45 protein-coding genes (2 of these 45 cut by a window edge) are annotated in these 57671 nt (G+C 58.8%); 17 read left to right on the top strand and 28 right to left on the bottom strand.

Going from position 1 to position 57671, the window contains the following annotated elements; genetic code table 11:
• From tssM to tssA, 12 genes are all read right to left on the bottom strand, one after another.
• Positions 1–1800: the 5' portion of a type VI secretion system membrane subunit TssM gene (gene tssM, locus FHX05_RS25215; RefSeq protein ID WP_183875268.1), read on the bottom strand. Its footprint begins 1683 nt before the window's first position; the window shows 1800 of its 3483 coding nt (coding positions 1–1800); the start codon lies at positions 1798–1800; the stop codon falls past the left edge of the window.
• Positions 1797–3320 carry a type VI secretion system protein TssL, long form gene (gene tssL, locus FHX05_RS25210; protein ID WP_183875266.1) on the bottom strand — a complete coding sequence of 508 codons (1524 nt, stop codon included), beginning with the start codon at positions 3318–3320 and terminating at the stop codon, positions 1797–1799. Before tssL ends, tssM begins: the two co-directional genes overlap by 4 nt.
• The gene (gene tssK, locus FHX05_RS25205; protein WP_183875264.1) at positions 3317–4657 is read right to left on the bottom strand and encodes a type VI secretion system baseplate subunit TssK; all 1341 of its coding nucleotides are present in this window, start codon (positions 4655–4657) and stop codon (positions 3317–3319) included. Before tssK ends, tssL begins: the two co-directional genes overlap by 4 nt.
• Positions 4654–5847, bottom strand: coding sequence for an FHA domain-containing protein (locus tag FHX05_RS25200; RefSeq protein ID WP_183875262.1), 1194 nt, complete (start codon positions 5845–5847; stop codon positions 4654–4656). The genes tssK and FHX05_RS25200 overlap by 4 nt, the downstream gene beginning before the upstream one ends.
• Positions 5837–6862, bottom strand: coding sequence for a type VI secretion system baseplate subunit TssG (tssG, locus tag FHX05_RS25195; protein WP_183875260.1), 1026 nt, complete (start codon positions 6860–6862; stop codon positions 5837–5839). The genes FHX05_RS25200 and tssG overlap by 11 nt, the downstream gene beginning before the upstream one ends.
• A gap of 20 nt (positions 6863–6882) precedes the next feature.
• The gene (gene tssF, locus FHX05_RS25190) at positions 6883–8664 is read right to left on the bottom strand and encodes a type VI secretion system baseplate subunit TssF (protein WP_183875258.1); all 1782 of its coding nucleotides are present in this window, start codon (positions 8662–8664) and stop codon (positions 6883–6885) included.
• The gene (gene tssE / locus FHX05_RS25185; RefSeq protein ID WP_112338713.1) at positions 8657–9166 is read right to left on the bottom strand and encodes a type VI secretion system baseplate subunit TssE; all 510 of its coding nucleotides are present in this window, start codon (positions 9164–9166) and stop codon (positions 8657–8659) included. The genes tssF and tssE overlap by 8 nt, the downstream gene beginning before the upstream one ends.
• Positions 9159–9983 (bottom strand): type VI secretion system accessory protein TagJ, encoded by an 825-nt coding sequence (locus tag FHX05_RS25180; protein ID WP_183875256.1) that lies wholly within the window; start codon positions 9981–9983, stop codon positions 9159–9161. The genes tssE and FHX05_RS25180 overlap by 8 nt, the downstream gene beginning before the upstream one ends.
• The gene (gene tssC, locus FHX05_RS25175) at positions 9980–11383 is read right to left on the bottom strand and encodes a type VI secretion system contractile sheath large subunit (RefSeq protein ID WP_183875254.1); all 1404 of its coding nucleotides are present in this window, start codon (positions 11381–11383) and stop codon (positions 9980–9982) included. The genes FHX05_RS25180 and tssC (FHX05_RS25175) overlap by 4 nt, the downstream gene beginning before the upstream one ends.
• 47 nt (positions 11384–11430) lie before the next feature.
• Entirely contained in the window at positions 11431–12909 is a 1479-nt protein-coding gene (gene tssC, locus FHX05_RS25170) for a type VI secretion system contractile sheath large subunit (protein ID WP_183875252.1), read from the bottom strand.
• 108 nt (positions 12910–13017) lie between these two features.
• On the bottom strand, positions 13018–13530 hold the full coding sequence (gene tssB, locus FHX05_RS25165; protein ID WP_183875250.1) for a type VI secretion system contractile sheath small subunit: 513 nt from the start codon (positions 13528–13530) through the stop codon (positions 13018–13020).
• A 105-nt stretch (positions 13531–13635) separates the two neighbouring features.
• Positions 13636–14658 (bottom strand): type VI secretion system protein TssA, encoded by a 1023-nt coding sequence (tssA, locus tag FHX05_RS25160; protein WP_348648342.1) that lies wholly within the window; start codon positions 14656–14658, stop codon positions 13636–13638.
• A 245-nt stretch (positions 14659–14903) separates the two neighbouring features.
• Between tssA and tssH the strand changes: the two genes are divergently transcribed.
• From tssH to FHX05_RS25110, 10 genes are all read left to right on the top strand, one after another.
• Positions 14904–17651: a type VI secretion system ATPase TssH gene (tssH, locus tag FHX05_RS25155; protein ID WP_183875246.1), complete on the top strand. Its 2748-nt coding sequence runs from the start codon at positions 14904–14906 to the stop codon at positions 17649–17651.
• A gap of 65 nt (positions 17652–17716) precedes the next feature.
• A complete protein-coding gene (locus tag FHX05_RS25150; RefSeq protein WP_069613675.1) occupies positions 17717–18193 on the top strand; it encodes a type VI secretion system tube protein Hcp in 477 nt (158 codons plus the stop codon).
• 117 nt (positions 18194–18310) lie between these two features.
• On the top strand, positions 18311–18859 hold the full coding sequence (locus FHX05_RS25145) for a hypothetical protein (protein WP_183875244.1): 549 nt from the start codon (positions 18311–18313) through the stop codon (positions 18857–18859).
• Between the two features lie 6 nt (positions 18860–18865).
• Entirely contained in the window at positions 18866–21280 is a 2415-nt protein-coding gene (gene tssI / locus FHX05_RS25140) for a type VI secretion system tip protein TssI/VgrG (RefSeq protein ID WP_183875242.1), read from the top strand.
• Between the two features lie 9 nt (positions 21281–21289).
• Positions 21290–22444, top strand: coding sequence for a DUF2169 domain-containing protein (locus tag FHX05_RS25135; protein WP_112338722.1), 1155 nt, complete (start codon positions 21290–21292; stop codon positions 22442–22444).
• A complete protein-coding gene (locus tag FHX05_RS25130; protein ID WP_183875240.1) occupies positions 22441–23028 on the top strand; it encodes a PAAR-like domain-containing protein in 588 nt (195 codons plus the stop codon). The genes FHX05_RS25135 and FHX05_RS25130 overlap by 4 nt, the downstream gene beginning before the upstream one ends.
• Positions 23028–23531, top strand: coding sequence for a hypothetical protein (locus tag FHX05_RS25125; protein ID WP_113241235.1), 504 nt, complete (start codon positions 23028–23030; stop codon positions 23529–23531). The genes FHX05_RS25130 and FHX05_RS25125 overlap by 1 nt, the downstream gene beginning before the upstream one ends.
• A 146-nt stretch (positions 23532–23677) precedes the next feature.
• A complete protein-coding gene (locus tag FHX05_RS25120; RefSeq protein ID WP_183875238.1) occupies positions 23678–28300 on the top strand; it encodes an RHS repeat-associated core domain-containing protein in 4623 nt (1540 codons plus the stop codon).
• 26 nt (positions 28301–28326) lie between these two features.
• Complete coding sequence (locus FHX05_RS25115; RefSeq protein WP_183875236.1) at positions 28327–28995, top strand: hypothetical protein; 669 nt, start codon at positions 28327–28329, stop codon at positions 28993–28995.
• Between the two features lie 255 nt (positions 28996–29250).
• Positions 29251–29955 carry an IS6 family transposase gene (locus tag FHX05_RS25110; RefSeq protein ID WP_183875234.1) on the top strand — a complete coding sequence of 235 codons (705 nt, stop codon included), beginning with the start codon at positions 29251–29253 and terminating at the stop codon, positions 29953–29955.
• Between the two features lie 569 nt (positions 29956–30524).
• On the opposite strand, the gene FHX05_RS25105 is transcribed toward FHX05_RS25110, so the two are convergent.
• On the bottom strand, positions 30525–32939 hold the full coding sequence (locus FHX05_RS25105) for a phosphoketolase family protein (protein WP_183875233.1): 2415 nt from the start codon (positions 32937–32939) through the stop codon (positions 30525–30527).
• Positions 32940–33009: 70 nt separating this feature from the next.
• Entirely contained in the window at positions 33010–34194 is a 1185-nt protein-coding gene (locus FHX05_RS25100) for an acetate/propionate family kinase (protein ID WP_183875231.1), read from the bottom strand.
• 274 nt (positions 34195–34468) lie between these two features.
• Here FHX05_RS25100 and FHX05_RS25095 point away from each other — a divergent pair, with 274 nt between their 5' ends.
• Entirely contained in the window at positions 34469–35302 is an 834-nt protein-coding gene (locus tag FHX05_RS25095) for a universal stress protein (RefSeq protein ID WP_183875229.1), read from the top strand.
• Between the two features lie 72 nt (positions 35303–35374).
• Positions 35375–35815, top strand: coding sequence for a hypothetical protein (locus FHX05_RS25090; protein ID WP_112606568.1), 441 nt, complete (start codon positions 35375–35377; stop codon positions 35813–35815).
• A 27-nt stretch (positions 35816–35842) separates the two neighbouring features.
• Here the strand turns inward: FHX05_RS25090 and FHX05_RS25085 are convergent, their stop codons facing one another.
• The gene (locus FHX05_RS25085) at positions 35843–36568 is read right to left on the bottom strand and encodes a response regulator (RefSeq protein ID WP_112606566.1); all 726 of its coding nucleotides are present in this window, start codon (positions 36566–36568) and stop codon (positions 35843–35845) included.
• A 142-nt stretch (positions 36569–36710) separates the two neighbouring features.
• Here FHX05_RS25085 and FHX05_RS25080 point away from each other — a divergent pair, with 142 nt between their 5' ends.
• Positions 36711–37469 (top strand): helix-turn-helix domain-containing protein, encoded by a 759-nt coding sequence (locus tag FHX05_RS25080; RefSeq protein WP_183712524.1) that lies wholly within the window; start codon positions 36711–36713, stop codon positions 37467–37469.
• A gap of 21 nt (positions 37470–37490) precedes the next feature.
• Positions 37491–39410: a PAS domain-containing sensor histidine kinase gene (locus FHX05_RS25075; RefSeq protein ID WP_183875227.1), complete on the top strand. Its 1920-nt coding sequence runs from the start codon at positions 37491–37493 to the stop codon at positions 39408–39410.
• 9 nt (positions 39411–39419) lie between these two features.
• Here the strand turns inward: FHX05_RS25075 and hemN are convergent, their stop codons facing one another.
• The 13 genes from hemN to FHX05_RS25010 all read right to left on the bottom strand — a co-directional run bounded on the left by hemN (position 39420) and on the right by FHX05_RS25010 (position 54982).
• A complete protein-coding gene (hemN, locus tag FHX05_RS25070) occupies positions 39420–40766 on the bottom strand; it encodes an oxygen-independent coproporphyrinogen III oxidase (RefSeq protein WP_348648341.1) in 1347 nt (448 codons plus the stop codon).
• Positions 40767–40845: 79 nt separating this feature from the next.
• A complete protein-coding gene (gene cydX, locus FHX05_RS25065; RefSeq protein ID WP_112338802.1) occupies positions 40846–40959 on the bottom strand; it encodes a cytochrome bd-I oxidase subunit CydX in 114 nt (37 codons plus the stop codon).
• Positions 40960–40981: 22 nt separating this feature from the next.
• Positions 40982–42136: a cytochrome d ubiquinol oxidase subunit II gene (cydB, locus tag FHX05_RS25060; protein ID WP_183875222.1), complete on the bottom strand. Its 1155-nt coding sequence runs from the start codon at positions 42134–42136 to the stop codon at positions 40982–40984.
• A 5-nt stretch (positions 42137–42141) separates the two neighbouring features.
• Positions 42142–43737, bottom strand: coding sequence for a cytochrome ubiquinol oxidase subunit I (locus tag FHX05_RS25055; RefSeq protein WP_112606556.1), 1596 nt, complete (start codon positions 43735–43737; stop codon positions 42142–42144).
• Positions 43738–43818: 81 nt separating this feature from the next.
• Positions 43819–45507: a thiol reductant ABC exporter subunit CydC gene (gene cydC, locus FHX05_RS25050; protein ID WP_183875220.1), complete on the bottom strand. Its 1689-nt coding sequence runs from the start codon at positions 45505–45507 to the stop codon at positions 43819–43821.
• Positions 45504–47264: a thiol reductant ABC exporter subunit CydD gene (cydD, locus tag FHX05_RS25045; protein ID WP_183875218.1), complete on the bottom strand. Its 1761-nt coding sequence runs from the start codon at positions 47262–47264 to the stop codon at positions 45504–45506. Before cydD ends, cydC begins: the two co-directional genes overlap by 4 nt.
• Positions 47265–47749: 485 nt before the next feature.
• Positions 47750–48463, bottom strand: a complete 714-nt coding sequence (locus FHX05_RS25040; RefSeq protein ID WP_183875216.1) for a CBS domain-containing protein — start codon at positions 48461–48463, stop codon at positions 47750–47752.
• A gap of 222 nt (positions 48464–48685) precedes the next feature.
• Positions 48686–49909: a divalent metal cation transporter gene (locus FHX05_RS25035; protein WP_348648340.1), complete on the bottom strand. Its 1224-nt coding sequence runs from the start codon at positions 49907–49909 to the stop codon at positions 48686–48688.
• An 89-nt stretch (positions 49910–49998) separates the two neighbouring features.
• A complete protein-coding gene (locus FHX05_RS25030; protein ID WP_112606548.1) occupies positions 49999–50703 on the bottom strand; it encodes a CBS domain-containing protein in 705 nt (234 codons plus the stop codon).
• A 93-nt stretch (positions 50704–50796) separates the two neighbouring features.
• Entirely contained in the window at positions 50797–51108 is a 312-nt protein-coding gene (locus tag FHX05_RS25025; RefSeq protein ID WP_183875213.1) for a hypothetical protein, read from the bottom strand.
• Positions 51109–51249: 141 nt separating this feature from the next.
• Complete coding sequence (locus tag FHX05_RS25020; protein WP_183875211.1) at positions 51250–53184, bottom strand: heavy metal translocating P-type ATPase; 1935 nt, start codon at positions 53182–53184, stop codon at positions 51250–51252.
• Between the two features lie 184 nt (positions 53185–53368).
• Entirely contained in the window at positions 53369–54124 is a 756-nt protein-coding gene (locus FHX05_RS25015; protein WP_183875210.1) for a glycosyltransferase family 25 protein, read from the bottom strand.
• 3 nt (positions 54125–54127) lie between these two features.
• Positions 54128–54982, bottom strand: coding sequence for a glycosyltransferase family 25 protein (locus tag FHX05_RS25010; protein ID WP_183875338.1), 855 nt, complete (start codon positions 54980–54982; stop codon positions 54128–54130).
• 362 nt (positions 54983–55344) lie between these two features.
• Between FHX05_RS25010 and FHX05_RS25005 the strand changes: the two genes are divergently transcribed.
• From FHX05_RS25005 to FHX05_RS24995, 3 genes are all read left to right on the top strand, one after another.
• On the top strand, positions 55345–56022 hold the full coding sequence (locus FHX05_RS25005; protein ID WP_183875208.1) for a response regulator transcription factor: 678 nt from the start codon (positions 55345–55347) through the stop codon (positions 56020–56022).
• Entirely contained in the window at positions 56019–57356 is a 1338-nt protein-coding gene (locus FHX05_RS25000; protein WP_183875206.1) for an ATP-binding protein, read from the top strand. The genes FHX05_RS25005 and FHX05_RS25000 overlap by 4 nt, the downstream gene beginning before the upstream one ends.
• A gap of 206 nt (positions 57357–57562) precedes the next feature.
• Positions 57563–57671: the 5' end (the start) of a BON domain-containing protein gene (locus FHX05_RS24995; RefSeq protein WP_183875204.1), read on the top strand. 539 nt of this gene lie beyond the right edge of the window; only the first 109 of its 648 coding nucleotides appear in the window; its start codon is at positions 57563–57565; its stop codon lies off the right edge, out of view.

Raw genomic sequence — 57671 nt, 5'->3', positions numbered from 1 at the left:
AGCCGATCGCCCTTCCTCGCGATAAAGCGCCGCGAACATGTCTTCCGATTGCTGAGAGACGAAATCCTTATCGATCGGTCCCATTCCACCGAGCATGCCGTACAGTTTCAAGGCGTCGAAAGTCTTCTGAACATCCGATGTCTGCTTGAGCTTATTTTGAAGTGCCACGAGCATACGCGGCAGAAGAAGCGCGTTCAAGGCGCGCTGATAGGCTCCGTGCTGGCGGCTGGCGATCTTATCCCCTTGGTCGAGGCCGAAACTCGTCGGCCAGACGCGTGCCTCATCGAAGCCGCTGGTGACGGCGCGAAGATTGTCGAGCGCCGGCAGGATCCGCAGGAAATCCGCATCCGTCACGTCGCGAATCTGAATGCCGCTTGCGAGCTTCTCGTAGTTGTCGATCCGGCGTTCGGCTGCCGCGATTGCGCGCGAGTTCTGAAAATAGGTTGCCGTCCAGCCGGTGAAGACGATTGCGAGCGCGATGGCGGCTGCGCCATAGGCGACCTGTCTGATCATGGCTTGCCGCCCCGACAGGCGCCTGTCACGAGCAACCAGCGACGCCTCGCCGAAGATCACTTCCTTAAACAGGCGCGACAGGAAATAGCTGCGGCGCGTGCGTGGGGTATCCGTTTCCCGGCTCTGCGTGCCCGAAGCAAAATAGACGCCGCGAACGAGGGGGGATTCGATGAGGCTCGAAGATGCACAGAGCTCGGTCAACAGCTCCTGAAGACGCTCTCCCAGGGAGGCCAACTCCGCCGGGAAACGGAAGATGCGGCCGCGAACTTCGATATTCGGCTCCTGCTGCATGCGTTCGATCAGCATGGCATCGACGCGCTGCTGCAACAGCGCGAACTCTTCCATGAAGCGCTCGGGCAGGTTCTCGCCCTTATAGCTTTCGTCGAGATCGAAGGTCGTCCCCCAGACCTGTTCGCGATCGGTTTTGGCAAGGCCGTCGAAGAATTCGACAAAGCCGGTCAAAAGATCGGCCTTCGTCAGGACGACATAGACGGGCACGCGCGCATGCAGGAACTCGTCGAGTTCCGACAGGCGCTTGCGAATGGAACGTACCTCTTCGAGCTGTACCTCTTGATCGCGGCTGAGAACATCGCCGATCGAGAGCGTGACGAGCGCGCCGTTGATCGGCTGCGAGCGGCGATATTTGCGCAGCAGCCCAAGAAAGCCTTCCCACCCGGCCTTGGACGCACCATTCAAATCGTCCTGCGTGGTGTAGCGGCCAGCGGTGTCGATCAGGATCGCCTCGTCTGCGAACCACCAATTGCAGTTGCGGGTGCCGCCGGCGCCCTGCACCGAATTGCTACCCATCGCATCGCCGAGCGGGAACTTCAGGCCCGAATTGGTCAGCGCCGTCGTCTTTCCCGATCCCGGCGCGCCGAATATGACATACCAAGGCAGCTCGTAGATGTAGCCGAAGCGCTTCTTGCTAATACGGCGCAGAAGCAGCAAGGCTTCCTTCAGGCGGCTGTGGATTTCGCCGACTTCCGCCTGCTGCCTGGCGGCATCGTCGGCAATACCATCCATCAGCGCCTTGTCACGCTTGCGGGCGCGCAACGTCGTGATCAGCAGATAGATAAGCCATGCCGCGATGACGATGCCAATCGCGATCATGCGGGCGGTGGTGCTCGACAGCGGCTTGAAGCTGCCATACCCGGCCATGGAGCCGTAGAACCAGATCACGACGCAGATCGCCGCAACCCAGATCAGCGAGATGAAACGCTGGCCGAGAAGACCGGCATAGGCCGAGACGTAGGAGCGAAGCGTATAAAACGCGCCAAGCGGATTCATCGGGCTTCTCCCGTCGTCGCAGATGTCGCCGGCGCATTACCGCCTGGCCTCTGTGGCGTTGCCTGCGGATTAAGGGCGACATCGCCAAGCCGTTGTGTTGGGTCGGTCAGCACCAGGATCTCCGTCCGGCGGTTGGCCTCGCGTCCTTCCGCCGTATCGTTGCTTGCGAGCGGATCGCTGTCGGCGCGTCCTTCCGTGAGGATGGCTTCCTTGCCGGTATAGGCGGCAAGAATATCGCCAACGGCACGGGCGCGGGCCTCCGAAAGATGCCAGTTCGATGGGAACTGAGCCGTGCGGATCGGCACATTGTCGGTATAGCCGACGACGACGGCGCGGAATTTTTCTGAAGCCAATGCCCCACCGATGCGCTGCAGGAGATCGCGGAACTTATCGCTGACTTCGGCGCTGCCGGTGTCGAATAGGCCGGAATTGTTGATGCGCACCAGCAGCCTGCCATTGGAATTCGACAGCGTGACCAGCTTGCGGTCGACCTCCGGCTGCAGGAAGGCGAGCAGATTGTCGAGCGGCGTCGGTTGCGGCTTGACCGGTGGCGGCGTTTGCGGCTGCCTCTGCGCAGGAGGGGGCGTCTGTGCGACTTCTTTCGGCTTCGGCGCGTCGATCAGAACGCTTGGCGTATCGCGTGGCGGCAGGTTGGCGAGGCGCTCGAAGGTTGCGTCGGAGGCGTTGTTGAGCGAAAGCGTGAAGAACATGTAGCCGAGCGCAAACAGAAGCGCGAGGACGGAAAGGATCGTCCAAAGCGCAACGGCCGTGCGCAACGGCTTGTGGCGCGCCGAAACACCGCGCCAATGCGGCGAGAGCTCGCGTTCGAAAACGCCATATTGACCGAGCAAGGTCTTATAGAGGCTGTCACGGATGCGCCCGAGTTCCAGCGATCCGCGCGGCGAAACGCGCGTGCGGCCTTCAAAGGCGAGCGACAGGCAGAGATAGATGAGAAGCAGCAGGTCCTTGTTGGTGCCCGGGCTCTGCTGGAAATGGTCCAGGAGATCGAAAACCCGATCGCCGCCGGTCACGTCCATGTGGAAGGTCGAGACCAGGCCGGATCGCGCCCAGCCGGCGCGCACGCCCCAAGGCTTGCTCAAAACCACATCGTCTATGGTCGCACAGATGACATAGTGAGCGGCGCGTGCCCGTTCCGGGCTGATGCGCGCGCTCGCAAGATCACGCTCGTAACGTCCGACCGCGTCGATCGTCACGCGCCTAAGTTCGGCAATGTCGGGCTGTTCTTCGGTGTTGCGCAGGCTGTGAGCGAGATTGAGCAGTGGCGCGGCCGAGCGCACGATGGTCGGAACATCATCACCGCCGAAGCGAAAGCCGCGGATCAACGCCTCGACGGACCAGCCGCCAGCTGCATTGCCCGATTTGTCGTTCGGCTGCTTATCCAGCTCCTCATCGAGAATATCGGCCATCTTGCGGGCGGCTTCGTTCTTGCGCGCGCCGTCCTCGGTCAGCTCGATGATCGTCGGCAGCTCGTGCCAGGGTGTTGAGCGCGGTGTGTTCATTCTCTAAGAGCCCACAGTTCCATCTCCAGGCCAGGGAAGTCGCCCGCGAGATGCAGCGCGATCGCGCCGGAGGTATCAAGCTGTTTCCAAAGCGGATTCTTCGTATCGAGTTCGAAGTAGATCGTGCCGGACCGGTAAGGCAGCTGCCGCGGCAATACGGGAAGCGGCCTGACGGGAATGCCGGGCAGTGCGACATTGACGAGCTCGGCGATTCGCTCCACAGGCCCGATCTTGATCTGCGCGGGCAGCTTGCGCCTGACATCCTCGGCCGACATCTCGGCGCGAACCGCAAGCACGAAGCCGGCATCCTTGAGCAACGAGCGGTCGTTGATAGTCCCGACGCGCACGTCGTGACGGCGCTCGATGAGTTCGATTGCGACGGCTGCTTGCTCGAGCACTGCCGAAAGAGACGCGCGCAGATCATTGAAAACAGCAGCAAATGTCGCCTTCAAATCATCGTGGCGATAGGGCGGAAAGTCGCTGGCGCGCTTGCGATCGGTCGTGAAAGTGGCAAGCTCGCCGGCAAGCTGGATGCATTCCTCATAAAAGCTTATCGGATGCATCCGCGAAGCATTTGCCGCGATATGGCGCAGCATGGGATCAGCGCGATTAAGAATGTGCAGCAGAAAATAATCGCCCACTTCCGCGGTGCCGCGCACTGTGGGATCGCCGACGCGTTCGGCGATCGCCTCCGCCCGATGACGGACGATGCCGAGCAATTCGGTGATGAGTTCGTTCAGCCGTGCTTCGGCCGCACAATTCAGCGAGGGAGCGATGTAGTCCGGATCGAGAATGACCGACCGGTCGGAGCGGACCTCGATGATACGGGCAAGGCCGATCAGATCGTAGCCGGCCAGTTCGTCGCCGGTCTTCAGGTAACGCAGGCTCAGGCGGCCGACATCGATCGGCGCCATGAAGTCGGTCTCCAAATTCGCATCCGGCGCCTCATATTGCGAGGCGGTGATACGAACGCTGTTGCGCATGGCGCTGCCGTTCATGGCGACATCGGCTCTGCCGGGCTGACGGCTGGGCAGGGCCAGATAGACGATAGCGTTCTTCGTTGAATCGTCGAGCTCCAGTGGGGGCGGCAGATCCGCATCGACAGGCGCTTCGAAAGGTGTGCCGTCGGGCAGGATGCCGCGCAGGTTCGACAGTGCAAACTGGCCGATCGCGAGCGCGCTGCGATCGATGCCGATCTCTGCAATGCCCCAAGGGTAGGGTGCAAGCCCGCGCGCGGTCGTCCGGACCAGACGCTCCGTCCAGCGGTCGGCCTGCTGAAAATGCTGCACGCGAAGGAACATGCCCTCGCTCCAAGCCACGCGATTTTCGTTCTTCATCGGGTGTTGCCCGTCCTCTCTGCCAAACTGGTGGTATCGTCTTCGTCGCGGCCATCCGCGAAGGCGCCGAACGCCTCCGCTAGGAGATCGCGGACCGAAATGCTTTTGCCGCCCCTTTCGAACTGCGCGCGATAGGCCTTCCAGTAATCGCCGTTGCCGCGCCAAAGAGCCTTGCGCTGGGAGGCATCGACATGCGCCTCGACCATGCGGGGCTCGAACATTCGATTGGCTTCGCGAACAAGGTTTTCAAGGCCGGTGTTAAGCGCGGATTGCCTCGAAATGAGCGATCGAAGACGGTCGGCGAGTTGGTCCGTTCGTTCGCGGCTGAACAGTGAAGCGGATGAATGAGCCCGGCTCTCTTCAATTCCGAAGATGGACGCTTCGTCGTCTAGTGTCTGCTCCAACGTCGAGATGAGCGCTTCAAGCTGGCGCAGCGGATCGAACTGCAGCGCAAAACTCGCATCATCCGCACCTTGATCCGTATCCTCGGCAGCACGCATATCATTGGCCGGAACCATCGCTTTGGCGGTCTCGGCCGCCTGCGATCCAGAACTGCGGGCAACAGCGACGGAGACATGGGTTGCCGCGCCATGTTCCAGCTGAGTGCCCAGCTCGAAATCCGAGTTCCAATCATCTGGAAGTACCGGCTTGATGCCGGTCGTTTCTGGCGGGCCGTTCCAGCCGATATCGACATTTCTGCTTGGCGACTTGCCCTTGTCCGACGATTGCGGCAGCGCCGAGATCCAGTCGTCGCCGTTGCGCTGACCGAGCACGCCAGTGGCGGTACTGCCGCCGGGCGCAATATCGGCCAGGATCGACGAGATCGTCATGGTTTCATCGCTGAGACGCAGGTCGTCTGCCGGATCCTCGACATCACGGTCGGCTTCCCCGGTGATGACGACGTTGAAGGCGATATTGCCGAATGCGATCCTGGATTTATCCGCGAGCCTTGCGGTCTCGCCTTCCAGAATGGTAACGCCGTCCACGCGGGTTCCGTTGGCGCTCTGGTCGCGCAGGAGGAAGCCGGCACGATCGCGTTCGATCACGCAATGAACCTTCGAGATCGAGCGCTGCTGATCGGTCACCTGCCAGTCGCAATCCGGCGACCGCCCAAGCGTGCGTTTGCCACGCTCGAAGAACCATCCTTTGCTGGAGCCTTCTCCGGATGTTTGCCGCAGTTCAAGCCGCATGGAGATCTCTCCGATCGGATTGTCCTTGCGTCTTACGTGGCTCCGCGATGATGGCATCGCCGCTGTCGCGGTCAGCCGCTGCAACGCGTGCCCAGCTGTTCCATCCAAGCCTCGGCGGATCACTGCTTTCGCCGAGCCGGCAGAAGGGAATATGCTCCTTCTTCAGAACCACTTGAATGTCGAAATCGAGCGATGGATCGACGTAAAGTCGCGTCAGGGCAAACAGCGCATCGATATTGGCGCTGCCTGGAGAAAGAGATCGGTAATCCTCATAGTCGACGGGCCCGACAACGACACGGAAGCTGCCGCCGAAATCATGGATTGCGGCACCCGCCATTGAGTTAACGCCGAGCTGCACGCCCTGCGGCTGCCCCATGCGGCTGCGCTCGCTCTCGGGAATGGAAAGCCATCTGCCCTTGAAAAGTTCGATTGCGACCGGCAGGCCGGTGAACTCCTGCAGCATGGCCTGCAGATTGACCGCGTTGCGGGTCCGCGCCGCAAAGAAACCGGAAAATCTAAGGATCAGCTCGTCGTCGGGGCGAACCCTTTCTTTCAGCCGCGCCGTGCCGAAGCCCGCCAGCGAAAACAGCGTCTTGATGAAGGCATTGCCGTTTCTGTCCGGGCTCCATCGCAGCCGACGGGCAAGGCGATATTTCTCGCTTGCATCGACGAAGAGCTCGGCGAGGCGGCTTGTGAAGAGATCGAAGAAGCTTGAAAGGCCATGAGCCCGATTGCGTTCTTCACGCATGACGAGCTCATTGTAGCTCGGCGGCATTGCGCCGAGCGGGCCGAGCAAGCCGGCCATGCTGGCCTTGACCGTTCCTGTCGCGCCCTTACGCTTGAAGTCGCTGACGACAAGTGGCGCCGGCGAAACGCCGACGGGTGAGGATACGGTCAGATGATCGCTAGCTGCGTGCTGGGCAACGCGAAACGCCGTCGACGGTTCGAAGCGACCGGGGTCGCGCTCGAGCAGCGCAGCAAGCATTTCGCTATCATCTGGCCGAAACTGGTCCATTGCTTCCGATCACCTCTTCGTCACAACAAGGGCCGTTCGGCGGCGCGAGCCGGCCAGACGGCGATTGGTTTCGATTGCCCTTTCATCGATATGGAAAGGCGAGTGAAGCTGTTGATCGAGGTGTAAAGCCCGAAGAACCGGTCGAGGACACTACCGAAGAGATAGGCTGAGGGCCTGTCGATGGCGGCCGGATCGAATTCCAGCCGGATATCCGTACCCGTCACCATCCCGCCGCCGCCAAGCCGCGTCATCGAGCTTTTGGCTTCGACCCGGACGAGAGCGTCGGCAAGCAGTCTGGTTTCGCGGCTATCCCTGAAGGCATAGAGCGACAGAATATCCTTCAGTGCGGCGCCGTCGTTGTCGAAGATGGAAAGATGATTGAGCTGGAGATGCGACATGAGCCGCCAGTTGCGCCCTTGCTGCTCATTCATCCGCACCGAGGGAGTGGGTGCCATCAGGGCTTCGACCGAGCCGACAGCTTCGCTGCCTGAGGCCAGCTGCAGATAGGGATGGCCACCGCCGAAAGGCAGTTGCTCCGGCAGCTCGCGGTTGAGGCACAGCGCATCGATGCTGGCGATCTTGTCGAGGGGACCGCTTGCCCGGCGAGCGCGGTCTACGAACGTGATTTCCATATCCGAGGTGTGGTCGTCGGCATCGAAACGGCGCGCGCACTGCCAGAAGAGTGATGAGGCTCCGCCCTTCAAGCTGCGGCCGAAGAAGGGTTGGCACTGTTCCTCGTCTCCGGTGCGCGCGGATACGACCACCTTCTCGATCGCATAAATCTCACGCGTCTTCTGCCGCCTGGCATCGGGCAGCACGCGATATTCCGTGCGCGTGCCGTCGAGCGCAATCGGTTCGCAGTTTTGGCGAAACAGGTTGACGATCGGAGTGGCATTCAAGACGAAATCACGGGCGGAAATGGCGCGCTCCAGCTTGGCGCTGGTTTCATCGAGATAGATGAAGATTTCCAGCGTTTCGCCACGCCAGGCCTTCAGGCCAACGATATCGATGAAGAGGAATTTCTGCGGCAGGGCAAAGAATTCCGTCAGCAAACGATAGCCGGTAAAGCTCGAGCTTGGATAGGGCAGGATCGCTTCGTCCGGCTCGAGGCCAACGGGGCGAAGTGCCTTCGCCGGCAGCATCACAGGGGCTCGGTCGTCGGCGTGGTGGGCAAGCGCGATGCCGAGCGTGTGATTGACGAGAAGCTCATGGATGGCGACGGCATGCTGCCAGGACGAACCGATATGAAGCCGCAGCCTGTCCACGCCGATCTCGCTGAGCGGCCTGCTGGTGTCCCGTGCACGGATCGAAAGGCGCAGGCAACCGGCCGCACCCCCATGAGTAGATGGCGGCGCACTGATGGGATGGCCAGTCAGCGATGCCGAGACGATCTCGATCGGCGCAACCTGTGTGTCCTGTGTCGTGCGAAAACGGCAGCTCTCGCCGCCGATCGGCTCTGCGAAGATTTCGGTATGACGCGGCACGGTCTGCACCGATGCCAGCGTGCTGCTTGGCGTGAAGCGCACGATGCTCATTGAGGGCAGCGGTGCCAGATAATGCGGATAGAGCGTTTCCAGCAGCCCGTCCGTCAACTCCGGAAACTCGTCGTCGAGCTTCTGACGCACGCGGGCCGCCGAATAGGCAAAGCTCTGGATCAGCCGTTCGACATGCGGATCGTCCGCAACCTCGCCAGTCAGGCGTAGTCGGCCGGCAATTTTCGGGAAGGCGTCGGCAAAACGCGCGGCACGCCGACGGATCGCAGCCAGCTCGTCATTATAACGCTGCAGGAAACCGTCAGCCATTATTGGCCTCCACCAGGAAGCGCTGGGTCGAAGGATCGATCGTCGATTCAAAGCTGATCGGCGGCATGCCCTCATGCACACGGAAGGTTGCGTGGATGCGCAGCCTCAGTGCGCGTTCGCCGCTCCCGCGGCTCTTGAGGATGCTGACCTGCACATCGGAAAGCCGCGTCTCGAACAGCGCGATACGCCGCTCGATCAGCCGCGCGAGACGACTTTTGGCTTCATCGGTGACGAGATTTGCCGAGACCATGCCGTCGACACCAAAGGATACCAGCGCATCGCCCAATTCATCGTAAATCGAGGGCGGCGCAGTCGGGCGGCGGCGCGTGTTGAGCAGTGCCTCAAGGTCGCGGCGAATGCATTCGCGCAGTTCGCGCAGCTGTTCGGCCTGTGTCAGTGGCGGATCCTGCAGGCGATCGGGGTCCTCGTCGATCAGTCGATCGATGATCGACCTCGCGACGATCCTTTCCCGCGGCCTGTAGCGCTCTAACGGATCAGCCATGGGCGGCACGCCTCGTCTCGGCAGAGCTTGGAGCAACCTCCAGCGACTTCAGATCGTGGAAGGAAACCAGATCGTCGCCCGCAAGGAAGCACTTCTGGCCGCGGCCGGTCGTAATGCCCGTCGCCTCGTCGACCCATTCGGTCTCGCGGCCAAGCAGCAGCTTTGCACCTGTCGTGCCATGATAGATCGCCGGCAGCAGCACGGGCGCGCTTGCCCCGTCGACGAGTTCGAGCTCGGCCCTGCGGAAAGCAAGATCACGGGGGCGAGCGATCGGCTCGGCACGGAGGGCGGCAATCCTAGAAAAGTCGATCCACAGATAGGAGCCTCCGGTCATGATGACCTCTAGAGCATGGGGAATCCGATCGTCCAGATCGCGAAAGTCCGAAACGAGCTGACCATTCCAGCGCATCGGCCGTTCGCCCCTGACTTCCTCCAGAGACTGCAATGCCGCGGCCGCATCCGAGGCATGGTCGCGGTCGGCGATCGCCACCTTCAGTGCCGCTTGGTCGAGGGTTGTCGGTCCGTTCGGGAAGTCCGGCGCGGCCGCCTCGTCAAACCAGGCCGAACGCGCCGCCATCCCGCGCAGCTGATTGCGCAGTATGGCGAAGCCCATGATATCTTCCGGCGCGAATGTCGTCGCAAGGTTGCACTGCGCGTCGGCGCGAGCGTAGTCGCCGGCAAGGATCAAGAGATCGATCAGGATATGCCTGCCGTCCTTGTCCGTCGGCGCTGCTTTGACATGTGCCTTCGCCTGCTCGATGGCATCATCGAGTGTGTTTTCGCTGAGAGCTTCGGCGATCCTGGCGGAGAGCGTCATGCGGACATCCTTTGCGGCGTGTTTGCAGAGCCGGAGAACGCGTAGGTCGCATTCGCTGTCTCGGCGATGAGGTGAAAACTTGTCGAAACGTCATCGAGCTGAAAATGCGGCTGCAGCCGCACCATGCAAGCGAACATGCCTGGCTTGCCCGGAATTTCATCGACGCTGATGCCGGCCGAACGCAGCGGGAAACGCGTGCGCAGCGACAGGTCGGCGTCGTCATTGCCAAGCGTGTAAGTCGACAGCCAATCATTCAATTTGCGTTCGATCAATGTTCTATCGGCTAATTTGCCGATGTCATCGCGCATGATGACTTTGAGGTAGTGCGAGAAGCGCGAGGCGCAGAGCACATACTGCAGCATCGCAGCGATGCGGGCATTTTGCCGGGCGTGCTCGCTCGAATAATGCGGCGGCGCATGCAGCGACTGATTGGAATTGAAGATTGCCGAGGAAGAGAGATATGTGGTCGCTATAGGGACGATGCCCAGTTCGCACAGCTGCTGCTCCTGTCCGCTCGTCAGGCGTATCTCGACGGGAGCCTGCTGCGACAACCCATTGCTTTCGATGCCCAGATCATAGGGTGCAAGTTCCTCCGTGCTCAGCATGCCGCCGTCGACGGCGTCCTGCGTCACGCCGCGAATATCGGCGAACCAGCCGCTCTCGATGAAATTGCGGATGACGATCATCGCGAACGCGAAGGCGCCATTGCCCCAGAGCAAGGTGCTGCCATCGGCTGCGATGCTTTCGCGGAAGGGGAACTGATCGTCGCGCTCGCGCGAAAACGCCTCATAGGGCGCGCGCATCAGGATCCGCGGGGCGACAAGACCCAAGAAGCGGGAGTCCTCTCGGGCTCGAAGCCCGTTCCAGCGGATGCGGGTGGGATCATAGGTAAGCCAGGAAAAATCCTGGACACGATTGAGCTCGTCAAACTGCTGCAGGCCGATGGCCTGTGGTGCTGCGGCGGCGACGAACGGGCAGAAGGCGGCTGCCGCCGCCATGCCGATCTGAGTGAGCGCCCCGACCGCATCGCCGCCGGCCGGCCCCTGTGGGGAAAGCTCGTAGTCGCCGATCAGCAGACCGAAGGGCTCTCCACCGGGCATGCCGAACTCGCGGCTGTAGATCAGCTCGAAGAGATGGCTCTGGTCGAATTCCGTCGTCCGCTCGAGATGTCGCGTCAATTGCGCCCAGCTGACGCTGAGGATCTTGACCTTCACTTCTTCCGATCGGCCGGTGTGACGCATGAGCATGGCAAGCCCGCGCCACCGCGCTTCCATTGCCTGGAACTCGGGGTGGTGCAGAATGGCATTGACCTGCCTATTGAGCGCATCGTCGATCATGGCGATCACGCGATGCACCTGACGCGGCCAGGTTGCTCTCGGTTCCGTCGTTGTCGCGGTCATGGCGCTGACTGAAGGTGCGCGGCGAGGAGATCGCCGCGCTACCTCTCCTAGTTCTTGCTCGGAATGCGGGCGACCATGCGGAGCGAAGTGGTCAGCTCTTCCATCTGCAGCCAGGGGCGCATCCAGGCGACGGCGTTGTAGGAGCCCGGTTTGCCCGGAACTTCCTGGACGGTCACCTTCGCATCGCGCAGCGGATACTTGGCACGCGATTCCTCGCCGGCATCGTCATTGGCGTTGACGTAGTTGGCGATCCAGCGGTTGAGCCAGTTTTCGCAGTCCTGCGCTTCCATGAAGGAGCCGATCTTGTCGCGGCCCATGACCTTCAGATAATGGGCAAAGCGCGAGGTAGCCATCATGTAGGGCAGGCGCGCAGATACCGCGGCGTTGGCCGTTGCTTCGGGCTTGTCGTAAAGCTTCGGTTTATGTGTCGTCTGCGCGCCGAAGAACACGGCATAGTCGGTGTTCTTGTAGTGGCAGAGCGGTAGGAAGCCGAGTTTGCCGAGCTCGGCGTCGCGACGGTCGGTGATGCCGACTTCGGTCGGGCACTTGAGGTCGAGGTCGCCATCGTCACTCGAGAAGATGTGCATCGGCAGGTTTTCGACCTTGCCGCCGTTTTCCGCACCCCGGATCGCCGTGCACCAGCCGCTCTGGGCAAAGGCATCCGTCAGCCGCGTTCCCATTACGTAGGCCGCATTCATCCAGCAGTAGGCGTTGTGATCGAGCTCGCCAGTCTTCGAATGATCGGTTTCGTCGAAAGCGAAGTCGTCGATCGGATTGGTCTTGGGGCCATAGGGCATGCGGGCAAGCACGCGGGGAAGGGCAAGTGTCACGAAGCGCGAATCCTCGCTCTCACGCAGGCTGCGCCACTTGGCGTATTCGACCGTTTCGAAGATCTTTTCCAGGTCACGCGGACGGGCGAGTTCGCGATAGTCATCGAAGCCGAACATGCGAGGGCTTGCCGCCGAAATGAACGGCGCGAAGGCTGCGGCCGCAATCGACGAAATCGACTGCAGCGTCTGCACGTCGTCGAAGGAATTGTCGAATTCGTAGTCACCGATTAGGGCGCCCATGGGTTCGCCGCCCGGCGTGCCGAACTCGTCTTCGTAGATCGACTTGAAGAGCCTTGACTGGTCGAACTCCACGGCCTTTGCGAGATCCTTGGAGACGTCGCGCTTGGAGGCGTTCAGCACACGGATCTTCAGGTTGACGCTGGTTTCGCTGTTCTTGACGAGATATTGCAGGCCGCGCCAGCTGCCTTCCAGCTTGGTGAATTCAGGCGACTGCATGATCGCGGCAAGCTGTCGGGAAATTTTCCGGTCGAGCTCGGCAATCGCCTTGTTGAGCGTTACCGTCAGGTTGCGGTCATAGGTGACGGTGCCTTTGAGTGCCTGATCGGTCAGCGTTCTCAGGAGATCCTGAGCACGATCGGGTTCGGTCTGCCTGGTGGCGGCCACGATCTGCGACAGCAGATTTTCCTCGGGCGCGAACTCGGCTTCTTTGGTCTTCAGTTGGCTTTCAGCGCTCATTTTCGATCCTTGCGGAAATGCGGCGATATCGATGCAGCTTGAAATCCGTCGCTACCGGCCGCTTGAAACGGGATTGGGCGATCGGCCTTGGCTGATCGCCGACGACGATCAGCTTGCGGCCGGCTTTTCGGCCAATCCGAGCTCGGACATCAGCTTGGAAAGATCGGCCTTGTTCTGCAGGACGTCTTCCAGCAGCCGCTCAAGCTCTTCCGAACGGTCGGCCTTGCTCATGAGGTCGCGGAGCTGATTGCGCGCATCGAGAAGGGCCTTGAGCGCCGGGACCTGACTGACGATGGAACCTGGCTCGAAATCTTGCATGCTTTCGAATTTCAGCGAGACGGGGAGCTGCGAGCCGTCGCCTTCCAGTGTATTTTCGACAGAGATGTTCAGACCAGGCGTCATGCGACGCATGACGTCGTCAAAATTGTCGCGATCGATCTGAACGAATTTGCGCTCGCCGAACGGTTTCAGCGGTTGGGTCGGATTGCCAGAGAAATCGCCGAGAACGCCGACGACGAACGGCAATTCCTTCACGACCATGGCGCCTTCGGTTTCCACTTCGTACTTGATGTGGACCCTGGGCTTGCGCACTCGCTCCAGCTTTTCGTGAACACTCGCCATAAAGTTTCTCCTTCCATGCCAGCGGCAAATTCGCTCTTCAGATGTGGCGCAACTCGACTTTGGAAAGGGCCGGTTGCAAAAAGTTCGGAAGAACGGTTGTATTTCTCACCCATTCTTGTTCGATTTCAGCTGAATGCCCGCCGCCGTCAGCACGGCGTTGCGGGTTTGCTGCTCTGGCAGCAGTTCGGCCAATAGTTCGGAAAAATCCATGCGGCCGCGCCTGACCATCGTCTCGATCGACATCGAGATCGGAGAGTGTGGTTCGGTGCGGCGGAAGTACCGCGCGACGGCAAGCAACAGCTCGAAGGCCTCCTCGCGCGAGCTGATTTGTTCCGCGCTCAACGCGCGCGAGGTTTGCGTCTGCTCGCCGCCCTCTGGCTGTGATTCCATTGGGGCCACGGCGTCAGACGATTCGATGCCGGCGAGAGAGCGAAGCGCCAAGGCTGCCTCCTGCAGAACATTATGCGTGTTGGAACTTGGCGGTGCCATCTGCCCGCAGTGCTCATTCAGAACGGCTACGAGCCGGTCGAAGGCGGCAATGCAGCCATTGACCGTTTCGAGATGCGAGCTCATCGCGGCCGTACCGGCTTCAAGGGCCGCCTGACTCAGTTCGTCACGGCGTTTCACTTCGTTGGGACGTTGCGACAACTGAAAATCCCAGAGGGATAACTGGCCGAATTTCGCACCCGGAACGAGGGGCGACAGCCTGATCGCCTGGATGATGGATCCTTCGCCGCCGATGCCGTTGAGGCCTGAAAGCGGCGCAAGTCGTTCCTCGATATCGTCGGCGCCGACAGAATGAAACTTCTCCCAATGCTTGTCCAAAAGCGACGCGATTGCATGGTAGACGTCTCGCAACCCATCGAAACCACGCAGACGTAATTCCGCCTCAGCCAGCCATGCTAATACTTCGAGATCCTTACTTTTCGAAGAAATAATCTGCAATCCGAGATTGCTGACATCTGTCCAAAGAGGCGAGATGCTAATATTTTCACCCGGTGATATACCTCGCTCTGCTGCGCGAGCCTGGTTTCTCGCATCCTTTATTCTATAGTATATTTCGCGCAAAGAAGTATTATTGCGAATATTGTCTCCGCAAGGCACATTTTCGTCAAATGGATTTTCTATATCTCGGACGCTGAGCAGGGAATTAACTCCATATCGCAAACTACATCGTTTGACCGCGAGATAGTTAGACCGATATGTTCCTTTGTCAACCATGTCTATTCTGCAACAGATTTATGACGATTCCATTTTTTGACCACGTGAAAAATTTTTTGTATTCCATCTGGACGGATGGAAATAACCGCCCTAGTTGTTGCCGCGATTTGGAGCGTGTGGTTGAAATGAAACCAGAGGGAGGAAACTTCTAGGTGTCGAATATCGATCTCAATCGTCTGATCAGAACGCTTGAGCCAGCATTGCGCGTCGGTCTCGAGACTGCAGCATCGCTCGCAGCACGTGATCGCCACGCAAATGTCGATGTCGCACACTGGATACTATCGTTGCTGGATGTATCCGAAGTTAGCTCTTTGTTTGAAGAACTTAGCGTTTCTTCCGCAGCGCTGCGCACCGAGCTTGATAGCGCCATCGCCGAGCTGCCGCGAGGCGATGGAGCGGCATTGGTCCTCTCTCAAAATTTGCTCGCTCTGATGCGCGAGGCATGGCTCGTCGCGTCGCTTCAATGTGGGCGCAACAGCATTACGCTCGCCGATCTTCTGACCGCTTTGATCGATGATCAGTCGCTGCGAATCATGGCGCGGGGAATGGCGCCTTCGCTGCGTAGCCTTGATCGCAACGCGCTTGAAAAAAAGTTGAACGCAACGTCCGCTCCCGACGGAGCATCGTCATTGCCAGAGAATTCCGAAAGTGTTGCCGCCGCCGGTGAGAACGAATTCCTGCGGCTGTACACGCGGGATATGACGGTAGATGCCAAGCTCGGACGTATCGATCCGGTTATCGGGCGTGATCGCGAATTGCGCCAAGTGATCGATATCCTCATGCGTCGCCGCCAGAACAATCCGATGCTGGTCGGCGAAGCGGGTGTCGGCAAGACGGCTGTTGCCGAGGCGCTTGCGCTGGAGATCGCTGCAGGCAACGTGCCGGACATGTTGAAGCCGGTACGGATTCTTCTTCTCGATCTCAGCCTGCTGCAGGCTGGCGCCGGGGTGAAAGGCGAGTTCGAGCGCCGTTTGCACGGCGTCGTCGCGGCCGTGCGCGCATCGGTCGAGCCGATCATTCTGTTCATCGATGAGGCGCATGGCCTGATCGGTGCCGGCGGACAGACCGGGCAGGGGGATGCCGCCAATATTCTGAAACCGGCGCTGGCGCGCGGTGAGCTCAAAACGATCGCAGCGACAACTTGGAGCGAATACAAGCGCTACATCGAGAAGGATGCTGCGCTGACCCGACGCTTCCAGGCAGTTCAGGTGCTCGAGCCCGACGAGGAAACGGCAATCCGCATGTTGCGCGGCGTCGTGGGCAGCTTCAAGGCACACCACAAGGTACGCATCCGCGACGAGGCGCTGGCAGCCGCCGTCCACCTTTCGGCGCGCTATATTCCGGCGCGGCAATTGCCCGACAAGGCGATCAGCCTCATCGATACCGCTGCGGCCGCCGTCTCACTGGCTCGGCAGACCGTTCCCGAGGCGCTGAAGGAGTTGCGCAACGAGTTGGAGATGCTGGAGGTCGAAGCCGCTGCCCTTTCCGCCGAGCCGCCGACCCCAGATATCGTCGAACGTCTTGCCATTATCGAACGCGAAAAGGGCGAGGCGGTCAGTGAGATCGAGCGGTTGCAGGCCAAGCTGGACGCTGAAATTAGGCTGTCGGCCGAAGCCGATCGTATTGAATCCGCGCTCGCCGATCCCGATGGTCGAGTGGCCGAAGATGGCGTTCGCCTGCGCCGCGACAATGTCGCTCTCTTCCAGCCCAATGGCTCATCCGTCGACGTTGCTCGTGCAGCCCTCCTACAGGCGGAGCGCAGCCTTGCCGACGTTGCCGGAGAAACCCCTCTCGTGCCCCGCGTGGTCGACAAGGAAGTGATTGCCGGAATCGTGGCACGCTGGACCGGCATTCCCGTTGGCAAGCTCTTGTCCGACCAGGTTGAAACCGTCAAGACGCTTGATGCAAGGCTGAAGGAGCGCGTGCTCGGACAGGATAACGCGATTGCGCGGATTTCGGCCGCCATGCGGTCTGCCCGCGCCGGCCTTTCCGACCCGCGCCGTCCGCCGGCAGTCTTTCTGCTCGTCGGCATGTCGGGAACCGGCAAGACCGAGACGGCTCTCTCGCTGGCTGATCTTCTCTATGGCGGCAGTCAATATCTGACGACCATCAACATGTCGGAGTTCAAGGAGGAGCATAAGGTTTCGCTGCTGCTCGGATCGCCGCCCGGCTATGTCGGCTATGGTGAGGGTGGCGTCTTGACCGAGGCCGTTCGCCGTCGTCCTTATGGCGTGCTGCTTCTGGATGAGATCGACAAGGCGCATCCGGGCGTCCAGGAAGTCTTCTATCAGGTCTTCGACAAGGGAACGCTGCGCGACGGCGAGGGCCGCGACATCGATTTCAAGAACACCACTATCGTGATGACCGCCAATACCGGCTCCGAACTGTTGGCAGCCTTGGCGGCAGACCCGGAAACGATGCCTGAAGGTGAGGCGCTGGAAGCACTGCTGCTTCCCGAATTGCAGAAGCACTTCAAGCCGGCCTTTGTCGGCCGCACGACCGTTCTGCCCTTCATGCCGTTGAATGGCGAGACGCTGAGCGGGATCGTCGACATCCAGATCGGCCGTATCCGCGATCGCGTCGCTCTTTCCTACGGCACAAGCGTTTCGCTTGCCTCAGATGCCCGCGACGTACTGGTGGGCCGTGCCAAGGCGAGCGAAATGGGCGCGCGCGCCATCGAAACCATGATCGGACGCGATCTTCTGCCCGAGCTTTCGACCTTCTTCCTCGACGCGGTTGCGGAGGGGCGCAAGGTTGGCGCCATCACCATCGGCTTTCACGATCACCGCTTTCTCATTGAGGAGGATCCGGTGGGCGACCACGAATTCGCTGGCCCCGAGGAAGGCGGCACGGCGAATAAAGCAGCCCCGGACGAACACAGCGCCCGGATGCGGCATTAGACGGAAGGGTAAACCCGCCCTGCAGCGAAAGGGCGAATTCAAATCTCAACAGGAGACTTCAGAGCATGCCGATTTATCTGCAGATCGACGGAATTCAGGGTGATGCAACCCACGAGCAGCACAAGAAGTGGATGGACATTGAAGTCATTCACTGGAATGTCTCGCGCAACATGAAGACGTCAGCCGGCTCGGCTGCGAACCGCGAAGCTTCCGAGCCGACCGTTTCGGAAGTTATCCTGACCAAGGTCAGCGATTCCTCGTCGACGAAGCTGTTCCAGGAAGCATGCTCGGGCCGCACCGGCAAGCAGGCCGTGATCCATCTGGTAACGACCGGCAACCCGGGCGATACCTACATTGAGTACACGCTGACCAACACGCTGATCGCTAGCTATTCGGTCGATTCCAATGGCGACCGTCCGGTCGAGACGATCAAGCTCAACTTCACCAAGATGGAAGTGAAGTACACGCCTTACGACGACTCGCAGACGCCGCAGTCGCCGATGATCGCGTCCTACGACCTGGCAACGACCAAGGCTGCCTGAGTTTGGCATCGCTTTCCGGCGCGTTGGCACCAGCGCGCCGGAATCGCGTCCGCTGCCAGATCGCAGCTTCAGCGGCGGTTGGCATGTCCCGGCAAAACATTTCTTGAAGAGGTTGCCATGGTAGATTTCTCCGTTTCATCGCCGGCGTTGCAAATGGCACCGGTGAAGCAGGCCGATCTTCCCTCCGTAAAGCGTGCAGGCCGCGGCCCATCTTACGATTATTTCTCCTATCAGAGCGGACCCCGCGAATTTGCGGCGCGCGGTCAGGCGATGGGAGCCGCCGCATCGCTTTTCCGGATGTTTTCCGAAAAAGCCAATGAGATGTCGCTGACGCACTGGCTCCAACGATGGCTGCGCAACAACGAAGCACACATCATTCGCGAAATGGACACCAACCATCATTCGGTGTTTGTTGCGCAATTCAATTATTCGGTCACAGACGGCGAAACACGGGTCTTGATGGCACGCGGTGCCTATCTGCTCGGGACGGTGCCAAACCGTGCCGATATCGGCAAGATCCTGACGCCGCAGGTTCTCTATGGCCCGGGCATGCACGAGACGCTGCCGAACGGCACCCTGTTCCAAATCGTCTATCTGGTTGGCGGTCGTAAGCAACAGATCGGGAGTGCCGGCACTATTGGCTCGGCAGGTTCACTGGTGGGATAAACGCAGATGAACGATCAGCCTTCGGCCAATGATTTCATCCAGGCGACCCGAAATCTCCGAGTCGTCTCGCCGCTTGGAACGGACCAACTCCTTCCGGAGCGAGTGACGATAACGGAAGGCGTATCATCGCTTTTCGATATTCAACTTTCCGTGCGCGCCAAGCGCGAAATCATTCAACCGCAGGATTTGATCGGCCGTCTCGTCGATGTTTCCATCGAAGTTCGGCAGGCTGAAGATGGCGGTGACGGCGTTCGCCGTCCCTTCAACGGTCTCGTGACGAGCCTGCAGGAGGGGCCACCTGTCACGCGCGGTCTGCGCTCCTATTCGATGGTCTTGAAGCCGCAGATGTGGCTTTTGTCGCAGCGTTCTGACTGCCGCATCTGGATGGACAAGACCAGCATCGACGTTGTCGAAATCTTATTTTCCGAACATGGAATTCCGGCACCCGACGTCTCCGGCGTTGTGACACCGCCGCCGCCACAGCATTATTCGGTGCAATGGAACGAAACGGATCTGGATTATCTGACACGCCGCTTCGAGGAAGACGGTCTCTTCTACTGGTTTTCGCATGAAAACGGCAGCCATAGGCTGCACGTCGCCGACGGCGCCAATTCATGGGCCGGACCATCTCCTTCCGCGCAAGGCGAGAGCATGGTTCGTCTTGCACAGGGCTCGACGGACCGTAACCATATCAATGAATGGATGAGGCATTACGCCTATATCCCCGGCCAACGGGCCGGCGCTGACTGGAATTTCGAGACGCCGCAGATGGTGCCCGGAACGACAACGCCCTCCTTGGTGCAGATGCCGGGGGCTATGAAGCGGGAGCTCTATGAATATCCGGCCCGCATCTCATCGGTCGCGGAAGCTGAAAGGGCGCAGAAGCTGCGCATGCAGGCAAGCGAAGCCGACCACAATCGCGTCGTCGGGCGGTCGACCTCACGCATACTAGAGGCAGGACGTCGCTTTACGCCCTATGAAGTGGCTCATCCAGAGCATGTTTACGAGGAACACGTGATCGTGCGCGCGACCCATGTCGCACTTGATCCTTCTTACGAAACTAATGCGGATCAGCCGGAATACACTAACGAATTCGAAGCCGTGCCTTCGCGCGTGCCGATGACGCCGCATCGCACAACCGAGTGTCCGCGCATCCGCGGCACGCAGGTCGCAATCGTTGCCGGTCCTCCGGGAGAGGAAATCCATCCCGACCAATATGGCCGCATCAAGCTCTGGTACCCCTGGGATCGCCGCGCCAAGAAGGACGGATCGGATACTTGCTGGGTACGCGTCGCCCAGAACTGGGCCGGCGGCACATGGGGCGGCCAGATCATCCCGCGGATCGGCATGGAAGTCATGGTCGCCTTCATCGACGGCGATCCAGACCGGCCGCTGGTGACGGGCGTGGTGCCGAACCCGAGCAACGGCGTGCCGTACGGCTTGCCGGCTCACAAGACGAAGACAGTTATTAGAAGTAACACCTACAAAGGGGACGGCACGGGCTTTAACGAATATTCGACCGAAGACGCGCCGGGGCGGGAAAATCAGTTCTTTCATGCTCAGAGGGATCAGACGGTCAAGGTGAAAAACAATCAGACCAGCCGTGTCGACTCCAATGCTCTTCATTCCGTCGGAGCAAACAAGTCGTTGGAAGTCGGCGCCAATATGAGCCATCAGGTGGGTGGCGGATTGAACATGGTCGTCGGCGGTGTCGGCGGTATAGCCAACACCATTGCCGGTGGCTTGCTGGCAAATCTTGCCGCGAAGAGCGCCGGAATGCTAGGCCAGGCGATGAGTATCGTATCCTCCGCGATTTCTAACAGCCCATCTGATGGAAACAGGACAGCGGACGCCGCCTTGGCTTCCGTCGGGAGCCAGTCGGCGAGCGGCGGTGAAGATTCTGGCATGTCTGCGGCCTCCGATGCGAGTGCGCATGCCGCCCTGATGGCCGCCTCTGCGCTCGGAGCCATGGCTCCATCCATGGACAGCGTGCGCGGTGGCATCAACGACGCCAAGGTTGGTGATCTGCGCAGCGAAGGTGGAGCGTCGATGAATGCGGCAGGGGCCGACCTCGCATCTCAGGTTAGTTCGATGATCGGACAAGGTGTGTTCAATACGCTCGTCAGCAGGATGCAGAACACGAGCGTGGGTATTGCGCAGACGGAACAGGTTGGTGTTGCCAAGGTCGTTACGGTGGGTGACGTCTACAGTCAATCGGTCGGCAACACCAAGAATGTCATGATTGGCAAGGAATTGTTTATTGGTGTGGGCGGCGGTGTTGACAAAGATGGCAACGAACAGCCGCCAAAGTCCATCTTGATCATGAAGGATGATGGGACGATCCTGCTGAAGGGCGTAAAGGTCTATATCGAGGGTGAGAGCCACGTGCAGGTCACCTCGGCGATGATCGACCACAACTGAGATCGAGCGATGCCGGAACTGCAAAATTTCACGCCCTATCCGAATTTTCGCTATTACAGCCGCGATAACGAGGATCGCGAGTTCGGCATCATCATTGTCAAGGCAACCTACGAGTTTGATCCATCCAGCCGCTTGATGGTGGCGGAAGAACAGGCGCCGATGGTGTTTACCGACAAATGCCACGGCGCCGTCAACGTGAGCTCGCTGTGGCATCCTTCCGATCTCGTGCCCCATAAGCCAGCAACCGACCTGATTATCAATGCGGTGGCCCGCACGCCCGACGGTCGAGTTCGGCCGGCATGGGAATGCGGGGTCGCAATAAACAGAGCTGGGGCGGCCATTTTCGCCAAAAAGCTCCGCGTCACCGGCCCGCGCGAGTGGCGTCCGGTCTGGAAGCGCGAATTGAATACGGAGGAAGCGAAGAATTGGCCGCAGTATCGAAAGCACTTTCGTTATTGGGAACTTTCTGAGCCCGAGCCGGTGTCATCATTGCCGCTGCGCTACGAGTACGCCTACGGCGGCGAAATTGCGATGGGAGAGGATGACGAAGGCAATCCGCTCTTTGATACGAGCCACTACAATCCGCTTGGCCGCGGCAAGATCGATCGGGAATGGACCGACCACACGAAGACGGTTCCGGCGCCGCAGATCGAAGATGTCGATGACCCGATCGCCGATCCGTATGCCGTCTATAAGCCTCAAGGTTTAGGCCCCATTCCGCCGGCGTGGCTGCCCAGACGCCCATTGGGCGGCACCTATGACCAGAAGTGGATCGACACAACCTGGCCGGCGTGGCCGGCCGACTATTCGTTTGCCTACCATAATTCCGCGCATCCAGACCTGATCATCAGTCCCTATTTGATTGGAGGGGAAGAGGTCGTGCTGACAGGTCTTGCGCAACGAGAAGAGCCGGTGCGCTTCCGTCTTCCGCACGAGCAGACGCTTGTAGAATTTGTGGGCGAGAACCGGGAGCCGTTACGCGCTCCGATGGCTCTCGACACGGTTTTCCTGGATTTTGCCGGGCGGCATCAGCGCGATTGGCGCATCTTTCTCTCTTGGCGCGTCAACTTCGAACCTGACGTCTTTGACCGCGCAATCATTCAGCGGCAAAGGTTTCCGGCTGGTACCAGTGCAACGCACCTTGCAGAGGGGGATGCCGCATGAGCCTCGCGAACATTTCCGCACGAAAATGCGCGTCTAATGTCATCGCTTCAACATCCCCCGACGTTTGCTGGACACCGGTAGGCTCAAGCGTCGTTCCCGTCGCTTATTCGTCCGTGGCGTTCCTGGATACCGCGATCCGCTATTCGACGTCCGTCCGCAACAATGGCAAGTTCGACTTTCAACTCAATTCCCGTTGTGCGACATCAACCGGTCACGAGCCGGGTGTCAAGAAAGGCGTTACGATACCGGGCTATCTTGGGCCTGCTCATGTGGATGTGGCATCTTCGTTTGTCTTTTCCGAGGGATGGGCGACGTGCAGTCATCGGGATCCCGCATGGATCAACAGACCCGATCCTGGACCTATCGAGCCCGAGAAATCAGAGGGCGATATTCCCATCTTGCTCGCGGGCAATGGTGGCACGTCGGGTAACAATCAAGCCCAGAACAGTCAGTTCAGGGATGTCGTCAAGGCCCTGAGTTTGAACAAGAAGCAAGCTCGTATGCTTCATGACGAGATCTCTGGTCAAAACCTTGGTTATCACGAGATCATGGAAATCGGCATTGATATGTTTGGAAAGAACTGATGCTTGATCTTGATAAAGAAATCGGGTTGCCCGCTCTGGCTGAAATCAAGAACACCTTCGGAAGCATGCTGGTGGTGGGCCTGAGTGGTCTGCGCGGCGAAGCCGAGCTGCTTGTCGACAATTGCCGGTGGGTGATCGTGATCGGCGGCAAGATGGCCTTTTTTGATCTCGACATAAGTGCCTCCACGCCAATAGCGGACATGATTCCGGATTCGAATTTGCGTGCCGCGGAATCGTTTGCCGACCGGTATGTCCTGACATTTGGCGACAGCGACATGATCCTTTTCATGACCCGTCCCTATCATCTCTTTCTGGAAAAGGGCGTCGAAAAAGGCAGCTCGGAATGGAATGCTCTGCCGCAGGATCAAAAGGATAATTTCACGCTCCTGTTTCCTGATGACAGAGAGCCTGTGGGAGTTGAGTTTCGATCCTTTCTGGATCCTGCACACTATTCCTGGGGAGCAGACTTTTTGCGGCGTGAAGGTGAACTCGGTCGCGCGTAGTTGGTGCGCTTACCCGCATCACAGTAGCGCGCAGCATTGAGCGGTGCCCATCGCAAGATACCTTCGGCAGATCTCATGCCGAGTATCATGAATTCAAATCGTTGCGTCGCAACTGAAATGTAACTCATTGAACTCAGGGGTCTTTCGTGGCTGACGGTGGTGAGACAAATTACAATCCGCAGACCGGTGACTACATCGATAAGAATGGCGTCAGCACGAATGAAAGACAGATCTCGCACACCAATAAGAGCGTCGACCAGGCCAACGGCAAAGCGGTGCTTGTCGCCGGTGCAACAGCAGCGGAAGATGAGGCGCATCGTGAGCAGCGAAACGAGATTCTCGGTCGGTTGAGAGACATAAAGAAGCATCTCGAAAACGAAACAGACGAACAATACAGAGCAAGGATGGAAGAGACCGCGAGTGCATTGGCCGGCCCTGATGCGATGATGTCTCCGGTCGAGCCTATGTCACGGCAAGAACATCTTGCTATGATCGACAGGGATATCGAAAAATACGAAAACGGCTATCCCGTTTATACAACCAAGGACAATCTGATTAGTATCGCCAAGGCGCCGCTGCGTCTGCTGCAAGGCGCTTGGAGTCTAGTTCAGGGAGCCGGGAATACGGTTTCTGACCTCAGCAAAGGTGCGGCCGCCGGCGAGCTGATGCAGTCCCCTGACCCGGAGCTGCAGGCGGAAGGCCAAAGAATGGCTAAGGAAGCCGGTGACAACTTAGCCAATCGCGGTAAGAACGCCGTCAATGCGATTATTTTTGCCCTTCCGCATATGGCCCAGCAAGCATCGGATGGGAATTGGGGAGAGCCTGTCGGTGACATGGCGGCCGGTTATGGCGCGGGAAAACTCGTCGGATTGGCAAGGGGCGCATTGAAGGACGCAGGTCCGTCGGCCGCAGCAGCAGACGAAGGCGCAACCATGACGTCGACGACATCAACGACCGTCGGCGAGCCGGTGTCCGTTGCCAATGGCGAATATCTCGAGACGTGGCGCGATTTTCTGATCCCCGGAACACTGGCCTTCGATGGTGCTCGCTATATGGGCCTGAAGCTTGCGCTGCCGCAGAACTACGCCAGCCCCATCGGACCTTGCCAGATTTCCATGTTTGACGAGGTTTTCTCCAACCCCGAGCGCGGCAGGCTACTTTTCCATGACGCCAGCGGCAAAGTGATCTTGTTCGATCGGCCGTTCAATTTCCTGCCCTCCATCAATCCCGCCTACCCACATCTTGAACTTAAGGCACCGTGGCTCAAGCAATTGGTGCTGAAGGACCGCGGAATAGTAAAACAGTTCAAGCAATATGATGACGGTATCTACCGACTTGAGCAGATCGAGGATCTGAACGGCAACGCAATTTCGTTCAGCCGCTCTGAAAATGGATGGCTCGAAAAGCTCGAAGGCCCCGACGGGCTTTCTTTGACTTTCGAAAACGATGCTCATGGCCGGCGCACCCTTGTTACCTTGCTTGGCGTCGATGGTTCGGAACTGGAGCTTGCGCGGTACAGCTACGACGCCAGGGGCAGGATGAACGAGGCGACATGCGCGTTCGGCATGTCGGTGCGCTACCACTGGCAGGCCGATGCCGATCTGATCTCCCTCTGGCACAATCTCACGCGACAGTCGGAAACCCATTTCACCTACGACCAGGCGGGGCGCGTGATCCAGACGCACACGAATGGCATTTGGAATGGAGACCGCTTCGAATATCGAGAGGGTGCAACGCGCTACCTGCCCGGCGGAAACCATCGATCCGCGCAGACCTTCGAATATGATGAAAACCAGAATGTCACAGCCGAGACCGATGCGCTTGGCGGAACGGTTGCCCATGTCTATGACCAGCATGGGTTTCGCACATCCACCACCGATCAAAATGGCAATTCGGAGCGCACACGATACGACATTCACGGCAATGTGAAGGAGATCACGGATCCCGAGGGACGATCGACGACGTATGGCTGGGGCGACAATGGCGAATTGATGATCGTCATCGATGGCGCCGGCAACCGCAAGACATACGAGCATGATGAAAAGGGCAATGTCGTTGCCGAGAAGGATGCCGAAGGCAACACGACCCATCTAACGCGCGATGAGCGAGGTCATATTGTCGAGACACGGTTTCCGAACGGTGCGGCCGAGCGACGAACGTGGGATCGCTATAACCGACTCGAAAGCGTGACTGACGCGAAGGGCAATATGACCCGTCTCGAATATGATGCCTTCAACCGCGTGATCGCCACGATTGCACCGAATGGTGACGTTACGCGGCAGGCCTATCAGTCGGGCGCCGGCGGCTTCGATACGGCAAGCGCCGTCATTCGGCCAGATGGCGTGCGTTCTTCGCGCTCGTTTGACGGCTCGGGCCAACTTGCCACTGTCTGCGATGGCGAGGGAAGAACCTGGACTTACCGTTACGGCGCTTTCGGTGTGCTGGAAGCGCTTACGGATCCAAAGGGTGGAGTTCTCAAGCTTTCGACCGATATCGAAGGTCGCGTGATCGCCGTTACCAATGCCGCTGGTCGCGTCTATGCATTCGAGCGGGATGCCGCCGGACGGGTCGTGCTGGAGGAAGATTTTGATGGCCGCGTGCGCCGATATACGCGCGATGCGGCAGGCCAGGTCACTGAGATGCTCAAACCGGACGGTGCGAGCCTTCGCTATGCCTATGATAAATCGGGCCTGCTGAAGCGCATCGAAAGCTTCGATGCCAAAGGCAACGCCGAAGACGTTACTCGCTTCTGGTACGATGGTCGCGCCCTGCTGATACGGGCCGAGAACAAGGCGGCGCTGATCGAATTTCGGCGCGACCGCAACGGCCGCATCATCAGCGAGACGCAGAACGGCAGGCATATACGCTCCAAGCTTGACGCCATGGGCAGTCGTATCCTGCGCGAGATCGTCGGTCCCGGTCAGACGCTCACCGAATATGTTCGCGACCCTTTGGGGCTCGTCGAGAAGCTGATCTCGAGTGAGGCGGAATTCTCCTTCAGCCATGACAGTCTCGGACGCGAAACCGGACGCCGCATAGGCGGCTTTCATCTTCAACAGCGTTTTGATCCCGCCAGCCAGTTGATGGCGCAGGTTGCCGGACCGCAGAGCCAGAGCAGCCTGGATGTTTCACGCCTCGGCTGGAATGTGCCCGATGCACTATCGGAACGCTCGGCCACGCGTGCCAGCCATATCCGCCCAGGCCAAGTTCGCCGGACCTATGAATACGACCGCGCCTTTGCGCCTGTCACCATCGACGACAATCTCTGGGGACCGCGACGGCTAACCCATGACGACAATGGCCAGTTGACCGACTCGGAAGCGGGTTTCGGTTCTGAACGATTTCGCTATGACGAAGCCCGCAATCTGGTCGGGGCATCCTCTTCGATCGCATCCGTCCCCGACGCGCCGACACCTTATGGCAAGGCTTTTGACGAAGCCTTCGGCTCTGTCATGCCGGCAGGAGTGCCGCAGGTCTGGAGTACGACAGCCGGCGGTGTTGTGCAGATCGCCCGCGGACCGAAGGGTGAGCGTATTCAGTTGACGCATGACGAATGCGGCCGGCTGGTCGAACGGCGTGTCGAGCGCGACGGTTTTCGACCCGAACGCTGGCGCTATCGCTGGGATGCGCATGATCGTCTGATCGGCGTCATGACGCTCGATGGCGAGGAATGGCTGTTCCGCTACGATCCCTTCGGCCGGCGTGTCTCCAAGGTGAGGCGGCTTTCCGGCGAGGAAAAGGAGCGGGCGGCAAGGCTGTTTCCGTCACTGGTCGGCACTAACGGCATTCCCACCGACGCCCGCCCTTCCAGAAGTCAGGACGAGCAAGCCGGGAGCGGCATTGGTAACGCCCCACCCGTGGTCGGAACCGCCTATTTGTGGGATGGAGACCATATGGTCGCCGAAGCGCCACTTCGGCTGGACGGCCATGTCGCCTGGGATAAGGCAACCCACTGGCACTTCGAAGAGGGCACGCACCGGCTGCTGGGCAGGCAGACCGCTTCGGGCGAGATGCTGGCGGTGGTCTGCGACCACCTCGGCACGCCAAAGGAGATGTTCGACCGCAGCGGCGATCTGGTCTGGGCCGTCGATTACCACGTCTGGGGCGCGGTGCGGTCAGAGCGAACCTATGGCACGCTGGCGCTCGCGCCCAATTATGAAAAGCCGAGTGCCGGCTCGTTTTGCCCCTGGCGGTTTCCCGGCCAGTACGAGGACGTGGAGACTGGGCTCTATTACAACCGTCAGCGACACTACGACCCGCTCGCGGGGCAATATGCGAGCCCGGATCCGATCGGGCTCCTGGGAGGCGATCGGCCGCAAGGTTATGTCGACAACCCGCAGATATGGGCAGATCCACTCGGATTGAGCGCACTTGCCGCACGTGTCGCGGAGACGGCCAGAATACAAAGCGCCGTCGATCAGGCTGTTGGCGAACTCGCACAAAACCCCGGCATGGCGAAGCAGCTTATGTCGCCCGGCAGCTACAACCATCTCGTCGTCCGCGACCGTCTTGCCGCAGCCTCCTACGGCAAGGCCGTGGAGAGGCGCGCAGCGCAAATCCTGCAAAACGACCCAACCCTGAGGCATACGGGAATGTCGCGCGGTCCCAATGGCCAGTTCATCCAGTCTCCGGATTTCGTGGGTGCTGGCGGTACGTACGACGTAACGACGCAAGCTGGCCTGCCAAGCCACTTGGCACGGCCTTACGGACCCACTACAACGCATATCATTCACCCCGGCCTCCCAACGAATATGGTATTCCCGCGATGATTTCCTACCAAAATCAGACCTTCAGCATGATCAAGGATCCGCGTGCGGACCGCGTCGTTACCGATATCCAGCTCGATGGATGCGTGATCGACAATTGCACGCTGTCCTACCATCAAGCTGACGGATCCCGTTCCGCCGTGCGAAACGTCAAGATATCCAACAGCCAGTTCGTGGGATGCCAACTCGGTCCTGCACGGGTGGAGGACGTGGAGATCACGAACTGCAGAGCGAATGATTTGGTGATCGCCTGGGGTGCGATTTTTTCGCGCGTCAAGCTGACTGGCAATATCTTTCCTCTCAAGATCAACACGGTTGTAGAGTTTTCGGCGAGCGTACAGACTCAGAACCTCTACGATCGCTCCCGAGAGGAATTCTACCAGTCGGTAGACTGGGCTTTGGACCTGTCGGAAGCGCGCCTCATGAGCTTCGACAGCGCAGGTATTCCGGGGCGGCTTTTTCGTCTTGATCCCGAAACGCAGGGCATCGTAAAGAGAAGCAAGCTCGACAGTGGCTGGGAAGGTCGCATTCCCCTCTGTAATCCCTGGCTTCCCTGGATTTACAACATGTTGTCCACGAGCGATGAGGATGTCATCCTCGCCGTGCCGCTCGCAAAGCCGAAAGCGCAGCGGGATAAATATCTTGCGGGACTGCAGGAGTTGAAGTCGCTCGGCTTTGTAGGTGGCACGAACGCGTGATCGGGTGGGCGACGCCCGGGCGACACCATTTTATGTGACCATCACGACTTAAAGGCAGAACTGGCGTTCAAAGATTATTTCCAGACGCTGAAATTCTCGAATAAGGTTCGAAGACTACGCTTTCGAGCGGCCAAGAACCCGCGGAGACCGTGAAACTCGGCCGCAATCAGCAGGATCGGGATGCCGTCCAAGACGACTTGAAAGGGTGTTGTCACATAAACGAGGCGTCAGTGAATTGGGCATAGAAACGGTGGGATGAAGAGTTCTGCCGTCAGCTACAAGCGTCACCGTTTCCCGCAACAGATCATCTCGAATGCGGTCTGGCTGTATTTCAGGTTTCCACTGAGTTTACGCCTTGTCGAGGAAATGCTGCTGGAGCGCGGAATTATCGTCTCGTATAAAACGATCCGGCGATGGGGTCGGAAATTCGGACCGGCCTACGCAAAACAACTTCGTCGCAGGCGACCTTCGCGCCAGGATGTCTGGCATCTGGATGAGGTGGTGATTTCCATCGCGGGCAGAAAGCACTGGCTTTGGCGTGCCGTTGATCAAGATGGCTACGTTCTCGACGAGATTGTTCAGAGCCGACGCGATACGAAGGCCGCCAAGCGATTGCTGCTCAGGCTGCTAAAGAAGCAGGGCATGCCACCCAAGCGGATCATCACTGACAAACTCCGCTCCTATAGTGCGGCCAAACGTGACCTCATGCCAACGGTCGAACACCGGTCCCATAAGGGTCTCAACAATCGAGCGGAAAATTCTCATTTGCCGCTGCGAAAACGGGAAAGGACGATGCAAGGTTTCCGATCCCCAGGAAGTCTGCAGCGCTTCATCTCGATCTTCTCCGAGCTTCGAAATCTTTTCGTCACCCCAAGTCACAAGCGATCCGCACTGGCCACCCACATTCATCGCATCCGCGCAATAGCGCACTGGAAGGCAGTCACCGGCGCGGCTGCTTGATCGCAGACTGCTTGCGACAAAGACCGCACACTGCTCGATAACGTGACAACTCCGATGCAAAGCGCAGTGCACATCATGCGAAAAGATCTCGAAGCTTGCGCAAAATTGCTTACGGTCGAGAATTGCTGGATCTGGGCATCAAGGAGTTCGTCAATCACAAGCTGATCGGTGTGGTCGACATCGATGCGGCATTCTGATCTGCGGACGGCTCTCAGAATTGCGGTGCCATCGGTACCGCAATTCTGAGAGTCCATGAAATATTCGAGTTGGATCAGGATCGGCGCGAGCACCGTAAGCCACCAGCCGCGCTGAACAGTTGGATCCCTCGCGCTTGATAATTGCGCCAGGACGAGATCATCGACGAGGCGGTCGGACTGGCAAGCACCCCCCAACAAAAGACCTGCCAACCGCTGAAATCGACCTCCGCTTCGGGTTCTCCGCCGGTCTGTTACGATGACATCGGATCCTTATCACGAGCGTTGCCGCACACAAAAAGGGCAGCCTTTTGTATCGCCCCAGACTCCCAAGGAACCGACCCCCTCAGCCGGTCCCTTGATAAGAACTTCACGTCAGGAAAAACGATCCCCATTGTCGCCATAGGGCCATTTCCAGTTACTGATTTCCGGCATGTCCTCACCGTACTGGCGAATGTAGCGACCGTGTTCTTCGAGCTTGTCGTGGAAAAACTGTATCACATCCCGTGCCTTTTCCTTGAGACCCGGCACGCGCTCGATCGCCTCGATGGCAAGATGGTAGCGATCGAGCTCGTTGAGAACTGTCATGTCGAAAGGGGTCGTCGTCGTTCCTTCCTCGATGAAGCCGCGGACATGGAAGTTGCGGTGGTTGGTGCGCCGGTAGGTGAGGCGGTGGATGAGGTAGGGATAGCCATGATAGGCGAAGATCACCGGCCTGTCCGGTGTGAACAAGCTGTCGAAGATTTCGTCGGCGAGACCATGCGGATGTTGCTCCTTCGATTGCAGCGCCATCAGGTCGACAACGTTGACCACGCGGATCGATAGTTCCGGAATATTCTGGCGGAGAAGGTCGACAGCGGCGAGCGTCTCCATGGTAGGGACATCGCCGGCGCAGGCCATGACGACATCCGGTTCAACTGCACTTTGTTCGTTGCAGGCCCAATTCCAAATGCCGATGCCGGCTTCGCAATGCTTAGCTGCTTCATCCATCGACAGCCATTGCAGCTCCGGTTGTTTGCCGGCAACAATCACGTTGATGCGGTCATAGGTTTTCAGGCAATGGTCGCCGGTCCATAACAGCGTGTTGGCATCCGGTGGCAGGTAGATGCGCACGGTGTCGGCTCTTTTGTTGGCAACAACGTCGATGAACCCCGGATCCTGATGGCTGAAGCCATTATGGTCCTGTCGCCAAACGTGCGATGTCAAAAGGTAGTTCAGCGAGGAAATCGGTTTGCGCCATGGCAGTTCGCGCGACACCTTCAGCCATTTGGCGTGCTGATTGAACATGGAATCGACGATGTGGATGAAGGCTTCATAGCAGGAGAACAGACCATGGCGCCCAGTCAACAGATAACCTTCCAGCCATCCTTGGCATAGATGCTCGCTGAGGACTTCCATGACCCGACCGTCTCGGGCAAGGCTGACGTCATAGGGTTTTATCTCCTCCATCCAGACACGGTCGGTCACTTCAAAGACGCTACCAAGACGGTTGGATTCCGTCTCGTCTGGGCCGAAGATGCGGAAATTGGCGCGATCGGCATTGAGGGTCAGGATGTCGCGAAGATAATGGCCAAGGACCTCGGTCGATTGAGCCATTGTTCTACCACGCTTTTCGACGGCAACCTCATAGTTGCGAAGATCGGGTACAACGAGTTCACGGCGCAGCAGCCCGCCATTGGCATGTGGATTGGCGCCCATGCGGCGTTTCCCTTTCGGCGCCAATGCAGATAATTCCTCTTTCAAGCGCCCGTCGACGTCGAAAAGATCCTGCGGATCATAGCTGCGCATCCAGTCTTCTAGGATTTTTCGATGGCCGGCGTCCTCGCGACAATTAGAAACCGGCACCTGATGCGCCCGCCAGAAACCTTCGACTTTCTTGCCGTCGACTTCCTCCGGCCCCGTCCAGCCCTTCGGGCTTCTGAACACGATCATCGGCCAGCGCGGGCAGAAATTGCCGGGTGCGCCGGTGCGGGCCTCAGTCTGGATGGCGCGGATGCGGTCGAAGACTTGATCGAAGGTCGCAGCCATCGCCTGATGCATCTGATGCGGGTCGGAACCTTCGACGAAGAAGGGCTCGTAGCCGTAACCGATGAAGAGATGACGCAGGTCCTCGTCGGTGTCGCGGCCAAGGATGGTCGGATTGGCGATCTTGTAGCCGTTGAGATGCAGGATTGGCAATACCGCGCCGTCGCGGCCCGGATTGAGGAACTTGTTGGAATGCCAGCTGGCGGCCAGCGGACCCGTTTCAGCTTCGCCGTCGCCGACGACACAGGCGGCGATCAGATCGGGATTGTCGAAGACGGCCCCATAGGCATGCACCAGCGCATAGCCGAGTTCGCCGCCCTCATGGATCGATCCGGGTGTCTCAGGCGCCGCATGGCTCGGAATGCCGCCGGGAAAGGAAAATTGGCGGAACAATTTGCGCATGCCGTCCGTGTTCGCCGAGATATCCGGATAAAATTCGCTATAGGTGCCTTCGAGATAGGTGTTGGCGACCATGCCCGGGCCGCCGTGGCCAGGGCCGCAAATATAGATGATATCGAGATCGCGATTGCGAATGATCCGATTGAGATGGGCATAGATGAAGTTGAGCCCTGGGGTTGTGCCCCAATGGCCGAGAAGGCGCGGCTTGATATGCTCGACCTTCAAGGGTTCGCGCAGTAGCGGATTGTCGAGCAGGTAGATCTGGCCGACCGAGAGGTAATTGGCCGCTCGCCAATAGCGGTCGATGAGGTCGAGTTCGGCGGCGTCGAGTGGATGCGCGAAAGTTGCGGTTGGCTGCTTGTCCATGTGGTTGCTCCAATTCAATATGGTCGTTCGTCAGACTACTGCGAACGAGGCGATGGGCTGTTGATCTGGATCACTCGCTTGCCAGAACCGACAGGGCTTCATTGGCTATGATCTGTTCCTCGTCCGTCGGAATGACGAATGCAGTGACGGAGCTTGCCGATGTGGTGATAATGGGCGCGCTGGTGGTGTTCGCTTCGCCGTCTATAGCGACGCCCAACCATCGTAGGCGGTCGCAAATCGCTGCACGGATTTCCGGCTGATGTTCGCCGATTCCGGCGGTGAAAACAATGCCGTCCAGGCCGCCAAGCGTTGCGGTCATGCGGCCGATTTCCCCGGCAATACGCAAGGTAAACAGGTCGATTGCTTCCCGCGCCTCGGGACGCTCTTCTTTCAGCAGATCGCGCGTATCGCCGCTGATGCCAGACACCCCGAGCAGGCCGGAGCGATAATAGAGCATGTCTTCCAGGTTCCGCAGGGTCCTGCCCTTCGGCCCAAGAAGATGGAGCAACACGCCCGGATCGAGCGTGCCGCAACGCGTTGCCATCGGTATGCCGTCGAGCGTTGAAAACCCCATGCTGCAATCACGACTTTCGCCGCCATCGAGAGCACAGAGGCTGGCACCGCTGCCAAGATGCGCGACAATCACCTTACCCGCGGCCACCTTCGGTGCGCGCACCCGTAGTTCCGCGGCGATGAAAGCATGGGAGAGACCATGAAAGCCGTAGCGCTTGATCCCCTGATCGTGCAGTGCGCGGGGCAAGGCAAATCGGCGAACTAGATCGCTTTGGGTTGCGTGGAAGGCTGTATCGAAGGAGGCCGTCTGTGCGAGCGTCGGTCGTAGATGTTTGACTGCACGGATCAGGCGGAGCGCCTGAGGCTGGTGCAAGGGCGCGAGCGCGGTCAACTGGTCTATATCGCCGATGCTAGTCTCGTCGAGGCGAATGGGACCGACGAACCGCTCGCCGCCATGTACGACACGATGACCGACGACCCGCACGGCATCCATGTTGAAATGCCTGCCGAGTGTTTCGAATGTTTCGGCGATGACATCGCGCAGATCCTCCCCGCCTTCGGCGTGTAGAAACCTGTCGAAGACTGCCGGTCCCTCCGTCAGATGAAGCGACAGCGGGCGCCTGCTGAAGTCGACCAAACCCTTGCCGACACGATGTGCACCGTTCGCATCACATTGGAATAAACCGATCTTGAGCGTTGACGAGCCCGCATTGAATGTGAGCAGCAACTTGGTGTCAGTCATGATGGTTCCTTCGGTTGGAAATCGGCTGCCCAACGATAAGCCGAGACAGTCGGCTGCGATGGAATGTTGCGCCGAGTTTCCACCCAATCCAGAGAGCTTGAACACTGTCATCGCTTCTAAGGCTGGCTTCCGCCTTTTGCATTGACCCATATCAAGCTGTGTGACGCTCGCGATCGATCTTCGATCCGTGGTGTTGACCAAGATCAAGGCGCAGCGCGCCCTGGTGCTTAAACTCAGCCCCATCGAACAACGAGTTCAAACAGGAGGTGTGACCATGCAAGCCAAGACCATTTTGAGCGTCATCGGTGTCGATCAAGACGATGCTGACCTGCATTCTGCAATCGAATTGTGCCGGGAGGCGAAAGCTCACTTGTCCGTGCTGGTAACGGCACTCGCTGCGCCGCCGATTGGCGGATATGGCGAAGTGACGTCCACGGTATGGATCGAGGAGCGCGAGCGTCAGACGGAAGATCTTCGCCGAAAGGTCTCAGCTACCAAGACCATACTGCAGGCTGACGATATTTCGTTCGACGTGACCAGCCTCTTTACCGAATACGGATGGGCGGAGAATGAAATCGGAGACCGGGCGCGCTATGTCGACCTGACGCTGATCGGCGGCGGCTTTCTGGCTCATGACGACATGCGGCAGGAAATTTTGAACGGAGCCCTGTTTCGGTCGCCGGCCCCGATCCTTCTTGTGCCCAAGGGACATGCCGCCTCTCTTCGCCCGAAAACGGTCTTGGTTGCCTGGGACTCTCGCAACGAAGCAAGCATGGCCGTGCGGGCCGCGATGGAGCAGCTGATTGCTGCCGATAACGTGTGTGTCGCCATGGTCGATCCGTCCGCGACCGTCGGTAGCAACGGCGAGGAGCCGGGAGCGGATGTCGCCGCATTCCTTGCACGGCATGGAATTCGGGTATCGGTCGATGTTCTGCCCAGCGGCGGGCGCGCTGTCGCGGACGTGCTGCGTCAGCATGCGATCGACATCGGCGCCGAACTGATCGTCATGGGCGCCTACGGGCATTCGCGGGTGCGCGAGTGGATCTTCGGGGGGACGACCCGCTCGATGCTCGAGCAGACACCCGTTCCCCTGATGATGACACGCTGACACCAATTGGCCCAGGGCCCCGCCCCGCCAATGGGCGTGGCCTGCTCTTTGCATCCTTGGAGGGGAAAAAGCATGGCTGGCACTTATGTTATTGCCGCGCTGCGGCCGGATCAGATCGTGCAAGCCTATCCTCTTGTCCAGGCAGCAGTTCCAAGCCTTGGTATGGTGGCATGGCGCCGGATGGCATCCGACGCCAACCGCAAGGACGAAATCCTCGCCGCGGTCAACCCACGAGGTTACATACAGGGTCTGAGCATCTATAGGCCCTGCGATCATCCCGCCGTCGGGCGGCTGCTTGACGTCACATTTCTGATTGTCGCAAGTGCAGCTGATGAACGTGGCATTGCGCAAACCCTATTTGCGAGCATTCGATCGCGGGCTAGGGAACTCAAGTGCAACCAAATCAGATTCTGGAATCAAAATCCGGGCAATTGGGAGCAGATGCACAACGAGGAGCGAGTCTATCGATCGGATCATGGGCTCATGATGTTCTCAAGCGACGACGATCCCTGAACCTTGTGTTGCGACGGAACTGGCCGATCACAGTTTGCCGGTGAAGACGTAGCCAACCCCCCGGATCGATTTTATCAGCTGTGGGTGCGTGGGGTCGGCCTCGATCTTCTTACGCAGTCGCGCGATTTGGGCATCGATCGTTCGATCGTACACCTCCAGATTCCGTCCTCGCGTCGCCTCCATCAGGAAGTCGCGGCTGAGCACACGCCCGGCATGGCGCGCGAATACAACCAGCATGTCGAATTCGCCGGTGGTCAATTCGATTTCGTTTTTGTCCGGTGATAGAAGCTGCCGTTTGCCGATATCGAGCTGCCAGCCTTCAAAACGAAGCACGTCACCAGGTTCGTTTTCCCGAGCTTTTGCCGCTGGCTGACGGCGGCGAAGAATGGACTTCAGGCGAGCATGCACTTCTCTCAGATGAAAGGGCTTGGCGATATAGTCGTCTGCACCGACTTCAATTCCGACGATCCTGTCGACCACATCGTCGCGACCAGTCAGCATGATGATCGGAATGTCCGACTGTGCGCGGATTTCGCGGGCAAGGTCCAAACCGTCCTCACCGCCGGGCAGGACCCAGTCCAACAGGATGATATCGAAATTCTCTTGCTGCAGGGACGCCCGCATCTCAGGGCCGTTCGATGCCGTGCTGACGACATATCCTTCGTCCTCGAAGTAGCGTGTCAGCATCTGACGGATTCTGGGGTCGTCATCCACGACCAGAAGATGTTCACGCCGCTGCTGATCGAGGGTCATTGCAAGGGTTCCGGTAAAGACGGGCTGCGACCTGTGACAATCCGTTACAAAATTGCACGATCTCTAACACGCGTAACATTCGGCTGTCACTCGGAAGGCATCAATCTACCCGGCATCGGAACAACATTTGAGAGGGATTGTCATGTTGTCGGCAAATAGCGCTGAGCGCGCTCAGAGTTACAATGAGGTTGTTGTTGCCTTCGATGCCGAACCGATCTGTCTTCAGTCACTGTTCTCGAAGCAACCACTGGAGCAATTGGATGCCGGCGGAACGTTGTTCTTCGAAGGCGACCAGGCAAAACATCTCTTTGAGCTGGTGGAGGGGGTTCTACGCATTTTCAAGATCATGGCGGACGGCAGGCGCGTCATCACAGGCTTCCTCTATCCTGGCGATCTTGTCGGCGTTTCGCTCAGAAATCACTATCTCTATAGCGCCGAAGCCGTAACCCCAGCGAGATTGCGCCGTTTCTCCCGGAGAGCCTTTGAGGATACGGTTGGCAGCTCGCCGGAGCTGAGGCCGCTGCTTCTTGCCCGCCTCTGCGACGAAATGGCGGCAGCCCAGGATCAAATGGTGTTGCTGTCCTGCAAAAATGCCGAAGAACGGCTTTGCAGTTTCCTGCTGCAGCAACTTCAGCGGAAACGAGAACAGGATCGCTCGTGCAGTGTCGTCGATCTTCCGATGACTCGTCTCGATATCGCCGACTATCTGGGCCTCACGATCGAAACAGTTTCCCGAACCATGACGAGGTTGACAAACAAGGGTATCGTCGGCCCTGCGGGTCGCCATTCCATCCGCATTTTAAAGGCCAGGATGCTTGCACATCTGGCGGGAGAGGGTGATGAATGCGACGATCGCTATTCGCCCGTCATTTCCTTGGATGATGCCCGGCGGCGCCACTAACCGAATGCAAATGGAAGTTCGATGAACGATCGGTCGTTAGGACAGCAAGCCACAGAAACCAGGTTGGACGAAATCGCCCAGATCCTCGATAGCGCGAATATTGTCGTGCACACGTTTGATGGAATCATCCGGAGGTGGACGTCGGGATGCGAGCGGCTCTACGGCTGGACCCAGCAGGAGGCCATTGGCCGGGTGGTTCATGAATTGCTGTCGACAATTTTCCCCGAGCCTCTCGAGGAAATCCGCAGCAAGGTCGCCCGGCATATTGCTTGGCAGGGGGAGCTTGTGCATATGCACAAGGATGGCAGGCCCGTCGTCGTGACGAGCCGTTGGGTCGCGGCATCCTCTGTCGATCCAGACCAACACGTCATTGTTCAAACGAATAATGATATCAGTCACTTAAAGAAAATACAGGCGGATTTGGCTGAGCGTGAGGCTCATCTGCGGTCAATTCTCGCGACTGTCCCCGAATCGATGATTGTGATCGACGAATTAGGGGTTATCGCGTCCTTCAGCACCGCTGCGGAAAAACTGTTTGGATATTCGGCGGGGGATGTGCATGGAAAAAACGTTTCGATGCTGATGCCCTCGCCAGACCGCGAGGCCCATGATGGATATCTTTCGCATTATCTGACAACCGGCGAGCGCCGCATCATCGGTTATGGCCGCGTGGTCAGTGGGCAACGCAAAGACGGCACCGTCTTTCCGATGGAATTGTCGGTTGGCGAGGCGGTCGCCAACGGCAAACGGATATTCACCGGGTTCGTCCGTGACCTGACAAGCCGCCACAAGATCGAAGAGGAACTTCGACAATCACAGAAGATGGAAGCCATAGGCCAATTGACTGGCGGCCTGGCCCATGACTTCAACAATTTGCTGACCGTCATCAGCGGCAACCTGGAAATGATCGAGGCGCGGCTGCAGGATACGAAGCTGCTGTCACTGGTTTCCGAGGCACAGGCGGCCGCCGAGGACGGAGCGAAGCTGACCGCTCAACTCCTTGCCTTTGGTCGTCGCCAGCCTCTCAATCCCAAGCCTATGGACGTCGGTAGATTCGTATCCGGCTTTTCCGGTCTCTTGCGCCGCACATTGGGCGAGGCGATTGAATTGCGAACCGTCATTACCGGCTCTGCGAACGAAGCGCTTGTCGATGGCTCCCAATTGCAAAATGCTCTCCTTAATCTCGCAATCAACGCACGGGATGCGATGCCTCGCGGCGGCCTTTTGTCGATAGAGATTTCGCGCCTGCGGCTCGATGCCGATTACGCACGCATGTATCCCGAGGTCCGCACCGGTGACTATGTGCTGATCGCCGTGACCGATAACGGTGCTGGCATGTCGAGCGAGACGAAGGAGCGCGCTTTCGAGCCGTTCTTTACGACGAAAGGGATGGGGGCTGGCACTGGGCTTGGCCTCAGCATGGTCTATGGCTTTGCCAAGCAATCAGGTGGCCTTGTCCAGCTCTACAGCGAGATCGGCCAAGGCACGAGCGTTCGCATCTTCCTGCCTGCCCAAAAGGCACGAACGGAAATGGAGCCAGTTCATGCAGACGACAAGAAGCCTGACCTTATTCCAAAAGGCTTCGAGCGTATCCTCGTCGTCGAGGACGATGTTCGTGTTCGCCGCGTCACCGTCTCCCGGCTTCTCGATGCCGGATATAGTGTCCTCGAGGCTAGCAATGGAACCGAGGCCCTGGCTCTTTTCCAGGAGAATCACGACATCGCATTGCTGTTTACCGATGTCGTGATGCCGGGCGGCATGACTGGGGATGAACTCGCACATAAAATCCGGGCCATGCGCCCTGAAATCAAGGTGCTGTTTACCTCTGGCTATGCTGAGCCCACGATTGCAGGGCGAGAGTTGGCGGAGACCGGAAGTTGGCTGAAGAAGCCATACACGGCCCGGGAACTGGCCGTTCGCTTGCGCGAGCTCCTTGATTGATTGTCTGCCTCAAACGGCAGCGCTGTGGCGCGCCTTGTCACGTGTCAAGTAGCGATCGAAGCGGGAGGCGATCGTGCGAACGAAAGGTTGTCCTTCCGGCTTCACGAAGAACGTATCTCCGTCGAAGGAAACTATGGCGCCTTCCAAAGCGGCAATTTCCGCCGCCTCGACGAGCAGGGAATCGACCTCGGCTCCGAAAGCTCGCTTCAGGTCGGAGATCGAGAAGGAGAAATTGCACATCAAGCTCTCGATCAACCTGCCGATGATGCGATCGGAAAGCGAAAGTGCGAAGCCGCGCACAGTGGGAAGCTCGCCGGCTCTGACCTTGCGGATATAGTCGACAGCAGAAACTGAGTTCTGGACATAGCCCTGTGGCAGCCTACCGATCGAAGATGCTCCGAATCCGATCAGCGTCTCAGCATCGTCCGTGGTGTATCCTTGGAAATTGCGTCTCATCCTTCCATCGCTGGCCGCGGCGGCAAGATTGTCGTCCCGGTCGGCGAAATGATCGAGACCGAGTGCGATATAGCCGGCTTCCGCCAATTGAGCGGCACCACTGCTTGCCATGTCGAACCGCTCGGCCGGACCGGGAAGGGTGTCTTGATCGATAAGGCTTTGGTGTTTTTTCACCCAGGGAACATGCGCATAGCCGAAGAGCGCAATACGATTTGGCCGCATCGACACGGCAAGATCGATAGTCCGTCGCAGCGTCTCCGTTGTCTGCAGCGGCAGACCGTAGAGAATATCGAGATTGATTGAGCCGATGCCGGTGTTGCGCAGGGCTCCCACGACGGCTTGTGTCTGCTCGAAACTTTGTCGCCGATTGATTGCCCTTTGAACGTGGGGATCGAAATCCTGGACGCCCAGGCTTGCACGCGTGATGCCAAAGCGGTGCCAAGCTTCGAGTTTATCGTGGTCAACATTGCGCGGGTCGATCTCGACGCTGATCTCACAATCCAAATCCAGGTCGAAAGCATCATCGAGTTTCGCACGAAGACTGTCGATGTCGTCAGGTTCGATCACGGTCGGCGAGCCGCCACCGAAGTGGACGGCGCTCACATGCCGCCGACCCGGAAGGGTCCGCGCTGCAAGTGCGATCTCCGCCCCAAGCGCGTCCAGATAATCGGCAACGGGATCGTAGCGTCGTACCTGCTTGGTATGACAGCCGCAAAACCAGCAGAGCTGATCGCAAAAGGGCACATGCAAGTAAAGCGAGACGGGTTTATGTGGATCCGTCTCGCCAAGCCATCTGGCATAGCACATGCCGTCAATGCCACCGTGAAAATGCGGCGCCGTGGGATAGCTGGTGTATCGTGGCACAGGTTGAGCGTAACGGGCAAGCGAACTTGTGAACACGGGAGGGTCTTTCAATTGATCGGGCAGAGGGATCGATTGGGTGGGCATGGGCCGGGCGATGTCCCCGGCCGCCGGGGCACTATCCGCGCTTGTTCTTCTCGGTATTGTCGTCAACGAGTTCGTACCACATCGCGTTGAGGACGGCGAAGGCGGCTGCAAGCGGGAAGCCGAGAAGCCAGGCGAAATACCACATGTTCTTTCTCCTTGTATGGGATTTAGTAGGCGTGACCGTTCTTGTCGTTGACCGTCTTCTCGTCGACCTTGCCCCAGAGCACGCGATAGACCCATGCGGTGTAGGCAAGCACGATCGGCAGGAAGATCAGCACTGCGATCAGCATGACGAACAGCGTCATATGGCTTGAGGACGCGTCCCAGACCGTGAGGCTGGAGCGGACGTCGAGCGAAGAAGGCAGGATGAAGGGGAACATCGAGACGCCGACCGTCGAGATGATGCCGAAGATGGCGAGCTTGCTGAAGAGCAGTGGCGCCACTTCACGGCGAGCAGTCATCGACAGCAGCGTAGCGATGGCACCAATGAAGCCGAAGATCGGAGCGGCCATCATCCACGGATGGTTGCCGTAATTTGCAAACCAGGCACCAGTGCCGTGATCGACCGTCTTCAACAGCGGATTGGACGGACCGATGGGATCGATCTGGCTGGTAATGCGATAACCGTCGACGCCGTACCAGAGAGCAAGGCCGCCAAGGGCAAAAAGCACGATCGTCGCAAGTGCCGCCAGACTGCCATAGCTGCGTGCGCGTTCCGCGACAACGCCGCTGGTTTTGAGCTGCAGCCATGCCGCACCATGCATGGCGAGCATGGCGACGGAGAGAAGGCCGCAGAGTAAGGCATAGGGATTGAGCAGGCCGAAGAACGAGCCTTCATAATAGATCCGCATATCATTATCGAAGCGGAAGGGTACGCCTTGCAGCACGTTGCCGACCGCAACCCCGAAGATCAGCGAGGGAACGAAGCCGCCGATAAACAGCGCCCAATCCCAGCCTGCCTTCCAGCGGGCGCTCTCGCGCTTGGACCGGTATTTGAACGCCACCGGCCTGAGGATGAGCGCGAATAGGATTGCGAACATCGCAAGATAGAAACCGGAGAAGGAGACCGCGTAAAGCGGCGGCCAGGCGGCGAAGATCGCGCCGCCGCCAAGCAGTAGCCAGACCTGGTTGCCCTCCCATGTCGGGCCGACGGAATTGATGGCGATGCGCCGCTCCGTATCGGTCTTTGCGACGAATGGCAGCAGCGCGCCGACGCCGAGGTCGAAACCGTCGGTGACGGCAAAGCCGATCAAAAGGACGCCGAGAAGCAGCCACCAGATGATGCGCAGGGTTTCGTAATCGATCAACTCATGAAGGATCATGGTGGTTACTCCGCAGCAGGAATGAGAGTTTTGGAGGTGAGGCCGGCTTCTGGCTCGTCGCCCAGTTGCGGGCCTTTGCGAATGGCTTTCACCATCAGACTCATTTCGATAACGATCAGCGCCGTGTAGATCGCCGCAAAACCAAGCAACGTGATCAGGACGCTAACGGCTCCAAGATTGGAAACGGCAGCGGCGGTTGGCAAAACGCCTTCGATAACCCAGGGTTGGCGGCCGAATTCCGCAACCACCCAGCCAAGCTCGATCGCGACCCAGGGCAGCGGAATGGCGAAGACGGCGATCCTCAATAGCAACGGATATCGATCGAGTTTCCGCCGTGCCGAGAGCCAGAAGAAGACCATCATCAGCAGGATGAAGAACATCCCGAGGCCGACCATGATGCGGAAGGACCAGAAGAGCGTCGGCACATTCGGAATGGTGTCGCGAGCGGCCTGGGCGATTTGCTCCTCCGTTGCCTGGCGTGGATCGTCGACATAGCGCTTGAGCAGCAGAGCATAGCCGAGCTCGTGGCCGATATCCTCGAAGGAGGTGCGGGCAGTGGCCACATCCTGTGAGACTCCTCCGGGCGTTGCCGGCTTGGCAGCGCGGATCTTCATCAGCGCATCATAGGCCTTGATGCCCTCGCGAATATGGTTCTTGGCTTGCTCCTCGAGCTTGTCGATGCCAGGGATTTCCGTCGTCAGCGATCGCGTGCCGATCAGGCCCATGGCCCATGGAATGTGAATGGCATAGTGGGTCTCGCGAGCCTCTTGATCTGGAAAGCCGAAGGCGGTGAAGGCGGCCGGCGCCGGTTCGGTCTTCCACATGGCTTCGATCGCCGCGAGCTTCATCTTCTGATGCTCGGTCGTGAGATAACCGCTCTCGTCACCCAGCACGACGACCGACAAAGCAGAAGCGAGACCGAAAGACGCGGCAACCGTCATCGAGCGCTTTGCAAGCTCGACGCTGCGGCCATTGACAAGATACCAGGCCGAAACACCCAGCACGAAGATCGAGGCACAGACATAGCCGGCCGAGACGGTGTGAACGAATTTCGCCTGCGCCACCGGATTGAAGACGACATCGAAGAAACTGACGATCTCCATGCGCATGGTTTGCGGATTGAGCGCCGAGCCTGCCGGGTTCTGCATCCAGCCATTGGCGATCAGGATCCACAGCGCCGAGAAGTTCGATCCCAGCGCAACCGCCCAGGTGGCGACCAAGTGGCCGACCTTGGACAGCTTGTCCCAGCCGAAGAAGAACAGACCGACGAAAGTCGCCTCGAGGAAGAAGGCCATCAATCCTTCGATCGCCAGCGGCGCGCCAAAAATATCGCCGACATAATAGCTGTAGTAGCTCCAGTTCATGCCGAACTGGAATTCCATCACGATGCCGGTGGCGACGCCGAGCACGAAGTTGATGCCGAAGAGCGTCCCCCAGAATTTCGTCATCTGCCGCCAGATCTGGCGGCCGGTCATGACATAGGTCGTCTCCATGATGGCAAGCAGCACGGAAAGGCCGAGCGTCAATGGTACAAATAAGAAGTGATACAGCGCTGTCATGGCGAACTGTAGGCGTGATAGCGCCACGATATCGAGTTCCATAGTCTTTCTCCCACGCTCCAAAAGGTGGTTGATGCACCGCAGCCTTGAACGGCCTTGGCTATGATTGATCGGTCAGATGTCTCAGTCCTGCCTCAGCCGGGTGAGCTCTGCATCAAATTCGGTTTCTCCCCGCCGCGCGGTCGCGACGATGCGGCCCTCGTCGAGAACGACGATCCGATCGGCGATCTCGGCTTCGCGACGGATATGTGTGGCGATGACCAGCGACCGGCCGCAGCCGCTATCGGCAAGGCGCCGCATGACATCCCGTCCGGTTTCGCGGTCCAGACCTTCGGTCGGCTCGTCGAGCAGCCAGAGTTTGGTACCGCGCAGGAACAGGCGGGCAAGCGCCAGGCGACGGGATTGTCCGCCAGACAGACCAAGACCGCCTTCGCCGAGGCGGGTGTCGAGGCCATTCGGCTGGGACAGTACGTTTTCCAGGAGGCCGGCATCCGAAAGCGCCATATAGAGCATCTCGTCGTCAGCATCCGGCGCGGCAAGACGTAAGTTATCCCGTAGACTGTCTTGGAACAGCTCCGTGCGCTGGGTGAGCATCGTGGCCGGAGCGGTCTCGACCACGCCGCGTTCGATCGCGAGTTCACCGGCGAGGACGGCAAGCAGGGTCGACTTTCCGGCTCCGCTCGGGCCGATTACCGCGAGATGCTCGCCCAGTGCCAGCGAAAGCGTGATGTCTTCAAGCGAAGCCACCGCTGCTCCGTCATATCGGGCGGAGACGCCGGAGACTCGGACGGCCAGGCCGTCTGGCGGCGTCAGATGTGCGGAGGGATGAGCAGTCTGTACCAGACGAGGTGAAAGGCGGCGGGCGGCAAGCACGGTACGGCCGAGTTCCAGCGCCCCACGGCGCAGCGCTGCAAAGGGTTCGAGCGCCGCGAGGGCCATCAGCAGGCCGAGAGCGGCCAATGGTGCATCGATAATGCCGCGTTCCGCCAGCGAGGTGACCGTCAGCAAAGTGCCCGATAGAAGCGCTGCGGAGGCAAGGCCAAAACTCACCGTAACTCCGCTTTCGATCCGGTTCAGTCTGTCGTCTGCCTCGGCCAGACGGCGATCAGCGGCAGCGATCGCTGTGCATTGCGCCTGCAGTCTGCCGGCCATGACGAGTTCGGTCTGTCCGGCGACGAGATCGACAGTACGCGAGCGTAGTGCCTCGATCGCATGAGCGCGTTGCCGCGCCGGTTTCAGCGCCAAGCGCCCCGCAATGATTGGAATGCCGAGACCGGCAGCGAGAAGCCATAGGCCGGCGAGCAGACCGAACGGAACCGACAGCAGCATCAGTGCGATGCTGACCGCCAGGCCTGAGACAATAGCGATGGCGGCCGGCACAAGGACGCGCAAATAGAGGGAATCGAGCGCATCGACATCCGCCGTCAGCCGGAAAAGCAACTTGGCTGGCCTGCGCATCAACATCGTTGCCGCACTGGGTGCCGCCCAGCCGCGAAACAGATTTTCGCGCAGCGCAGCGAGCATGCCGAGCGTGGCATCATGGGTGGTCACTCGTTCGCCGTAGCGTGCAGCGGTGCGGAGGATCGCCAGCAGCCTGATGCCCGCCGATGGAGCAAAGACATCGAAGGCGATGGCTGTCGCGGTGAGGCCAGCGAGTGAGGCGGCCGTGATGAACCAGCCCGACAGACCGAGGAGTGCGATGCCGGCGCACACGGTCAAGGCCGACAAGAGGGTGCCGAGCAGTAATGCGCGGCCGCGCGCTGCCAGGAAAAGCCGACAGATGGGGTAAAGAGCGGAGACTATCGACGTCATGCCGCTTCCTCCCGGACCGATGCGTCGATATGGATGATCCGGCCCATCCTTGCAGCCAGAACCGGGTCATGTGTGGCAACAACGAGTGTCCGTCCGCGGGCGATTGCCAACAATGCATCGGTGACTTCACGTGCGGTTTCGGTGTCGAGATGCGCGGTCGGCTCGTCTGCGAGGATGATGTCGACATGCGGGGTTGCGGCGGCACGGGCAATCGCCAATCTGAGCGCTTCGCCGCCGGACAGGCCTGCCCCGCCTTCGCCGATGGACATGGCGCCGTGCTGGGTCACAGTTCGCCGCAGATGGGCAAGGTCAATCGCTTGTTGTACCGCGCGCGGGCTGACTTCGGGTCGGCCGAGCGTGATGTTGCTGGTCATCGTGCCGGCAAAAATATGCGGCCGTTGACCGATCCAGGCCATGCGCCGTCGCAGTGCGAACGCGGAAATATCATTAAGTCGCTGCCCGCCGACATGGATCATGCCACTCTCTGAACAAACAAGACCAGCAATCAACGACAACATGGTCGTCTTGCCCGCACCGCTTTCTCCCAGGAGAGCTACATGCTCACCGGCTGCGATCGCCAGGCCGAAACCGTCGAAAACAGGCATTTGTCCGCGCCCGTGCCGGAAGCAGAGCCGATCGACATCGATTGACGGCAACGTACGATCACGGCTGGTTTCCGCCACCCTTTCATCGCGCCAGCCCGGCAACGTCATGCCGGTGCTGGATAGTGCATCGAGAGCGTCCAGGGCTGCCTCTCCGGCTGCCCGGTCGTGCCAGACTGCCGATAGTTCTCGCAGAGGCTCGAAGAAGCTCGGAGCCAACAGGAGAATGAACAGACCTTGCGTCAGGCTCAATCTCCCGGACCATGTGCCGACATCGATTGCGCCGAGCAGATTGAAGCCGACATAGACGGCCATTGCCGCAACGCCCAGTGCGGCGAACAACTCCAAGACTGCCGAGGATAGAAAGGCTATCTTGAGCACAGCCATGGTTCGCATCTTGAGCTGTTCTGCATCAGCCCGCAGTCGCAAGGCGGTGCGATCGACGGCGCCGAGCGCGCGAATAGTGGCAAGGCCGCGCAGCCGGTCGAGGAGAAAAGCATTGAGCCCGCCGGTCTCGGCCAGTTGCTTTTCGCTTGCAGCCTTGGCTTGCCAGCCGATCAAGGCCATGAACATGGGGATCAGTGGCGCCGTAAAGAGCAGGATGAGGGCTGCAAGCCAGGAGACCGGTGCAATGCAGATGAGGATGACCAGTGGGACGGCACTTGCTTTCAGCCGTGCCGGTCGAAAGCGAGCGAGATAGGGCACGATGGTTTCAGCCTGCTCGGCGATGAGGCTTGCGGCAAAACCGGACGCTGGACGATCGCTGTCTAGTGGCGATCGGGCGGCGAGTGCTGTAGCGGCAATCTCGCGCCGCCGGCTCAGTTCTGCGCGCGCGGCTTGAAAGGCCAAACGTCCGCCCAAGGAATCCAGTCCGGCACGCAAGGCGCCAAGGAGGAAGACGAACAGCGCCGGTATCGCCGTTGCCGTTGTGCCATGTCTGTCAGCGATCACGCCTATTCCACTGGCAAGCAAGGCTGCTTGGGGAATCCACAGGAGTGACGCCAGCGTTTGCACCAGAGCGGCAGGTGACAATTTGGCGCGCATTGTTCTTGGCGACCGGTCTTTTGGGGAAGACGGTTGGATTGAGCTGTCGGTGACGTCGGTCTCCGCTTCTCGTCTGACTTCCGATCCCGTATCGAAGAATGCGGTGGTCATCGTGCCTGCCTCTTGTCGATGGGGTTGGCGGTCATGGGCTTGCGACCGAGCAAACGACGCGCGTCTTCGCTACCTCGACAAGCCCGAGATGAGTGGGGGAAGATTGGACGACAGGCGCAAGGCTCATGATGATTTCCGTCGCTTCAGTGACTTTAGACAATTCTAAATGCACTTCATTAGGCAATTCTAAATTCACTTCATTCGGTGCCAGATTTTTGGGTTGGTCTGGACTGTCTGCACGGTGAACTCGACGTTTAGTAATCTGCCTGTGACGCTTCAGCTTTGACCTAGGTCAACTTCGAGAAGCTATGAGAGACGGGTCTTGCCAGGCAGGGTCTCCGCCAGTGCGGGAAAAGCTCGGTCGTCGCCAGCAGCTAGTTTTGGGCTGTCTGAGGAATCCAGATGGCGGTCAAAACGGGGCATCGAGCCAGTCGTTCGCCGCCCCGCCATATCGTCGTTTCTTGCGCCTACGGCGATTGCGTTGTTCAGACCGCTTCACTCGGCGCTGGCATGGCAACACCGAGATAGGGATCGATCCATGTGATCTGGTCGGTAACGGACTTGACGCCAGGCACATTCTCCGCTGCAACCTTGGCTGCCAGTCGCTCTCTTTCGTCGAAGATAGTGCCGGACAATTCGACAACGCCGTTCTGAACGCTGACTTTTATGAAGCCATTTTGGCTCCAGCTCTGATGGGCGAGCTCGGCAATGACCGCCTCGGCGATCTGATCGTCGCTGGCCTGAACCTTCTTCTTTGGCAGCATGTTCGCCAGCGCCCGCAACAGGTCTGATCGGCAGACCATCCCGATCACTTTGCCTTGGACGACGACAGGCAAGCGCTTGATCCCATGCTTTTCCATCAGGTCGACGACAACGGTGAGCGTGGCATTGGGAGCAATAGTGACAACCTCCGACGTCATCACTTCTTCAACGTTGCGGCCATGTGAAAGAACATACTCATCAGCAAGCTTGCCGGGGCTGGTCAGAAACTCGAGCAGCCAGGATCGCTTGCGCTCCGTCTGCAATTCCGAGCGGCGAAGGAAATCGCCTTCGCTGACAATGCCGACAATGTTTCCGCCGGCATCAACGACTGGAAGACCGCTGACGTGACGGTCGAGCATTATTGTCGCCGCATCCACGACAGATGTTTTGGGACTTACGGTGATAGCTGGTGCGTTCATGATTTCTTGAATGAGCATGGTCGTCTCCCGGCGATGGGTTTGGTTTGTGGCGCCGATAGGGGGTTGGGTTGTTCCATGCCGAGAAGGTTACAGACCACACGACTGCCATGCTTTGATCGACATCAAATGAGCCAGGCTGATTGCGATCATCGACAAGCCGTTTCGTGGGACAATGGACCGCCTGTTTGAAAGATGCCCGGCAACTTCAGTCGGCCAAAGCTAGAGAGTTTCACTAGAAGGCTACTGTGGAACGAACATCATCCCGGCTGCGACCGCCATCAACGCGACCGTGGCCCAGCCGATGCATGCGGCCCCTTTCCCGATCGTGTATGGACCCATGATCTTGCGGTTTGACGCCAGCAACAGAATGACGGCAATCAGCGGGACTGCGAGCAAACCATTTATAACAGCGCTCCAGAACAATGCGTTCATCGGGGTGATCGGCGAATACTGAATGATCAGCGCCAGCAACACACTTATGGCGATTACGCTGTAAAAACCCCGAGCGTCATTTGGACTGCGCTCCAGGCCGAATTTCCATCCCATGGCCTCGGCAAGTGCATAGCCGGCGGAGCCGGCGAGAACGGGCACGCCGATGAGACCGACGCCTAGAATTCCGAGCGCGAAGATAAGTGCGGCAAAGGGTCCGGCCAGCGGCCGCAGTGCGCTTGCTGCTTGCGCGGCCGTGTCGATCTGCGTGATGCCGGCGACATTGAGCGTCACGGCGGTCGCCAATATGATGAAGAAAGCCGTGAGATTGGAGTAGAGCATGCCACTCCATGTATCCCAGCCAATACGGCGAAGTTCCTTGGGAGCTCTCGCACTGTCTCTGGACAAAGGCATTGAATCGGGAACGGCATTCATATCCTCCACCTCTTCCGATGCCTGCCAGAAGAAGAGGTAAGGACTGATCGTAGTCCCAAAGACGCCGACGACGACCGCAGCATAGGTCGGTGTTGGAGTGATCGTCGGCCATATCGTCCTCAAGGCAACTTGCTGCCAGTCGATATGGACGGTGAAGAGGACCGCAGCATAGGCCAGGAGCGAAATCGTCAGCCACTTCAGGAACGCGACATAGCGGTGATACGGGATGAAGACCTGAAGCGCGAGCGTCCCAAAGACGAACAACATTGTCATCAGGTGCCGGTTGAAGCCTGTCACCAGCTCCGCGACCTCGCCCATCGCGGCAACATCGGCGGCGATATTCAGAATATTGGCGATCAGGAGCGAGAAAACGACGGCGTAGAGGACCACCGGTGGAAATGCGGTCTTTATGTTCGCCGCCAGGCCCTGTCCGGTCACACGTCCGATCCGTGCACAGGTCGCTTGGACGACCGCCATCATTGGAAATGACACCGGCATTGTCCAGAGCATGTTCAGGCCGAATTGCGCTCCCGCCTGGGAGTAAGTGGCGATGCCGCTCGGATCATCGTCGGCGACGCCGGTGATCAGGCCTGGACCCACGCTCGCGAGTGGGTGTTGTCGCAGGCAAGCAAGACGACCCGACAATCGCGATCGCCACGAGGATTGTCCAATTGTGACGAGTTCCTGACTCATTGGCCACGGTCTCGCGTCGTTGAAACGCTGACGGTGTCCGAAGGCAGGAGCGTTGTCCGATCGACATATCCATTGATTCCTCGAATTCCCTCCACAAGCGTTCGGATCGCGTTTTGTTGGATATTGGACTCGAGGAATCCCTGTACTTGTACCTGGCCGTCTTTGACGATGACGTCGACCTTGTTGCTACCAATTCCAAGATCTGCGGCCAGCCGGGTCTTGATGGCGAGCTTTATGGCGTCATCGCCCTTAGCGACGTGTCGACCAGGCGCGTCGATGACCAGATTGATCAAATCGCATCGACTGACAATACCGACAAGACGACGGTTGCTAATGACCGGAACTCGCTTGATTTTGTGGGACAGCATCAGGTTACCAATCCGCCCTACATCCGTTTCGGGAGTTACGCTGATAACCTCGCGGTGCATCGCCTCGCCAACCGACCAGCCGTAGATTTGAATGTAAGTGTTCAAACCATGCCGATCATCTTGCTCGAACACGTCTTTGGCCGACGACGCCCAATTGTCGCCGACGCGTCGCATGAGATCCCCTTCGGTCAGGATGCCGCAGACCGCGCCATCGTCGTCAATCACAGGAAGACCGCTGATATCATTGGCGCGCAAGAGCAGCGCCGCGTTTCGGACGCTCATCGTCGGCGTGGCTGTGATGACATTCCGTGTCATGATGTCTTTGGCTTGCACGACAGCTCTCCATCTTCACTTGCGTTGGTTATTCCCGCTATTGCGCGGCGCCCATAGAATCGCAGGCACGCCAGAAGCCGCGCGATGCCGTCCTCAGGCATCGTTTCGGATTGATTCCAGAACGATCGCCTGCTCTTGGGCCGACGCCAGCAATTCTTCCGCATATTCCTCAGCGGACTTCGTGTCGGTTCCACACAGTCTGGCGTCATGGCATTTGCGATCGATGGCGTGCCGCATTGCGTTGATGAGATCTGCTCTCTCGCCGATGTCGTGAAGACGTATCAGACGGGTGAGCGCCGTCAGCGCGATGAGTTCAAGAACCATCATGCGGCCTTCCACCTCGCCGAGAGAAGGAATGGCTTTAGAGGCTGCACCGCCCAGGCTGTCGCGTTTGGCTCTCAGCATTGGTTTGTTCCTTCATGGGTTTGGTTGCAGAAAGCAGTCTGCGGATATTCGCTGCTGCGGCATTGATCAGAATCAATGAGGGAAAGGATCTTCCCGACCAGACGCAGAGCGACGTGGTGATGTGATCCGGCGATCTGCGCTTCAGGATAATTGCGTCTTGGAGGCAGGTCTGGTCGCTATATTCCCGAACTGGCTGTATGGGCCGCCCTCCGATTTGGACGGCCCAAGGGCACGCAATGCATTCAGGATAACTGCGACATCGATGACTTCCTGAAGCAAAGCGCCGTGCAGCGGCGGCAGATAGCCGAATGCTGCGGCGATCATGCCGGCAACTGAAAGGCCAAGTCCCGCAACCACGCTCTGGCGAGCGATCGCAACGGCCCGGCGGGCGACAACCAGGGCGGTTGCCAAAGGATCGAGCCGGTCCACGAGCAGTACGATGTTTGCCGCTTCCGAAGAGGCCGCTGCCCCGCGCGCGCCTAATGCAACACCTACGTCGGCCGCCGCAAGTGCCGGTGCATCGTTGACGCCGTCACCCACCATCATCACCGGACCGAAGCTTTTAGCCGCGATAACGGCCTCCACTTTTGAAGCCGGCGTCTGTTCGCCGAGCACCTGTTCGATGCCGAGGATGTTGCCGACATGCGAGGCAACATCCAGGCGATCGCCGGAGGCAAGAACGATTTTCGCAATTCCGGCACTGCGCAATCGCTGCAGAACGCTGATCGCCTCCGCGCGCACTGGATCGGCCATGATGATATTTCCCGCGACAAGGCCGTCGATTGCGACTGTCACCGCAGCTTCACCAGATCGGTGATGATTTTCGAAGACTTGGGAAGCGTTTCGAAAACTTCGGCTTTTCACAAAGCGGCTACCACCGATCACGACGCGGCGTCCGTCGACCATTCCTTCAAGCCCGCTTCCACCAACTTCCTCGACATTGGTTGGTGGCGAGAGCCGCAGATTGCGTTCCTGCGCTCCCGCGATCAAAGCGGCAGCCATGACGTGGCTCGATGCTTGATCCAACGAAGCGGCAAGACGCAACAACTCGTCCTTATCGATCCAAGCGCTGCAGCCGACTGCCACGATTTCGGGCTTGCCGTGTGTGAGTGTACCGGTCTTGTCGAGGACGGCAACCCGTACGCGGCTTAAGGCTTCAAGGGCGCTACCGTCTTTCACCAGGCATCCTATCGAGGCACAGCGCGAGATACCCGACATGAGCGCGACCGGTACGGCCAGGATAAGCGGGCAGGGCGTGGCGATGACGAGAACGGCAAGAGCACGTCGCGGATCGTCGGACAGCAGCCAGGCCGTCAACGCTATCGCTACCGTCATAAGCAAAAATGCCAGGCCATAGCGGTCAGCGAGACGCGCCATCGGCGCCTTGCTCTTCTGTGCCGTCTCGACGAGGCGTACAACCGCAGCATATGTGCTCTCAGAGGCGGGGCGAAGCGCCCTGACAGTAAAGACGGGGCCGATCGATGCGCTGCCGCTTAACACCTCTTCACCAGCCCGATGATCCACAGGGAGTGGTTCTCCCGTTAACGCAGACTCATCGAGAATAGCGCGGGGAGACAGAAGAACACCATCGACGGGCAGCACTTCGCCATGGCGGATCATGATGTGATCGCCAACAACTATCTTCTCGATAGGAGTTAGTTCCAACCGATCGCCAATATAGCGAAATGCAGTTCGTGCCACTCGTCCCATCAGTAGCGTCATCTCACGGGCAGCGCGGCCGGACGCATATCCCTCCAGCATCTGTCCACCTGCATACATCAGCGCGACGACGTTGGCTGCGAGGCTTTCGCCAAAGGAAAGGGCGAACGCCATTGACAGGGCGGCGACGATATCCAACCCGAAATCGCCGTGACGCAAGGAACGGAAGGTCTGCAGCAACAACGCGCCCAGGATCGGCAAGGTGGCGAGTGCCCAGACAAGGGAGGCAAGCGCGACGTTGTCGATCAATACGAAGGTAATGCCTGCCAAAAGCCCGGATGCTGCAATCAGCACCAAAGATGATCCACTGGTTTTTAGCAGGAAAACTACCGTGCTGGTCACGCTGGAGAATGCCATGATTGGCTCCGGTGGCTGAGTTTGTATCCGATATGCTATTGCTCTCGATCAGCTGATTAGAACCGTTTCCATCGAACAGGCATTGATCCGCCTCAATGCGGCTCGTCCGAGAGACATGCGAATTTAAAAAAAGCAGCGGATGGATCGCGTCTTCCGCTCCGCAGCGCGGTTCACAGCGTATTCGTCAAATATCGAGCGCATATTTAATCCGTCGCGAATAGTCGAGCGCACGTAGAACGTGCGTCGGTAATCGCCGTGCCCCCGAGAATTTTATCGCCCTATAGTCGGCTCTGGTTCCGATCTGCGTGTCCTGACTATGCTTGCTGAGTTCGACGATGTTTTCTCTCACCGTAAGAATATTGGCGCCGTGGTCCCACCCACGTTCCAAGGCGACATCAAAGGGGAGGATCATGGTCCGCATCGCCGAGGTAATCGCGCGCGCGCCGTTGCGGGTGACAATGTAGCATGCAGCGGATCCCTGGGGACCGTGCAAACAACGGCCGATCTCATCTCCAGAAATCGTCGTGGTGACCCGCCGGAACCCAAGGATTCTGTGGTTGAACAGCTTGACGATGTCTGCAGTCGGCACTGCGGCAAGTATCCGCGAGGTCCGCTCCAGCAAATCGCCGACGATTTCCACGTCGTCCTCGATAACGATGGATGCCTCGAATGTGCTGGATAGGAACATGTCCACGGCGCGCAGGTGGCTTCGGTAGCAGCCGTACTCGCCCGGCAGCAATTGTCTACCGCCATGCCTGAAAAAGCTGACGTGATCGACGTCGACGTAGTCCATGGGAGCGATGTTACGCCCGTCGATTGCGGGAACCCGTGTGATATGAATACCATGGGCGAGCGCCTGCGAGCGGATAGCTTTCCACCTGTCAACACATCTGGCCAGGTTAATGACATAGACACCGAGGCTCTCGGGCAAAAAAACCATTGATCAGTCACCTCTGCTCCCATCCGTCAATGACAAGGGTTTTGTGCGGGTTCGGGAGGAAAGGTTATCCATTCTTCGCAAGAAGGCATGCTTCAGCAAAAGCCACGTCAATTGTCGGAGACGACAGATAAAACGTGACGCTTCCAGCCATGCGCGATAGGGCTGAACAGTTGCGTAGCGCCATCGCCGCAAATGATAGGTTCGGCGTTTGGCCTGGATCTGGGACGGCAATCCCGTATCCTGGTTGATCGGCACGGGAAAGACAAAAGCGGCCTTCAGACCCGCCAGATATTCAAGATCGAAGGCAAGATCGAACGGCAAACGCATCGGAACGAGCTTTTCGACAAACCACGCGGCGGCTCGCCGGTTGAGCAAATAGGCGCCCGATCCTTTCTCGCGAGTAAGCGCCACCGCAAGGGAACGTTGGGACGTCAAGTCGGCAAACGGGTATTTGCGACCGCGATTGACCGTCGAAAGCCGCAGGATGTCCCAATCGGCGTTCGCCTCGATTGCGGCCCTCAGGAGCTGTTTCAAGTCGGCGGGAAATTCGAGATCATCCTCCAGTATCAGGGCGAATTCTGACTCCGAGGCAAGCAGGCGCTTTGCGCATTCAATATGGCTAAGGTAGCAGCCCACCTCTGCGAGATTGCCCCTTCTTCCATGCAGCAGCCTATAGGCTCCCTCACGGAAGTCCCTGATGGGCAGTTCAAGTGCTTGCCCGTCGACGGCAGCAACTCGTTCGAACGGCAGTCTTATACCATCGAGCTTATCCTGCATGGCGGACAGCCGATCAGCAGCACGATCGAGATTGATGAGGTAAGTCTTCATGGGAAGATCGCTAAGATCTTTGTCATTCATGCTAGGAGCTCGTTCCGACAAGAATGGTGGCGATTGCGTTTGTCGGAGCGGACATTGTTTGGCCCGGCTTACGGGCGGCTTACAGAAACTTGTCAAAAAAGTGAAAATAACCCCCAGGTTAGATTTCTGGGGCAAGTTTAGCTGGAGCGCCCAACTCATCACCCAAGCGGGAGTGATACGGAGGCTTCTCTCTCGTTCGCCTGCCGCCGGGATATCGAATTGGATATCGACGCGCGATGCCACAGGCTCAAGGCGAGTGCAGCAAACGGATGCGAAGAGGCGTGCCTCGAATTCGCCAAGAATAAAGAGGCTTTTGCGCTGCAGTTACCCTACCGATCAACGCGAAAGCTTTGGACTGCTTCATGCGCGTGCTGCTCGTTGAAGACAATGCCAAGCTCGCATCGCTGACAAGCGAGGCAATGCGTTCGCACGGCTTTACCGTCGATTGGGTCAGTTCAGCCAGCGATGCCGAGGAAGCTATGTCCACGATCAGCTATGAGGCGGTCATTCTCGATCTCGGCTTGCCAGATCGTGACGGCCTGTCCTTGCTCGAACCTGTGCGTCGCCGGGCGCCCTCAACGCCTATTCTCATCGTGACGGCACGCGATGCCGCAAGTTCGATTATCGATGCGCTCGACAGCGGTGCCGATGACTATCTCGTCAAGCCCTTCGTTATGGGCGTGCTAATCTCGCGCGTTCGTGCCTTGATGCGTCGCCCAGCCCTACGCCACGATACGATCCTCAGCGAGCGTAACGTCCATCTTGATCTTTCACAGCATGTTGCCAAAGTCGGGGAGACCGAACTGCAGCTCAGTCGCCGCGAGTTCGCCGCGCTGGAATTGTTTCTTCGCAGATTCAACAGGGTCCTCTCCAAGGGTGAGGTCGAGGAGTCGATCTATGGCTTCGGCGAGGAACTGAGCTCCAACGCCGTCGAGGTTCTCATCCACCGATTGCGTAAAAAGCTCCAGGCTGCGGGTGCTGCGATCGATATCCATAACATGCGAGGCGTCGGCTATATGCTGACGGAGGGACGTTCATGACATTTCGCCGACTGACGCTATTCAGGCGCCTCGTCGTTGCTATGTCTATCGTCGCGCTGGTTGCAGTCTGTGCGAGTGTTCTTTTCTTGTACGTCCGTTTTCAAGCGGCCAACGATGCTTTTCGTGAAGAGACGCTCTCGACTTTCGCGCAAGACATGCAGCGCCAGTTCGCCTCGGATCCGCAACTTACCGGTGGGCCTGCAACTGCCTTGAAAACGCGAATCAAGGAGCTGGGCGGACAATTCGCCGTAGTGACCGATACAGGCAGAGTTCTTGCCAGTTCGGAGACGTTGGATCAGCCGCTGGTTCCTGTCTCAAACCAGAAGGTTCGGTACTTTTTGCTCCCGGGTCACGACAAAGTCAGAGCCCTTTTTGGCATCTCAATGCAGCTTGATGGCACTAATCCCGTGCATTTCGTGCAAATCGCCTTCCCGCGGGAGCACGTTATTTTTGATACCGTATTGGAGGAGTTCGTCACTGACATCGCGTGGATATGGATTCCATTTGTTTGCCTTCTTCTGCTGGTCAACATCCTCGTGCTGAAATTCGCGCTGAAGCCATTGAGCCACGCGGCGGAAGAGGCACGGCAAATCGGGCCCTCCAGCATAGCCGCGCGACTGACGGAAACCAGGATGCCGGAGGATGTGCTGGCATTGGTGAGCGCGGTCAACGAGGCGCTTGATCGCTTGCAAGCGGGCTTTCTGTCACTTGAGCAGTTTTCGAGCCATCTTGCTCATGAGCTTCGGACGCCGCTCGCGATTATCAAGGCTCGCCTCGCGCTCTCGCAAGATGCAATCGCACGGAAAGTCGAGGAGGACTTCGAGGGCGTAGAGCGGCTGGTCAGTCAATTGGTCGATCGCGTCAGGATCGGTGGCCTGCATTTTGAGGCAAGCGACCGGGTCGATCTCGGTGATATCGGACAGCGGGCGGCGGCATTCCTTGCGCCGGTCATTCTTTCCAAGGGCCGCGACATCGAATTGCAGCCACCCTTAGAGCCCGTCGTGGTTAGCGGCGCGTTCGATTTCATCTTTCGAGCCCTGCGCAATCTTATTGAGAATGCACTGAACCACACGCCTCCGGGCACGACGATTACGGTGACGATCTTTCGATGCGGCATCACGGTCTCTGATTCCGGCCCAGGATATCCCCCCCGATGGCTCGAGCCGGTGGCGGTCGTCGGCAAACCGGACAGCGGTGCGGGTGGTCTCGGCCTTGGCCTGTCGATCGTGAAGGAGACGATGATTGCTCACGGAGGCGATCTCAAGCTCACCAATTTGCCGGAGGGCGGAGCATCCGCGACAATGGAATTTCCAATCCATCAGAAAGCGATCTGAGAACGGAGCTTTCATGTTCTGCAGAGATCATCTTGGCAGAAAGCTGAGGCTTGGCAGTCGGACCTGCTAATGCAACTCCTGTGCCCGGGCTTACTGAGATTCGGCCTTCCTTGGAATGGCTCCGCCAGTTCCTTGACCTCGATCAATGCTGCAGCCTTTGGCTAGTCCTATCCTTTTTCCGCTAACGGAATTTCAAGGAGACGGTCATGAACGACATTACTCTCAGACAGAATATTCTGGATGAACTGGAATTTGAGCCGAAAGTGGATGCGGCCAAAATTGGTGTGACCGCACGCGACGGCGTCATCACTCTCA

It is taken from the genome of Rhizobium sp. BK491 (genome assembly GCF_014194925.1).
Taxonomy (GTDB): Bacteria; Pseudomonadota; Alphaproteobacteria; order Rhizobiales; family Rhizobiaceae; genus Rhizobium.
Note: the sequence above shows the minus strand (reverse complement) of the source record. Positions and strands in the feature narration are given on the sequence as shown.

Coding starts and splice junctions, on each gene's coding strand:
- tssL (WP_183875266.1), bottom strand. CDS start 3,320: ATGAACACACCGCGCTCAACACCCTGGCACGAGCTGCCGACGATCATC.
- tssK (WP_183875264.1), bottom strand. CDS start 4,657: ATGAAGAACGAAAATCGCGTGGCTTGGAGCGAGGGCATGTTCCTTCGC.
- FHX05_RS25200 (WP_183875262.1), bottom strand. CDS start 5,847: ATGCGGCTTGAACTGCGGCAAACATCCGGAGAAGGCTCCAGCAAAGGA.
- tssG (WP_183875260.1), bottom strand. CDS start 6,862: ATGGACCAGTTTCGGCCAGATGATAGCGAAATGCTTGCTGCGCTGCTC.
- tssF (WP_183875258.1), bottom strand. CDS start 8,664: ATGGCTGACGGTTTCCTGCAGCGTTATAATGACGAGCTGGCTGCGATC.
- tssE (WP_112338713.1), bottom strand. CDS start 9,166: ATGGCTGATCCGTTAGAGCGCTACAGGCCGCGGGAAAGGATCGTCGCG.
- FHX05_RS25180 (WP_183875256.1), bottom strand. CDS start 9,983: ATGACGCTCTCCGCCAGGATCGCCGAAGCTCTCAGCGAAAACACACTC.
- tssC (WP_183875254.1), bottom strand. CDS start 11,383: ATGACCGCGACAACGACGGAACCGAGAGCAACCTGGCCGCGTCAGGTG.
- tssC (WP_183875252.1), bottom strand. CDS start 12,909: ATGAGCGCTGAAAGCCAACTGAAGACCAAAGAAGCCGAGTTCGCGCCC.
- tssB (WP_183875250.1), bottom strand. CDS start 13,530: ATGGCGAGTGTTCACGAAAAGCTGGAGCGAGTGCGCAAGCCCAGGGTC.
- FHX05_RS25150 (WP_069613675.1), top strand. CDS start 17,717: ATGCCGATTTATCTGCAGATCGACGGAATTCAGGGTGATGCAACCCAC.
- FHX05_RS25145 (WP_183875244.1), top strand. CDS start 18,311: ATGGTAGATTTCTCCGTTTCATCGCCGGCGTTGCAAATGGCACCGGTG.
- tssI (WP_183875242.1), top strand. CDS start 18,866: ATGAACGATCAGCCTTCGGCCAATGATTTCATCCAGGCGACCCGAAAT.
- FHX05_RS25135 (WP_112338722.1), top strand. CDS start 21,290: ATGCCGGAACTGCAAAATTTCACGCCCTATCCGAATTTTCGCTATTAC.
- FHX05_RS25130 (WP_183875240.1), top strand. CDS start 22,441: ATGAGCCTCGCGAACATTTCCGCACGAAAATGCGCGTCTAATGTCATC.
- FHX05_RS25125 (WP_113241235.1), top strand. CDS start 23,028: ATGCTTGATCTTGATAAAGAAATCGGGTTGCCCGCTCTGGCTGAAATC.
- FHX05_RS25115 (WP_183875236.1), top strand. CDS start 28,327: ATGATCAAGGATCCGCGTGCGGACCGCGTCGTTACCGATATCCAGCTC.
- FHX05_RS25110 (WP_183875234.1), top strand. CDS start 29,251: ATGAAGAGTTCTGCCGTCAGCTACAAGCGTCACCGTTTCCCGCAACAG.
- FHX05_RS25105 (WP_183875233.1), bottom strand. CDS start 32,939: ATGGACAAGCAGCCAACCGCAACTTTCGCGCATCCACTCGACGCCGCC.
- FHX05_RS25100 (WP_183875231.1), bottom strand. CDS start 34,194: ATGACTGACACCAAGTTGCTGCTCACATTCAATGCGGGCTCGTCAACG.
- FHX05_RS25095 (WP_183875229.1), top strand. CDS start 34,469: ATGCAAGCCAAGACCATTTTGAGCGTCATCGGTGTCGATCAAGACGAT.
- FHX05_RS25090 (WP_112606568.1), top strand. CDS start 35,375: ATGGCTGGCACTTATGTTATTGCCGCGCTGCGGCCGGATCAGATCGTG.
- FHX05_RS25085 (WP_112606566.1), bottom strand. CDS start 36,568: ATGACCCTCGATCAGCAGCGGCGTGAACATCTTCTGGTCGTGGATGAC.
- FHX05_RS25080 (WP_183712524.1), top strand. CDS start 36,711: ATGTTGTCGGCAAATAGCGCTGAGCGCGCTCAGAGTTACAATGAGGTT.
- FHX05_RS25075 (WP_183875227.1), top strand. CDS start 37,491: ATGAACGATCGGTCGTTAGGACAGCAAGCCACAGAAACCAGGTTGGAC.
- cydX (WP_112338802.1), bottom strand. CDS start 40,959: ATGTGGTATTTCGCCTGGCTTCTCGGCTTCCCGCTTGCAGCCGCCTTC.
- cydB (WP_183875222.1), bottom strand. CDS start 42,136: ATGATCCTTCATGAGTTGATCGATTACGAAACCCTGCGCATCATCTGG.
- FHX05_RS25055 (WP_112606556.1), bottom strand. CDS start 43,737: ATGGAACTCGATATCGTGGCGCTATCACGCCTACAGTTCGCCATGACA.
- cydC (WP_183875220.1), bottom strand. CDS start 45,507: ATGACGTCGATAGTCTCCGCTCTTTACCCCATCTGTCGGCTTTTCCTG.
- cydD (WP_183875218.1), bottom strand. CDS start 47,264: ATGACCACCGCATTCTTCGATACGGGATCGGAAGTCAGACGAGAAGCG.
- FHX05_RS25040 (WP_183875216.1), bottom strand. CDS start 48,463: ATGCTCATTCAAGAAATCATGAACGCACCAGCTATCACCGTAAGTCCC.
- FHX05_RS25025 (WP_183875213.1), bottom strand. CDS start 51,108: ATGCTGAGAGCCAAACGCGACAGCCTGGGCGGTGCAGCCTCTAAAGCC.
- FHX05_RS25020 (WP_183875211.1), bottom strand. CDS start 53,184: ATGGCATTCTCCAGCGTGACCAGCACGGTAGTTTTCCTGCTAAAAACC.
- FHX05_RS25015 (WP_183875210.1), bottom strand. CDS start 54,124: ATGGTTTTTTTGCCCGAGAGCCTCGGTGTCTATGTCATTAACCTGGCC.
- FHX05_RS25010 (WP_183875338.1), bottom strand. CDS start 54,982: ATGAATGACAAAGATCTTAGCGATCTTCCCATGAAGACTTACCTCATC.
- FHX05_RS25005 (WP_183875208.1), top strand. CDS start 55,345: ATGCGCGTGCTGCTCGTTGAAGACAATGCCAAGCTCGCATCGCTGACA.
- FHX05_RS25000 (WP_183875206.1), top strand. CDS start 56,019: ATGACATTTCGCCGACTGACGCTATTCAGGCGCCTCGTCGTTGCTATG.